43 protein-coding genes and 2 tRNA genes are annotated in these 42,228 nt (G+C 63.3%); 15 read left to right on the top strand and 30 right to left on the bottom strand.

All coding sequences use genetic code 11. The features are described 5' to 3' along the window. Together GTP90_RS23475 and GTP90_RS23470 are read right to left on the bottom strand one after the other, a co-directional pair. Positions 1-194 (bottom strand): sensor histidine kinase N-terminal domain-containing protein (locus GTP90_RS23475; RefSeq protein ID WP_175048199.1); only part of this gene is annotated, 194 nt, incomplete at its 3' end. After that, on the bottom strand, positions 191-874 hold the full coding sequence (locus tag GTP90_RS23470) for a response regulator transcription factor (RefSeq protein WP_161085811.1): 684 nt from the start codon (positions 872-874) through the stop codon (positions 191-193). The genes GTP90_RS23470 and GTP90_RS23475, both read right to left, overlap by 4 nt. A gap of 217 nt (positions 875-1,091) precedes the next feature. Between GTP90_RS23470 and GTP90_RS23465 the strand changes: the two genes are divergently transcribed. Next, positions 1,092-1,898, top strand: a complete 807-nt coding sequence (locus GTP90_RS23465) for a Crp/Fnr family transcriptional regulator (protein ID WP_161085810.1) — start codon at positions 1,092-1,094, stop codon at positions 1,896-1,898. Here GTP90_RS23465 and GTP90_RS23460 read toward each other — a convergent pair. From GTP90_RS23460 to GTP90_RS23405, 12 genes are all read right to left on the bottom strand, one after another. Further along, positions 1,795-3,345 (bottom strand): CHASE3 domain-containing protein, encoded by a 1,551-nt coding sequence (locus GTP90_RS23460; protein ID WP_161085809.1) that lies wholly within the window; start codon positions 3,343-3,345, stop codon positions 1,795-1,797. The two genes, GTP90_RS23465 and GTP90_RS23460, sit on opposite strands and share 104 nt — an antisense overlap. 126 nt (positions 3,346-3,471) lie before the next feature. Further along, a complete protein-coding gene (locus GTP90_RS23455) occupies positions 3,472-4,104 on the bottom strand; it encodes a response regulator (RefSeq protein ID WP_161085808.1) in 633 nt (210 codons plus the stop codon). A 141-nt stretch (positions 4,105-4,245) separates the two neighbouring features. Continuing rightward, positions 4,246-4,662, bottom strand: coding sequence for a MerR family transcriptional regulator (locus GTP90_RS23450; RefSeq protein ID WP_161085807.1), 417 nt, complete (start codon positions 4,660-4,662; stop codon positions 4,246-4,248). A gap of 17 nt (positions 4,663-4,679) precedes the next feature. After that, positions 4,680-5,027, bottom strand: coding sequence for an integration host factor subunit alpha (locus GTP90_RS23445; protein ID WP_019919772.1), 348 nt, complete (start codon positions 5,025-5,027; stop codon positions 4,680-4,682). 141 nt (positions 5,028-5,168) lie between these two features. Beyond that, complete coding sequence (gene pheT, locus GTP90_RS23440; protein ID WP_161085806.1) at positions 5,169-7,607, bottom strand: phenylalanine--tRNA ligase subunit beta; 2,439 nt, start codon at positions 7,605-7,607, stop codon at positions 5,169-5,171. 67 nt (positions 7,608-7,674) lie between these two features. Beyond that, complete coding sequence (pheS, locus tag GTP90_RS23435; RefSeq protein WP_161085805.1) at positions 7,675-8,694, bottom strand: phenylalanine--tRNA ligase subunit alpha; 1,020 nt, start codon at positions 8,692-8,694, stop codon at positions 7,675-7,677. Between the two features lie 104 nt (positions 8,695-8,798). Further along, the gene (gene rplT / locus GTP90_RS23430) at positions 8,799-9,158 is read right to left on the bottom strand and encodes a 50S ribosomal protein L20 (protein WP_008449404.1); all 360 of its coding nucleotides are present in this window, start codon (positions 9,156-9,158) and stop codon (positions 8,799-8,801) included. Between the two features lie 21 nt (positions 9,159-9,179). Continuing rightward, the gene (gene rpmI / locus GTP90_RS23425) at positions 9,180-9,377 is read right to left on the bottom strand and encodes a 50S ribosomal protein L35 (RefSeq protein WP_008449407.1); all 198 of its coding nucleotides are present in this window, start codon (positions 9,375-9,377) and stop codon (positions 9,180-9,182) included. A 211-nt stretch (positions 9,378-9,588) separates the two neighbouring features. After that, positions 9,589-10,128: a translation initiation factor IF-3 gene (infC, locus tag GTP90_RS23420; protein ID WP_071658961.1), complete on the bottom strand. Its 540-nt coding sequence runs from the start codon at positions 10,126-10,128 to the stop codon at positions 9,589-9,591. A 19-nt stretch (positions 10,129-10,147) separates the two neighbouring features. Next, entirely contained in the window at positions 10,148-12,055 is a 1,908-nt protein-coding gene (thrS, locus tag GTP90_RS23415) for a threonine--tRNA ligase (protein ID WP_117011386.1), read from the bottom strand. 198 nt (positions 12,056-12,253) lie between these two features. Further along, positions 12,254-12,330: transfer RNA gene (locus GTP90_RS23410), tRNA-Val, on the bottom strand. A 46-nt stretch (positions 12,331-12,376) separates the two neighbouring features. Then, a tRNA-Val gene (locus tag GTP90_RS23405) sits at positions 12,377-12,453 on the bottom strand. 141 nt (positions 12,454-12,594) lie between these two features. Between GTP90_RS23405 and GTP90_RS23400 the strand changes: the two genes are divergently transcribed. The 4 genes from GTP90_RS23400 to GTP90_RS23385 all read left to right on the top strand — a co-directional run bounded on the left by GTP90_RS23400 (position 12,595) and on the right by GTP90_RS23385 (position 14,904). Further along, positions 12,595-13,548: a cation diffusion facilitator family transporter gene (locus GTP90_RS23400; protein ID WP_161085804.1), complete on the top strand. Its 954-nt coding sequence runs from the start codon at positions 12,595-12,597 to the stop codon at positions 13,546-13,548. A 66-nt stretch (positions 13,549-13,614) separates the two neighbouring features. Then, positions 13,615-13,821, top strand: a complete 207-nt coding sequence (locus GTP90_RS23395) for a FitA-like ribbon-helix-helix domain-containing protein (protein WP_161085803.1) — start codon at positions 13,615-13,617, stop codon at positions 13,819-13,821. A 2-nt stretch (positions 13,822-13,823) separates the two neighbouring features. Beyond that, a complete protein-coding gene (locus GTP90_RS23390; RefSeq protein ID WP_161085802.1) occupies positions 13,824-14,270 on the top strand; it encodes a type II toxin-antitoxin system VapC family toxin in 447 nt (148 codons plus the stop codon). Beyond that, a complete protein-coding gene (locus GTP90_RS23385; RefSeq protein WP_161085801.1) occupies positions 14,263-14,904 on the top strand; it encodes a CatA-like O-acetyltransferase in 642 nt (213 codons plus the stop codon). Before GTP90_RS23390 ends, GTP90_RS23385 begins: the two co-directional genes overlap by 8 nt. Positions 14,905-14,982: 78 nt before the next feature. Here GTP90_RS23385 and GTP90_RS23380 read toward each other — a convergent pair whose 3' ends face one another. After that, positions 14,983-15,846 (bottom strand): LysR family transcriptional regulator, encoded by an 864-nt coding sequence (locus GTP90_RS23380; RefSeq protein ID WP_161085800.1) that lies wholly within the window; start codon positions 15,844-15,846, stop codon positions 14,983-14,985. 93 nt (positions 15,847-15,939) lie between these two features. On the opposite strand from GTP90_RS23380, the gene gstA reads away from it, so the two are divergent. Then, positions 15,940-16,539, top strand: a complete 600-nt coding sequence (gstA, locus tag GTP90_RS23375) for a glutathione transferase GstA (RefSeq protein ID WP_161085799.1) — start codon at positions 15,940-15,942, stop codon at positions 16,537-16,539. Here gstA and GTP90_RS23370 read toward each other — a convergent pair. From GTP90_RS23370 to GTP90_RS23360, 3 genes are read right to left on the bottom strand one after another with little or no spacing between them, the layout of a single operon-like run. Then, entirely contained in the window at positions 16,536-18,788 is a 2,253-nt protein-coding gene (locus GTP90_RS23370; RefSeq protein WP_161085798.1) for a RelA/SpoT family protein, read from the bottom strand. The two genes, gstA and GTP90_RS23370, sit on opposite strands and share 4 nt — an antisense overlap. Positions 18,789-18,795: 7 nt before the next feature. Further along, positions 18,796-19,146, bottom strand: coding sequence for a RidA family protein (locus GTP90_RS23365; RefSeq protein ID WP_161085797.1), 351 nt, complete (start codon positions 19,144-19,146; stop codon positions 18,796-18,798). An 18-nt stretch (positions 19,147-19,164) separates the two neighbouring features. Continuing rightward, complete coding sequence (locus GTP90_RS23360) at positions 19,165-20,043, bottom strand: alpha/beta fold hydrolase (protein WP_161085796.1); 879 nt, start codon at positions 20,041-20,043, stop codon at positions 19,165-19,167. A gap of 134 nt (positions 20,044-20,177) precedes the next feature. Here GTP90_RS23360 and GTP90_RS23355 point away from each other — a divergent pair, with 134 nt between their 5' ends. The 3 genes from GTP90_RS23355 (at position 20,178) to GTP90_RS37325 (ending at position 23,089) form a co-directional block, all read left to right on the top strand. Further along, positions 20,178-20,972, top strand: coding sequence for a 3-hydroxybutyrate dehydrogenase (locus GTP90_RS23355; RefSeq protein WP_161085795.1), 795 nt, complete (start codon positions 20,178-20,180; stop codon positions 20,970-20,972). 49 nt (positions 20,973-21,021) lie between these two features. Beyond that, positions 21,022-22,380: a dicarboxylate/amino acid:cation symporter gene (locus tag GTP90_RS23350; RefSeq protein ID WP_175048198.1), complete on the top strand. Its 1,359-nt coding sequence runs from the start codon at positions 21,022-21,024 to the stop codon at positions 22,378-22,380. Between the two features lie 73 nt (positions 22,381-22,453). Further along, a complete protein-coding gene (locus tag GTP90_RS37325; RefSeq protein ID WP_161085793.1) occupies positions 22,454-23,089 on the top strand; it encodes a M949_RS01915 family surface polysaccharide biosynthesis protein in 636 nt (211 codons plus the stop codon). Between the two features lie 12 nt (positions 23,090-23,101). Here GTP90_RS37325 and GTP90_RS23340 read toward each other — a convergent pair whose 3' ends face one another. The 3 genes from GTP90_RS23340 to GTP90_RS23330 all read right to left on the bottom strand — a co-directional run bounded on the left by GTP90_RS23340 (position 23,102) and on the right by GTP90_RS23330 (position 27,003). Further along, entirely contained in the window at positions 23,102-25,507 is a 2,406-nt protein-coding gene (locus tag GTP90_RS23340) for a DUF3857 domain-containing transglutaminase family protein (RefSeq protein ID WP_161085792.1), read from the bottom strand. A gap of 125 nt (positions 25,508-25,632) precedes the next feature. Beyond that, complete coding sequence (locus tag GTP90_RS23335) at positions 25,633-26,283, bottom strand: CoA transferase subunit B (RefSeq protein ID WP_161085791.1); 651 nt, start codon at positions 26,281-26,283, stop codon at positions 25,633-25,635. A 15-nt stretch (positions 26,284-26,298) separates the two neighbouring features. Further along, on the bottom strand, positions 26,299-27,003 hold the full coding sequence (locus tag GTP90_RS23330; protein WP_161085790.1) for a CoA transferase subunit A: 705 nt from the start codon (positions 27,001-27,003) through the stop codon (positions 26,299-26,301). 141 nt (positions 27,004-27,144) lie between these two features. Between GTP90_RS23330 and GTP90_RS23325 the strand changes: the two genes are divergently transcribed. Further along, on the top strand, positions 27,145-27,705 hold the full coding sequence (locus GTP90_RS23325) for a LuxR C-terminal-related transcriptional regulator (RefSeq protein ID WP_161085789.1): 561 nt from the start codon (positions 27,145-27,147) through the stop codon (positions 27,703-27,705). Positions 27,706-27,727: 22 nt separating this feature from the next. On the opposite strand, the gene GTP90_RS23320 is transcribed toward GTP90_RS23325, so the two are convergent. After that, on the bottom strand, positions 27,728-28,504 hold the full coding sequence (locus tag GTP90_RS23320) for an SDR family oxidoreductase (protein ID WP_161085788.1): 777 nt from the start codon (positions 28,502-28,504) through the stop codon (positions 27,728-27,730). Positions 28,505-28,756: 252 nt separating this feature from the next. On the opposite strand from GTP90_RS23320, the gene GTP90_RS23315 reads away from it, so the two are divergent. The 3 genes from GTP90_RS23315 to GTP90_RS23305 all read left to right on the top strand — a co-directional run bounded on the left by GTP90_RS23315 (position 28,757) and on the right by GTP90_RS23305 (position 32,628). Next, entirely contained in the window at positions 28,757-30,385 is a 1,629-nt protein-coding gene (locus GTP90_RS23315) for an electron transfer flavoprotein-ubiquinone oxidoreductase (RefSeq protein WP_161085812.1), read from the top strand. Between the two features lie 282 nt (positions 30,386-30,667). After that, on the top strand, positions 30,668-31,576 hold the full coding sequence (locus GTP90_RS23310) for a flagellin N-terminal helical domain-containing protein (protein ID WP_161085787.1): 909 nt from the start codon (positions 30,668-30,670) through the stop codon (positions 31,574-31,576). Positions 31,577-31,677: 101 nt separating this feature from the next. Then, complete coding sequence (locus GTP90_RS23305; RefSeq protein WP_161085786.1) at positions 31,678-32,628, top strand: hypothetical protein; 951 nt, start codon at positions 31,678-31,680, stop codon at positions 32,626-32,628. Between the two features lie 64 nt (positions 32,629-32,692). On the opposite strand, the gene GTP90_RS23300 is transcribed toward GTP90_RS23305, so the two are convergent. The 8 genes from GTP90_RS23300 to GTP90_RS23265 form a co-directional block, all read right to left on the bottom strand. Then, positions 32,693-33,253, bottom strand: a complete 561-nt coding sequence (locus GTP90_RS23300) for a PEP-CTERM sorting domain-containing protein (RefSeq protein ID WP_161085785.1) — start codon at positions 33,251-33,253, stop codon at positions 32,693-32,695. Between the two features lie 166 nt (positions 33,254-33,419). After that, positions 33,420-35,507, bottom strand: coding sequence for a flagellar biosynthesis protein FlhA (locus tag GTP90_RS23295; RefSeq protein ID WP_161085784.1), 2,088 nt, complete (start codon positions 35,505-35,507; stop codon positions 33,420-33,422). Beyond that, positions 35,504-36,643, bottom strand: a complete 1,140-nt coding sequence (locus tag GTP90_RS23290; protein WP_161085783.1) for an EscU/YscU/HrcU family type III secretion system export apparatus switch protein — start codon at positions 36,641-36,643, stop codon at positions 35,504-35,506. Before GTP90_RS23290 ends, GTP90_RS23295 begins: the two co-directional genes overlap by 4 nt. After that, positions 36,636-37,424 carry a flagellar biosynthetic protein FliR gene (locus GTP90_RS23285; RefSeq protein WP_161085782.1) on the bottom strand — a complete coding sequence of 263 codons (789 nt, stop codon included), beginning with the start codon at positions 37,422-37,424 and terminating at the stop codon, positions 36,636-36,638. The genes GTP90_RS23290 and GTP90_RS23285 overlap by 8 nt, the downstream gene beginning before the upstream one ends. Positions 37,425-37,437: 13 nt before the next feature. Next, a complete protein-coding gene (gene fliQ, locus GTP90_RS23280; RefSeq protein WP_008449457.1) occupies positions 37,438-37,710 on the bottom strand; it encodes a flagellar biosynthesis protein FliQ in 273 nt (90 codons plus the stop codon). Positions 37,711-37,726: 16 nt separating this feature from the next. Continuing rightward, a complete protein-coding gene (gene fliP / locus GTP90_RS23275; RefSeq protein ID WP_161085781.1) occupies positions 37,727-38,488 on the bottom strand; it encodes a flagellar type III secretion system pore protein FliP in 762 nt (253 codons plus the stop codon). Beyond that, complete coding sequence (locus tag GTP90_RS23270; RefSeq protein ID WP_175048196.1) at positions 38,485-38,856, bottom strand: FliM/FliN family flagellar motor switch protein; 372 nt, start codon at positions 38,854-38,856, stop codon at positions 38,485-38,487. The genes fliP and GTP90_RS23270 overlap by 4 nt, the downstream gene beginning before the upstream one ends. Positions 38,857-38,860: 4 nt before the next feature. Next, positions 38,861-39,739: a FliM/FliN family flagellar motor switch protein gene (locus tag GTP90_RS23265; RefSeq protein WP_161085779.1), complete on the bottom strand. Its 879-nt coding sequence runs from the start codon at positions 39,737-39,739 to the stop codon at positions 38,861-38,863. 590 nt (positions 39,740-40,329) lie between these two features. On the opposite strand from GTP90_RS23265, the gene fliE reads away from it, so the two are divergent. Next, positions 40,330-40,674, top strand: coding sequence for a flagellar hook-basal body complex protein FliE (fliE, locus tag GTP90_RS23260; protein ID WP_161085778.1), 345 nt, complete (start codon positions 40,330-40,332; stop codon positions 40,672-40,674). Between the two features lie 21 nt (positions 40,675-40,695). Beyond that, on the top strand, positions 40,696-42,228 hold a 1,533-nt coding region (gene fliF, locus GTP90_RS23255; protein WP_161085777.1), incomplete at its 3' end, for a flagellar basal-body MS-ring/collar protein FliF.

Raw genomic sequence — 42,228 nt, 5'->3', positions numbered from 1 at the left:
AGGTCGATGCGCAGCTGGCCGCCGTCGCCGCCCAGGCGCGCGCCCAGCGCGGCGGCGGCGTCGGACAAGCTCTGGTCGAACGCCTGCTGGGCCGGCAGCCAGGCCAGCATGTAGGTCAGCGCGCCGCCGGCCAGGTTGATCAGCAGGATCGGGCCGATCAGCCATTTCAGCAGCCGCAGCCGGATGCTATTCATTCTTCATGGGCCGCCGGGGCCTGCTCCAGCATGTAGCCGAAGCCGCGGATGGTGCGGATCGAGACGCCGGCGTCGGCGATCTTCAGACGCAGGCGCGAGATGTAGACTTCCACCGCGTTCAGGGTCAGGTCGTCGCCCCAGGGCAGGATGGCGTCGATGATCTGCTGCTTGGAGACCACGCGCGCGCCGTGCTGCAGCAGGTATTCCAGCACCGCCCACTCGCGCACCGACAGCTCGATGGTCTTGTCGCGCACGCGGGCGCGCTTGGCCGACAGGTCCAGCGCCAGGTCGCCCAGCGCCAGCACGGCCGGCTTGGGGGTGTTGCGCCGCGCCAGCGCCCGCAGCCGCGCCACCAGCTCGGCGGTGGCGAAGGGCTTGACCAGGTAGTCGTCGGCGCCCAGCTCCAGGCCACGCACCCGGTCCTCGATGGCGTCGCGCGCGGTCAGCAGCAGCACCGGCACCTGGCTGCCGCGCGCCCGCAGGCGCCGCACCACCTCGAAACCGTCGATGCCGGGCAGGCCGATGTCGAGCACCACCACCTCGGTGTGCTCGGCCCGCTGCAGCAGCGCGTCGGCCTGGGTGCCGTTGCCGACCACCTCGACCGCCATGCCGTGGCCGCTCAACACGCGGCTCAGGCCATCGGCCAAGACCGCGTCGTCCTCCACCACAAGTACATGCATGATCTGTGCGCCACTTGATTTGAATTTGTGCATTATGCACGCGCGCTGCGGAGAAAAATAGAGCTCGTGTAGGACCAGGACTACAAAGTGCCATGTTGCAAGCCTACACGGGGGCGTCCCCTCCTCTTATGTTCGCAATTTAACAAAGACCTCAAAATTATGGCAACACTGAAGCACGCCTTTGGTGCTCTTGTATAGCCAGATTGTGAGGAACAAAATGAACAACACCCAAATTAACGCAACCGACAAAACCGCAGCGCCACGCATGACGGTGAACTCGAAAGAATTCAACGTTGCGTCACGGCCTGTTGTCAGCATCAGCGGCGCCCAGCAGAACGAGTTGCTGGCCGCGCTGCCCCGCGACGTGCTGGAATCGTTGTTTGAGCACCTGGAACTGGTGACACTGCCCTTCGGCAAAGAATTGTTCGAGTTCGGCGGCGCGATGGACTACGTCCATTTCCCGACCACCGCCATTGTCTCGCTGCTGTACGTGATGGAAGACGGCGCCACCACCGAGATCGCCGTGGTTGGCCATGAGGGCGTGGTCGGCGTCTCGCTGTTCGAGGGCGAGCGCGCCATGTGCAGCGCCGTGGTGCAGGCGGCCGGCTACGGCTACCGCATGAAGGCCCAGCACCTGCGCGACGCCTTCAACCAGGGCGGCGCCCTGCCCGCGCTGCTGATGCGCTACAACACCGCGCTGTTCGCGCAGATGGCGCAGAACGCTGTCGGCGGCCGCCACAGCTCGATCGAACAAAAGCTGTGCCGCTGGCTGCTGGACCGCCTGGACCGCTCGCCATCGAACGAATTGAAGGTCACGCAGGAAATGATTTCCATCATGCTGGGCGTGCGCCGCGAAAGCATCACCGCCGCCGCCGGCAAGCTGCAGGACGAAGGCTTGATCGCCTACCGCCGCGGCAATATCACTGTGCTTGATCGGTCAGGCTTGGAGGCGTATGCGGGTGAGTGCTACAAGGTGGCCCGGACGGAATATGAACGTCTGCTGGTGGATGTAGCACGCTGCTAAGCACATCACTGATGGCCGGTGGCAGCGTCGTCATGTCGGCGCGGCGCTCCTCCGCCGGCGGGCGGGTGCGCAAGGGAATGGAGACCTCGATACAAGTGCCGGCGTCATTGCGGCCACGGCGGATGGTCAGCGTACCGCCCAACAGCAAGGCGCGTTCACGCATGCCCAGCAGTCCATGCGACATGGGCTTGACGATGTTGTTGGCGGCGATGCCGATGCCATCGTCGATAATGCGCAGCATCAGCCCGCCCTGGTTGCGGCTCAGGGTGACCGTCACGCGGCTGGCCTTGGCATACTTGCGGATATTGGTCAGCGATTCCTGCACAATGCGGAACAAGGCAATCGACAAATCGCCCGACCGGCCGGCCGCGCTTTCGATTTCAGCGGCCACGTCGCAATCGCAACGGACCTGGGCCAGACGGCTGAATTCGCTGCAATAGCTTTCGATGGCGGCGCACAGGCCCAGGTTGTCGAGCAGGCTGGGACGCAGGTTCTCGACGATGCGGCGCTTCATTTCCACTGTTTCCACCAGCGTGGCGCGGGCGCGCTTGAGCTGGGTGGCCAGTTCGGGGTCGGTCTTCTGCAATTGCTGGGTGACGGCGGCGATGTCCATGCTGATCGAGGTCAGGTTGGCGCCCATTTCGTCGTGCAACTCGCGCGACAGGCGGACCTTTTCTTCCTCGCTGATGCTGATCAGGTGGCGCGACAGCACCGACAACTGCTCGGTACGCTGCTCGACCTGCGATTCCAGGTTTTCATTGGCGCTTTGCAGCGCGTGCTCGACCTGCGCACGGTTGGCGAAGCTGCGCCGCACCAGCTGGTAGAACATGACCAGCACAAAGATGGCCAGCGCGTTGATGCCCATGCCCAGCAACACGGCTTTCTGGTATTCCTGGTAGAAGGTGGCGCTGCGCGTGACCAGCGTCTCGTTCTGCTCCTGCTCCATAATGACCACCTGCAGGCGGATCTCGTCCATGCTGGCGCGGCCGTCGCTGAGCTTGGCGATCTTGACGATCTCCTCCAGCCCGCCCTCGCGGTAGACGTCGATGGCCTGGCTCATGATGGAGAGGCGGCGGCGCACCAGCGTGTGCAGCTGCGCCAGGTTTTTCAGCTGCGACGGGCTATCGGCCAGCAGCTTTTCCAGTTCCTTGAATTCGATTTCGGTCTCGGCCAGCGCGGTCTTGGTCGGCCCCAGGTAGGCGTCGCGCCCGGACAGGAAATAGCCGCGCATGCTGCTCTCGGCGTCGAGCACCAGCACGTTGAGGTATTGCAGGCGATCGGCCACCCGGGCGGTCTGGCCCAGCTGCACCTGCGCCCCGCGCAACGCTTGCAAATTGTGGAACAGGCTGAATCCGTTGACGATCAGCAAGAGCGCACAGGTCACGCACAAGACGGTCTTGTACAGCGGCAGGCGGTGATGCGGCGCTGTTTCGACGGTGAAATACATCCTGACGAGTTTCCTTCACAAGGGTTAATCCGGGGCGGACAAATGCCACACTAGCCGGATTATAGTCCGATGGGGAACAGGATGCTGAATGGAGCAGCGGCAACAGTGCGCGCCCCGGCAAGCTTGCTAATCGAGCAGGTTGTTCTTCATGGCGTAGTAGGTCAGGTCGGAATTCGACTGCATGCCCATTTTTTCCATGATGCGGGTGCGGTAGGTGCTGACGGTCTTGATGCTCAGCGACAGCGCCACGCCGATGTCCGACACGGTGGCGCCGCGCGCCAGGCGCAGGAAGACCTGGAACTCGCGGTCCGACAACTCGGTGTGCAGCGCGGTGTTCGGATCACGGTCAAAGCTTTGCGCCAGCAGTTCGCCGACGGTCGAGCTGACATAGCGGCGGCCCTGGTACACGGTGCGCACGGCGGACATCAGCTCGTCGGCCTCGCATTCCTTGTTCAGGTAGCCGTTGGCGCCCATCTTGAACAGGTTCAGCGCGTACTGCTGCGCCGGATAGCCGGACAGGATCAGCACCGGCAAGTCCGGCTGGCCCTGGCGGATGGTGCGCAAGGTGTCGATGCCGCTCTGGTCGGGCATGGCGATATCGAGCAGCAGCACGTCGCAAATCTCGCGCCGCGCGATTTCCAGCGCCTCACGGCCGGTACCGGCTTCCGCCACCACGTCGAAATCGTCCGCGGACGAAAAAATCTGTTTGAATCCTGCTCTTACTATCTGATGGTCGTCACAAATGGCAACGCGTATCATTGTTTCCCCTCGTCTTGTCCGGCTGTCGCGCCATGGGCCCCACCGGACTTCACGCCACCGTCTATCAGCGTCGCTGATGTGAATAATGTTGAAATTATAGCAGCAATCATTCCGCCAGCCGCACTTCACGGCAGTAGTGCGCTAGGGCTGCTTAAGCAACGTCAGTATCGCCAGCAGCTCGCCGCGTATCATGTCGCGGTCCAGCGGAGCAGGAACGTCCGTCACAGGCTTGCCGTTGACAGCCAAGCCACCATCATACTCCGCCGCAGCGGGATCGTACGCGCGGCTGTCGAGCTTATTGCGGGCGCCGCTGATGGTGAAGCCCTGCTCGTACAGGAGTTCACGGATGCGGCGTATCAACAGCACCTCGTGGTGCTGGTAGTAGCGGCGGTTGCCGCGCCGTTTGACCGGCTTGAGCTGCGTGAACTCCTGCTCCCAGTAGCGCAGCACGTGCGGCTTCACGCCGCACAGCTCGCTCACTTCACCGATCGTGAAATAGCGCTTGGCCGGGATCGGCGGCAGCACAACCAGTTCGGATTTGGCGAGGCGGTCATTCATCACGGCTCAGTCCCGGCTCAGGCGGCGCGCGCCATAGGATTGCTCTCTTCGACCATGCCCTTGAGTTTTTGGCTGGCATGGAAGGTCACCACGCGGCGCGCAGTGATCGGGATTTCCTCGCCGGTCTTGGGGTTGCGGCCCGGACGCTGCGGCTTGTCGCGCAGCTGGAAATTGCCGAAACCGGACAGCTTGACGGCCTCGCCGCGCTCGAGCGCGTTGCGGATCTCGTCGAAGAAGGTTTCCACCATGTCCTTGGCCTCGCGCTTGTTCAGCCCGACCTGTTCGAACAACAGCTCGGCCAGCTCCGCCTTGGTCAGCGTAGGCAAATCTTTCTCTGCATCCTGGCGTACCTTGGCCACCTGCATGGCCCGATGCAAATCGGCAGCCAATGCGGATTGGAGTACGGCGGAATCGACGTCGTTATTATTAATTTTCCTGCCCTGCCTTATCTAAGAACGAATGAGTCCGGCACAGGCCGGACTCCCAGATGATCAAAAAAGTCGCTATCAAGTACGCAGACGGGCGCCGTGTTTTTGCGTGGCGGCTACACCGACCGCGCTCATCACCGCTTCCACCACATCGTCCTGCAGCGTATTTTGAGTATCTTGCAAGCTAAAGCGGAAAGCAAGCGATTTTTCGTCTGCCTCCAGCCCTTTACCACGATATTCATCAAACAAAACAATGGCTTGCACGATCTTGCCGTGTGGACTTACTTGCACTGCTGCATCAAACGCGTCCAGCAGGTCTTGCGCTGGAACATGCTGCTTGACCACCACGGCCAGGTCGCGCGTGGCGCCCGGGAACTTGGAGATCTCGGCGTATTCCGGCACGGTGCGTTGCTGAAGAGCAACAGCGTCGACCTCGAACACTACCGGCGCGTGCGGCAGTTCGTACTTTTGCAGCCAGCGCGGGTGCAGCTCGCCGATGAAGCCGACGACCTTGCCATCGAGCAGCACATGCGCCGAGCGGCCCGGATGCAGCGCCGGGTGTTCGGCCTTGACGAAGCGCAGCGGCAGCGGCGCGAACAGGTGCTCCAGGTCGGCCTTGAGGTCGAAGAAATCGACTGCGCGGTTGTCCTGGCCCCACTGCTCGTCGGCCACGTTACCGTAGGCCATGGCGGCCACACGCTTGGGCTGGTGGTAGCCGGCCACAGTCAACGGGCCGTCGGCCACGCTGTCGTCGCGCAGGTAGACCGCGCCGATCTCAAACAGGCGCACGCGGCTGGTCTTGCGGTTCAGGTTGTAGCGCACGTTGGCCACCAGGCTGCCGATCAGCGTCGAGCGCATCACGTTCATCTGGCTGGCGATCGGGTTCTGCAGCTTGATCGGGTTGGCGTTGCCGCCGAAATCCTGCTCCCAGGCCGCGTCCACAAAGCTCATGTTGACCACTTCCTGGAAGCCCAGGTCGGCCAGCTGGTGGCGCACGGCGAACAGCGAGCGGGTGTTTTCCGGCGCGATGATCATCGTGTTGGCAGCCACCGGCGCCACGGTCGGGATGTTCTCGAAACCGTAGACGCGCGCGACTTCCTCGATCAGGTCTTCCTCGATCTCGATGTCGAAGCGGTACGACGGCGACGTCACCGAGAACACTCCCCCGTTCGGGCCATCGGCTAACGTATATGGCAGCGCCAGGCGGGTGAAGATGTCGGCGATGGTCTTGTCGTCCAATGCCACGCCGATCACCTTCTGGGCGCGGGCGGTGCGCATCTGCACCGGCGCGCGCTTGGGCACGTTGACGATCTGGTCGTCGACCGGGCCCACTTGCGTGGTCGGCGTGCCGCAGATTTCGATCAGCAGCGAGGTGATGCGCTCGATGTGCTCGACCGTGGTCGCGTAGTCGACGCCGCGCTCGAAGCGGTGGGCGGCGTCGGTCGAGAAGTTGTACTTGCGGGCGCGGCCCTGGATGGCGTTCGGCCACCAGAACGCCGCTTCCAGGTAGATCGATTCGGTCTCCAGCGAGACGGCGGTGGCGTCGCCGCCCATGATGCCGGCCAGCGATTCGATTTCCTTGTCGTCCGAGATCACGCCGACCCATTCGTCGACCGTGACGGTGTTGCCGTTCAAGAGCTTGAGCGTCTCGCCGGCCTTGCCCCAGCGGACATTGAGGCCGCCATGGATCTTGGCCAGGTCGAACACGTGGGTGGGACGGCCCAGCTCGAGCATCACGTAGTTGGAGATGTCCACCAGCGCCGACACCGAGCGCTGACCGCTGCGCTCGAGGCGCTGCTTCATCCAGTCCGGCGTGGCGGCCTTGGCGTTCAGGTTGCGGATCACGCGGCCGGAGAAGCGGCCGCACAGGTCCGGCGCGGAGATCTTGACCGGCAGCACCTCGGCGCTGTTGACGGCGACCGGGCGGAACGACGGCACATGCAGCGCCACGCCGGTCAGCGCCGACACTTCGCGCGCCACGCCCAGCACCGACAGGCAGTCCGCCTTGTTCGGGGTCAGCTTGATGGTGAACTTGAGGTCGTTGAGCGCGTAGTAGTCGCGGAAGTTCTGGCCGACCGGCGCGTCGTCCGGCAGTTCCAGCAGGCCGCTGCCCTCTTCCGACAGTTTCAGTTCCTTGGCCGAGCACAGCATGCCTTGCGACTCGACGCCGCGCAGCTGGCCGACCTTGATTTCAAACGGCTTGCCATCGGCGCCGGGCGGCAGGACGGCGCCGGCCATCGCGCACACGACCTTCAGGCCGGGACGCACATTGGGCGCGCCGCAAACGATGTTGAGCAAGGTGCCGGTGCCGACATCGACCTGGCAGACGTTCAGGCGGTCCGCGTTCGGATGCTTGGCCATCTCGCGCACGTGGCCGACGACCACGTTGGAGAACGGCGGCGCCACCGCTTCGACTTCTTCCACTTCCAGGCCGGACATCGTCAGCAGATGGGCCAGTTCGTCCGAAGTCATCTTCGGATCGACCATGGTACGGAGCCAGTTTTCGGAGAATTGCATAATCAAGCCTTCAAAGATAGTCCGACGGGAGCGCGCACCTGGGCGGCGCTCGACCGTTTCGTTATTGTTAGTTGAACTGCTTCAGGAAGCGCAGGTCGCCTTCGTAGAACAGGCGCAGGTCGTTGACGCCGTAACGCAGCATCGTCAGGCGTTCCAGGCCGGAGCCGAACGCGAAGCCGATGTACTTTTCCGGGTCGAGGCCGAAGTTGCGCACCACCGATGGATGCACCTGGCCCGAGCCGGAAATCTCCAGCCAGCGGCCCTTCAACGGACCGGAACCGAAGGCGATATCGATCTCGGCCGATGGTTCGGTGAACGGGAAGTACGACGGACGGAAGCGCACCTGCAGGTCGTCGGTCTCGAAGAAGGCCTTGACGAAGTTCAGGTACACGCCCTTGAGGTCGGCGAAGCTGATGTTCTCGGCGATCCACAGGCCCTCGACCTGGTGGAACATCGGCGAGTGGGTGGCGTCGCTGTCGACGCGGTAGGTGCGGCCCGGCGCGATCACCTTGATCGGTGGCGTATGGCTGCGGGCGTAGCGCACCTGCATCGGGCTGGTGTGCGTGCGCAGCAGCAGCGGCTTGCCTTCGCTGTCGTTGCCCTCGATGTAGAAGGTGTCCTGCATCGAGCGGGCCGGATGGTTTTCCGGGCTGTTGAGCGCCGTGAAGTTGGTCCAGTCGTTTTCGATCTCGGGGCCGTCGGCCACATCGAAACCGATGGAGCGGAAGATGGCCTCCACACGTTCCCAGGTCCGCATCACCGGATGGATGCCGCCGCCGGCGCGTCCGCGGCCAGGCAGCGAGACATCGATGGCCTCGGCGTTCAAGCGAGCTTGCATCTGGGCGTCGGCCAGCGCGTCGCGCCGGGCCGTCAGCGCCGCTTCAATCTGCCCCTTGGCAGCATTGATCAGGGCGCCCTGCGCCTTGCGCGCTTCAGGGTCGAGCTTGCCCAACCCCTTCATCAATTCGGTGATCTGGCCGGTCTTGCCCAGATATTTGGCTTTGGCATTTTCCAGTGCGGCCGCGTCATCTTTGACGGCGTCGAAATCCTGCACTGCTGAGGCGACGAGTTGTTCCAGGGAGTCCATGCGTTTTTCTTATCCTCAATCAAAAACGGGGCACAGGTTTCAACCTTTGCCCCGTTCTCAGTCGCAGCCCCGTTGCCGGGACCACGCGTCCAAATCAATGCGTATTAAGCAGCGATTTTTGCTTTCACAGCGTTGACAATCGCAGCGAACGCTGGCTTGTCCATCACTGCCATATCGGCCAGGACTTTACGGTCCAGTTCGATCGAAGCTTTCTTCAGACCATTCATGAAGACGCTGTAGGTAACGCCATGCTCACGGGAAGCGGCGTTGATACGAGCGATCCACAGACGGCGGAAGACGCGCTTCTTGTTACGACGGTCGCGGTAAGCGTATTGGCCAGCGCGCATCACTGCTTGCTTGGCAATACGGTATACCTTGCTGCGACGACCGCGGTAACCCTTGGCCAGGTTTAATACTTTTTTATGACGGGCACGAGCTGTAACCCCACGTTTTACTCTAGGCATAGTAACTCCTTAGTTGTGAGATTAAGCGGTTGGCATCATACGCATGACGGACGTGACGTCCGAAGCGTTGATGTTACGGGTGCCGCGCAGCTGACGCTTGTTCTTGGTGGTCTTCTTGGTCAGGATGTGGCGTTTGAAGGCCATACCCGATTTAACAGTACCACCCGGACGCACGCGAAAACGTTTTTTCGCGGAGCTTTTGGTTTTCATTTTTGGCATAGCAATCTACCCTCTTGGGTAGCTCCATATCAAACAGGATTGCAGGTGGCGACACTACGTCACACTTAGATGCCTGCTTTCACTTGTTTTTGCAGCAGATGCGAGTCCACTACATTTACAACAGCCGGCAATTATAGACCAGATGCTGCAATTCTGCACCACAAATTATAAGAGGCGCCTGAGCGCCTCTTATATTGCCATTAAAGCAGGATTACTTCTTTTTCTTCGGAGACAGGACCATGATCATCTGACGGCCTTCCATCTTCGGGAACTGCTCGACCTGACCGTACGGCTCCAGGTCGGCTTTCAGGCGTTCCAGCATACGGAAGCCAATATCCTGGTGCGCCATTTCACGGCCGCGGAAACGCAGCGTGATCTTGGTTTTGTCGCCTTCATCCAGGAACTTGATGAGGTTACGCAGCTTGATATTGTAGTCGCCATCATCGGTACCCGGACGGAATTTGACTTCCTTCACGGCGATGATCTTCTGCTTCAATTTCGCTTCGTGAGCCTTCTTCTGCTCCGAATACTTGAATTTACCGTAATCCATCAAACGGCAGACCGGCGGGACCGCGGTAGGCGCGATCTCGACCAGGTCGACGTTTGCTTCTTCCGCCAGGCGGAAGGCTTCGGCCAAACTCACGATACCGAGAGGCTCGTTATCGACCCCACTTAAACGCATTTCAGGGGCAGTGATTTCGCCATTGATGCGATGCGACTTGTCAGTAGCTATGGTGATTCCTTTTAAAATCTAATGAAGGACTGCGCGATCAGGCTTTATTGGCGACGTCTTGCTGGAGTCGCTCGATCAGGGCATCGACGGACATGACGCCCAGATCGACATTGCCCCGTGCCCGCACAGCCACGGTATTGGCATCCCGCTCTTTATCGCCAACCACAAGAATGTAGGGCAGTTTTTGGACGGAATGTTCGCGTATTTTATAGGTTATTTTCTCGTTGCGCAAATCGGTCTGCACGCGGAACCCGCTCCGGCGCAGCTTTTCAGCCACTTGCGCCACATATTCGGCCTGCGCGTCGGAGATGTTCAGCACCGATACCTGCACCGGCGCCAGCCACGCCGGCAAGGCGCCCGCGTAGTTCTCGATCAGGATGCCGATGAAGCGCTCCATCGAGCCGACGATCGCACGGTGCAGCATGACCGGCACCTGGCGGCTGTTGTCGGCCGCCACGTACTCGGCGCCCAGGCGCTCCGGCATGAAGAAGTCGACCTGCATCGTGCCGACCTGCCATGGGCGGCCCAGCGAATCCTTCAGGTGGTACTCGATCTTCGGACCGTAGAACGCGCCCTCGCCCGGCAATTCGGTCCAGGTCACGCCGCAGGCGCGCAGGCCCGAACGCAGCGCGTCCTCGGCCTCGTCCCACACTTCGTCGGTGCCGATGCGGTTGTCCGGACGCAGCGCCAGCTTGACTTCGATATTGTTGAAGTCGAAGTCCTTGTAGACCTCCATCGCCTGCGTGTGGAAGGCCACCACTTCCGGCTCGATCTGCTCTTCGGTGCAGAAGATGTGGCCGTCATCCTGGGTGAAGCCGCGCACGCGCATGATGCCGTGCAGCGCGCCCGACGGCTCGTTGCGGTGGCACTGGCCGAACTCGCCGTAGCGCAGCGGCAGGTCGCGGTATGAACGCATATTGCTGTTGAAGATCTGCACGTGACCCGGGCAGTTCATCGGCTTCAGCGCGTAGGAGCGGTTTTCCGACTCCGTCACGAACATGTTTTCGCGGTAGTTGTCCCAGTGGCCGGTCTTGCCCCACAGGCTGGAGTCCAGGATCTGCGGCGCCTTCACTTCCTGGTAGCCGTTGACCTGGTACTTGTTGCGCATGTATTGCTCAACCTGCTGCCAGATGGTCCAGCCCTTCGGATGCCAGAACACCAGGCCCGGCGCCTCGTCCTGGAAGTGGAAGAAGTCCAGCTGCTTGCCCAGCTTGCGGTGGTCGCGCTTTTCCGCCTCTTCCAGTTGGAACAGGTACTGTTCCTGGTCTTCCTTCTTGGTCCAGGCGGTGCCGTAGACACGCTGCAGCATTTCGTTCTTGCTGTCGCCGCGCCAGTAGGCGCCAGCCAGCTTCATCAGCTTGAACACTTTCAGCTTGCCGGTCGATGGCACGTGCGGGCCGCGGCACAAGTCGGTGAAGCTGCCTTCGGTGTACAGCGACACATCCTGGTCGGCGGGAATCGACGAGATGATCTCGGCCTTGTAGGCTTCGCCGATGGACTTGAAGTAGGCCACAGCCTCGTCGCGCGGCAGCACCTTGCGGGTGACCGGCTCGTCCTTCTTGGCCAACTCGGCCATTTTCTTTTCGATGGCGACCAGATCGTCAGGCGTGAACGGACGCTTGTACGAGAAGTCGTAGTAGAAACCGTTTTCGATGACCGGGCCGATGGTCACTTGCGCATCGGGGAACAGCTCCTTCACCGCGTAGGCCAGCAAGTGGGCGGTCGAGTGGCGGATCACGTCCAGGCCTTCAGGGTCCTTGTCGGTGATGATGGCCAGGTCGGAATCTTTCTCGATCAGGAAAGAGGTATCCACCACTTTGCCATCCACCTTGCCGGCCAGCGCGGCCTTGCCCAGGCTGGTTGCAATGCTGGACGCCACTTGTGCAACGGTGACTGGGCCGTCGAATTCACGGGCAGAACCATCGGGAAGGCGAACTGAAAGCATAACGATCTCCATTTCGGCGCGGGCGCCAGGTAGTGGTACAAAAAATGATAATAAAAACGCGGACGAAAAAAAACGCGGACTAGCCGCGTTTTCTCTTTTTTTGAGCAAAAAGAATCCCGATCGACTAGCGTCACTCCCAAAGCTTGGTAGTAGTTCGCGGTGTCATAACCGGATTGCCTTTCTCGCTCTTACATGTTCTGGTGGGCGGTGCAGAATTCGAATCTGCGACCCCTTGGATGTCGACCAAGTATTCTAACCAGCTGAACTAACCGCCCGTGGTACTGCTATTTTACTGCGCTTTTACTGCTTTGCTACGTAATCTGGTGGGCGGTGCAGAATTCGAATCTGCGACCCCTTGGATGTCGACCAAGTATTCTAACCAGCTGAACTAACCGCCCGAAGACCAGCATTATAGAGAGCGATCCGGAGAAAAACAAGGGCATTATTCGGAAACATTTACAAATTGCACTATGAGGATGCCATACGCGGGTCATCGACATCCATTAAACTATGGGAGTCCTCACTACAACAAGAAGCCGATGCAAGCCGAAACCCGCGCCAACACTAGCGTAGAGCTGCCACCCTCCCCGTCCGCCCACCTGCACGAACACCGCGACGGCGACGCCCTACATGCGCACTTCAATGTGCAGCGCAGCCAGTCGGTGCTGGCGTGGTCGCTGGCGTTGACCTTGGGATTCGCCGTGGTTGAAGTCGTGACCGGCTTCATGTCCAATTCGCTGGCGCTGATTTCCGACGCCGGCCACATGGTCACCGACGCCGCCGCGCTGGGGCTGGCCTTGCTGGCGCAGCTGATCGCCAAGCGGCCGCCGTCGGCGCGCCACTCGTTCGGCTTCGGCCGTGCCGAGGCGCTGGCGGCTTTCGTCAACAGCCTGGTGCTGTTGCTGCTGGTCGGCTGGATCGTGTTCGAGGCGGTGCAGCGTTTCTCCAAGCCGGAGCAGGTGCAAGGCGGCACCGTGTTCATCGTGGCCGGCATTGGCCTGCTGATCAACCTGGTGCTGGCCTACATGCTGTCGCGCGGCGACAGCAATATGAATACGCGCGCCGCGCTGGTCAATGTGATCGGCGATTTGCTGGGTTCGGTGGCAGCGCTGATCGCCGGCGCCGTCATCTACTACACCGGCTGGATGCAGATCGATCCGCTGCTGTCGATCTTTGTCGCGCTGCTGATTTTGAAATCCACCATCGACGTGCTGCGCGAGTCGTATCACTTCCTGATGGGCGGCGTGCCGGAGCAGATCGACTACCTGAGCGTTGGCGCCGACCTCGGAAAAATAGACGGCGTCTGCTCGGTGCACGACCTGCATGTGTGGGACATGTCGCCAGGCCATCCGGCGCTGATCGGCCATGTCGAAGTCACCGACCTCGCCCGCTGGCCGGAGATCCTGCTCAACATCAAGTCCATGCTGCTGGAAAAGCATGGCATCGACCACATTACGCTGCAAGCGGAAGTGGCATCGCCGGCGCAGGCATAAGTCGGCTTGCAATGCGCATGCGCTTCCCTATACTGCTATCAATGATATCAATCCCGTGAGAGCATCATGTCGCAGCTGCTGGTTCGTGACTTGGACGATGAGATCGTCGATTCGTTAAAACGCTTGGCGGCAGCCAACGGCCGCAGCGCGGAAGCCGAACACCGCGAAATCCTGCGAGCTCACCTGACTAAGCAGCCGAAAAAACGCTCGTTCAAGGAAGTATTGGCGGCGATGCCCTACTTCGGCGATGACGAACTGTTCGATCTCAGGTAGCGATGTTTTTGATTGATGCCAACGTACTTTCCGAGTACAGCAAAGGCAAGCGAGCCAATGCCGGCGTGATAAAGTTCTTCGCCGCCACAGAGAGCAACAGCTTGTTTTTGCCAGTGCAGGTGATAGGCGAAATACAGGCCGGCATCGCGAAGTTGCGACGCGCAGTCGGCGAGCAGGCATTGCAGCGGGCTGAAAAATACGAGCTCTGGCTGGACAGCGTGTTGACAGGGTTTGGCGATCACATTCTGCAATTCGACGTTGAGGCAGCCAGGGTATGGGGCACTTTGCTTTCGAGCGACACAAAAGATCCCCATACGATCGACAAGCAAATCGCAGCCATCGCATTGATCCATGACCTGGTGGTGGTTACTCGCGACAAGGGCGATGCCTTCTCACGCACTCCAAACCTGAAAATACTGAATCCATTTAACCCGATCCCACATGCATAATTTTGAAAAACGCCGCGACCGATACAACGCCTTTGCCTCATTTGAAAACCCGCTGGTCAACCTGAGCTTCGAACTGGAGGTACCGGACTTCCGGCCCTTCTGCAAGGAACACAAACTGCCGCCGTTCCACGTCTTCCTGTATTGCGTGCTGAACTCGCTCAAGGAGAACGACAACTTCATGTACCGTGTCCACGAAGGCGAGGTCATCAAGATTGACGACTTCATGGCCTCGTACACGGTGCTCAACCGGGACAACAATCTGAACTTTGCGCGCTTCGAACGCTCCTCGGACCTGCACGAGTTCGTTGAGCGCAGCGTGGCGGCGAAAAAGATCGCCGAAGCCAGCGACACGCTGGTCAACACCACAGAAGCGCTGAGCCCGCTCGACAAGAAGCGCAACGTCCACATCACCTGCATGCCGTGGCTGAAGCTGGTGGCGATCGAGCATCCGATTTACTGCCACAAGAATTACGACATCCCCTCGCTAGCCTGGGGCCGCTTCAGCGACCCGCGCGCCGACGGCAAGCTGACAATGACGATGTCGGTGCTGGCGCACCATGGCTTCGTCGACGGCTACCACATCCACCTGCTGGCTAAAGCCATCGAAGCGCGCGTCGCGAAAATCATCGCTTAAAACCGGTGGGGTCAAGTCTGACATTCGGACACGAGCTCTGCTGTAGCGCGTCGCTACAGCAGAGCTCGTGTCCGAATGTCAGACTTGACCCCAAAGTTTTTGGGCGGCGGCGGAGGCGCGGCCGGCTTGCGAACGGAGCAGGCCGAACTCGCGATACAGGCGCGGCTGCAGCTGCATAATCCGCAGTCCGCGCCGGTCTTCCGGCAAGGCGGATTCGGGAATGATTGCCACGCCTAGTCCTTCCCTGACCAGCACGGCAGCGCTGCCGAGGTCGCGCACCGTGACGCGGATATCGGTCAGCGTGAGGCCGGCTTGTTCGGCCAGGCTCTGCGCATGCACCGTGCAGCCGCCGGTCGCCAGCACGAACGGTTCATTGGCCAACTCGGCCAAGGTGATGCCCTGCTCGCTTGAGCGCCGCCCCAACGGATGATGGGTCGGCACCACCGCCACCCAGGCATCGCGGCCGATGATGACCGCCTCCCGCCCCGGCGCGGGATTCAGCACCACGCCCAACTCGACCGTGTCATCCGCCAGCCACTGCTCCACCTCGTCGTCCGTGCCTTCCAGCGCCACGACGTCGACGCCGGGATGGCGGCGCTTGAACGCCTGCAGCAGCGGCGGCAGCACGGTGGTCATCACGGATGGGAAGCCGGCCACCCGGATGCGCCCGGCATGCAAGCCTTGCGCGGCATGGGCAAGCGAACGAATCGCGTCGAACTCGACCAGCATCGCGCGGGCATGCGCGACGACCTGCTCCCCGAACGCCGTGACACCGACTTGGCGCCGCTCGCGTATCAACAACTGCGCGCCCAGCGACGCCTCCATCTGCGCGATGGCCTGGCTGGCGCCGGATTGCGTGATGCCGACCCGCTCCGCCGCCCGCGAGATGTTGCGTGTGTCGGCGGCCGCGAGCAGCAGGCGCCAATGGGCCAAATTCATCATTAGAAAACCTAATACCTAGCTTATGGAGCATTAATTTTACAGCCAGCTGCGCGATGCCTACAGTGAAGCCTCATCGTTCTTATGGAATCCAACATGAAGCTATATTTCGCACCGCACACCTGCTCGTTCTCGCCGCACATCGTATTGCAGGAGCTGGGTCTGCCTTATGAGCTGGTACGCGTCGACAACCAGACCAAGCTGACCGCCGACGGCAGGGACTTCCGCAGCATCAACCCGAAAGGTTATGTCGCCGCGCTGGAATTGGAGAATGGTGAGGTGCTGACCGAGGGCGTGGCCATCGTTCAATATTTGGCGGACTTGAAACCGTCGGCCGGGCTGGCGCCGCCGCCAGGCAGCTGGCAGCGCGTGCGCTTGCAGGAGTGGCTGAATTTCATCGGCAGCGAAATCCACGCCGGCGTGGCGCCGCTGTTCAATCGCGCGATGCCCGAAGCCGCCACCACCATCTTCCGCGACAAGCTGCAGAAGCGCATGACGTTCCTGCAGCACACGCTACAACAACAGGACTATCTGATGGGCGACAAGTTCACCGTGGCCGACGCCTACCTGTACACGGTGCTGTGCTGGTTTGCCTTCTTCGATATCCGCCTGGACAACTGGCCGGCCGTGGCGGCCTATTCAAACCGCATCGCAGCCCGCCCCTCGGTGCAGGCCGCGATGCAAGCCGAAGCCTAGGCGCGCCGCGCTTCCTGGACGCCGGTCACTTCGGCGATGGCGTTCAGCGCTTTCTGCAATTGCGCGGTGGCGCCGATCTCAGCCGTGAAGGTCATGCGCGCGAAGCCCTTGGCGCTCTGCGTGTTGACGCCGATGACGTTGATCTTCTCGCGCGAGAAGATCTCCGAAATATCGCGCAGCAGGCCCTGGCGGTCGCCCGCCAGGATGAAAATGTCGACCGGGTAGACGGTGTCCGATCCGGCCCGTCCCCACTCGGTCACGATCACCCGCTCCGGCGCCTTGGCGCGCATCTCGGCGAAGTTCTTGCACGTGGCGCGGTGGATCGACACGCCCTTGCCGCGCGTGACGAAGCCAACAATGCCGTCCGGCGGCGCCGGCTTGCAGCACTTGGCCAGCTGCGTCATCAAGCCGTCGGTACCCACCACCAGCACGCCCGACTTGGCGCCCTGGTCCACGCTGGACGCCTTGCTCTTGCCCAGCACCACCGCATCTTCCGGCTCGACCGGTTCGCCGGTGTCGTGCAACGCCTGCTCGACGTGGCGCAGGCTGAATTCATCCTTGCCCACCGACAGGAACAGATCGTCCACCTTGGCGAAGCCCAGCTTGTTGGCCAGCGCTTCCAGGTTGACCGCCGTCTTGCCTTCGCGCTGCAGCGATTTCTCGACCATCGCGCGGCCGTGCGACAGCGTTTCCTGCATGTCGATGGCGTGGAACCAGGCGCGGATCTTGGAGCGCGTGCGCGTGGACACCGTGTATTCGTCGCTGAGCCAGTCGCGCGACGGACCGGCCGTGCCGGGCGCGCCCTTGGCGGTGATGATCTCGCAGGTCTGGCCGTTCTTCAGCGGCGTGTTCAGCGGCACCATGACGCCGTCCACGCGCGCGCCGCGGCAACGGTGGCCGACATCGCTGTGCAGGTGGTAGGCGAAGTCCACCGGCGTGGCGCCGACCGGCAGTTCCAGCACGCGCGCCTGCGGCGTCAGCACGAAGATGCGGTCGTCCAGCGCGGCGGACTTGAGTTTCTCCACCCACTCGCGTTGCTGCTCTTCCTGCCCGACCACCGCGTCGGCGACGTCGGTCTTCCACGCCAGCAGCTGGCGCAGCCAGGCGATTTTTTCATCGTACTTCTGGCCGGCGAAGTTGGAGCCGCCCTCTTCCTTGTAGCGCCAGTGCGCCGCCACGCCGTACTCGGCAAAGCTGTGCATCTCCTGCGTGCGGATCTGCACTTCCAGCGGGCGGCCGTCCTCGGCCGTCACCACCGTGTGCAGCGACTGGTAGCCGTTCGATTTCGGCCGCGAGATGTAGTCGTCGAACTCCTTCGGGATCGGCGTCCAGATATTGTGCACCACGCCCAGCACCGTGTAGCAGGTCTTGACGTCGGCCACGATCACGCGGAAGGCGCGCACGTCGTACAGGTCGGTGAAGTCGAGCTCCTTGCCTTTCATCTTGCTCCAGATGGAGTAGATGTGCTTGGGCCGCCCGAACACTTCGGCCTGGATGCCGGCCGCCGACATTTCCGATTGCAGCCGCGCGATCGACGAGGTGACGAAGCCTTCGCGCATCATGCGCTTTTCTTCGAGCATCTTGGCGATGCGCTTGTACGCTTCGGGCTCGATGAAGCGGAACGACAGGTCCTCCAGCTCCCACTTGAGCTGCCAGATCCCCAGCCGGTTGGCCAGCGGCGCGTACAGGTCCAGCGTTTCGCGGCCGTAGGCGCAGGTCATGTCGTTGAACAGCTTGATGTCGGCGAAGTAGCGCAAGGTGGTCACGCAGGAGGCCAGCCGCACCAGCACCACGCGCATGTCCGAGGCCATGGCCAGCAGCATCTTGCGCAGCGTTTCGACCTGCGCCACCGCCATCTGCGCGGCATTGCGGCCGCGCGCGACGGCGCCCTGCGGACCCTGGGTCTGCGTCAGTTCGCGCAGGCGGATCAGCTGGCGCACGCCGGCCACCAGGTCGCTGACCTCCTGGCCGAAACGCGGTTCGATGATGGGCGCCTGCGCCGTGTCGAGCAGGGTCAGCTCGAACATCAGGCCGGCGATGCGGGTCTCGACGTCGGTACGCATGAAGGCCAGCGTGCCGGCCACGCCGACCGCGAAGTCGATGGCGGCCTGGCCGCTGGCGCAGAGCTTGTCGCCGTAGGCGCCGCTGGCGAAGTCCAGCGCCGCCAGCATGCGCGCGCTGTCATCCGGCGAAAGGCCCTGGACCAGTTGCTCCGACGTTGCGCTGGTGAGCGCGGTGATGGAAACCATGATGCCCCTAGCGCTGCGCGGCGACGACGATGATCTCCACGCGCCATGCCGGATCGGCCAGCTTCGCTTCCACGGTGGCGCGCGGCGGCGTGTGGCCGCTCGGCACCCAGGCGTCCCACTCCTCGTTCATGCCGGCGAAGTCGGCCAGGTCGGCGATGTAGATGGTGGTGCTGAGGATACAGGTCTTGTCGCTGCCGGCTTCGGCCAGCAGGCGGTCGATGTGGCCCAGCACTTCGCGGGTCTGGCCGCGGATGTCCTGTGTCTTGTCGTCGGCGATCTGGCCCGCCAGATACACGGTGCCATTGTGGATTGCCACTTCGGACAAGCGTTTGCCTACATGCAGTCGTTTGATTTCCATACTTTTTTCTTCTTTACATTAACCCAACAGGAATTGCTTGACGATGGCGATCTGGTCGTCGTGAATAAAGGTCGGCGCGTGGCCGACGTGCGGGATTTCCACCAGCGCCGGTTTGGGGCCGCGCTGCGCCATCAGCGCCGCGGTCTCGGCGCTCAGCAGGTCGGACTCGGCGCCGCGCACCAGCAGCGTCGGGCAGCGGATCGCGTCGTAAGCCGCCCACAGCATCGCCTCGTCGGCCGCGGCCGATTCCGGCGTGGCCGAGCGGAACGGCAGGGCCAGGCCCATGTCGTAGTGGCGTATCCATTTGCCGTCCTTGTCCTGGCGCAGCACGTCGCTCGCCAGTTTATGCCATTCGGCCTCGGTGTGCTGGCCGAAGGTCAGCGAGACGTCGCGGATGAACTTGGCGGCCTCGTCGAAGGTGTCGAAGCGCAGGTCCTGGCCGATGTAGTCGCCGATGCGCTGCAGCGCCGCCGGCGCCAGCACCGGGCCGATGTCGTTGAGGATCAGCTTGCGCACCGGGTTGTCCGGCAGCGAGGCCAGGCCCAGGCCGATCAGGCCGCCCATCGAGGTGCCGAACCAATCGACGGTCGATTGCTCGCCGGCCGGCAGCACGCGCGCCAGCAGCGTGACGATGTCGCTGACATATTGCGGAATACGGTACAGCTGCGGATTTTTCAGCCAACCGGAACGGCCGCGGCCGACGATGTCGGGGCAGATCACGCGGTAGTCGTTGGCCAGCGCGCGCGCCATGTTGTCGAAGTCGTCGCCGACGCGGGTGACGCCGTGCACGCACAGCAGCACGTTCGGGTTGCTCTCATCGCCCCATTCCTTGTACGACATGCGGTGCAAACCAGCCAGAGACAGACATTGAACAGACTTTATTTTTGCTTCGAACATGCGACTTCCTTGGTGGTTTTTATAGTGATTTGTGCAATGCTGTTTAGAAATACCATTTTACCGGGCGTTACGCTTAAAATCCTACCGAAGTGTAGCGCAGCACGACTTTAATCTCCAACCCCACTGAGGACACTATGGCAAACAAGACTTTGAGCGGCAAGACCGCATTGGTGACCGGCTCCACCTCCGGCATCGGCCTGGGCATCGCCCGCACCCTGGCGGCGGAAGGCGCCAACGTGCTGCTGAACGGCTTTGGCGACGCCGCCGAGATCGCCCAGTTGCAGATCGACCTGGCCAAGGAATTCGACGTGCAGGTGGCGTACCATAATGCCGACATGTCCAAGCCGGCCGAGATCGAAAACATGATCGCGTTCGCCGGCGACAAGTTCGGCGGCGTCGATGTGCTGGTCAACAACGCCGGCATCCAGCACGTGGCCAACGTCGAGGACTTCCCGGTCGAGAAGTGGGACGCCATCATCGCCATCAACCTGACCTCGGCCTTCCACACCTCGCGCCTGGTGCTGCCGCGCATGCGCGCCAACAACTGGGGCCGCATCATCAACCTGGCCTCGACGCACGGGCTGGTGGCGTCGGCCGGCAAGTCGGCCTATGTGGCCGCCAAGCACGGGCTGATCGGGCTGACCAAGGCCAGCGCGCTGGAGACCGCCACCACCGGCGTGACCGTCAACGCGATCTGCCCCGGCTTCGTGCTCACGCCGCTGGTGCAGAAGCAGGTCGACGCCCGCGCCGCCAAGGACGGCATCAGCAACGAGGACGCCAAGAAGGCGCTGCTGGCCGACAAGCAGCCGTCCGGCGAATTCGTCACGCCGGAGGAACTGGGCGCGCTGGCCGTGTTCCTGTGCAGCGACGCGGCCAAGCAAGTGCGCGGCGTGGCGTGGAATATGGACGGCGGTTGGGTGGCGCAATAACCTTGCATAAGGGATATCACTGTTGTGAATGCGGTTAACCACAATGGTGATGTCTCCTATTTTGTCGGATGATGAACTCCTCACAAGAACGCGAGGAGACCCCGTGAAAAAGCCGTTTTATAAAGTTCTATACGTCCAGGTATTGTTCGCCATTGCATGCGGCATCCTGCTGGGCGCTTTTTACCCATCAGACGCGGTCGCCATGAAACCGCTCGGCGACGGCTTTATCAAATTGATCAAGATGATCATCGCTCCGGTGATCTTCTGCACCGTGGTCTCCGGCATCGCCGGCATGCAGGACATCAAGAAAATCGGCCGCGTCGGCGGCAAGGCGCTGTTGTATTTCGAGGTGATCTCCACCTTCGCGCTGGTGATCGGCCTGTTCGTGGCCAACATCGTGCGTCCAGGCGCCGGCTTCAACGCCGACCCGGCCACGCTCGACACCAAGGCCATCGCCGAATTCACCGAAAAAGCCAAGCACCAATCGACCATCGACTTCGTGATGAACATCATCCCGAACACCGTGGTGGACGCCTTCGCCAAGGGCGACATCCTGCAAGTGCTGCTGATCGCCATCCTGTTCGGCTTCTCGCTGTCGCTGCTGGGTGAGCGCGGCAAGCCGGTCACCAAGCTGATCGACGAGCTGTCGTCGGCCATCTTCGGCGTGGTCGGCATCGTCATGAAGGTCGCCCCGCTGGGCGCGTTCGGCGCGATGGCCTTCACCATCGGCAAATACGGCATCGCCTCGCTCAAGCCGCTGGCCACGCTGATGGGCTGCTTCTACCTGACCTGCGGCCTGTTTGTGGTGGTGGTGCTGGGCACCGTGGCGCGCCTGACCGGCTTCTCGATCTTCAAGTTCATCAACTACATCAAGGAAGAACTGCTGATCGTGCTGGGCACCAGCTCGTCGGAAAGCGCGCTGCCTTCGCTGATGACCAAGCTCGAACGCCTGGGCTGCTCCAAGTCCGTGGTGGGCCTGGTGGTTCCGACCGGCTATTCGTTCAACCTGGACGGCACCAACATCTACATGACCATGGCCGCCCTGTTCGTGGCGCAGGCCACCAACACCGACCTGACGCTGGGCCAGGAGCTGACCATCCTCGGCGTGGCGATGCTGACCTCGAAAGGCGCGTCCGGCATCACCGGCGCCGGCTTCATCACGCTGGCGGCGACGCTGGCCGTGGTGCCGACCATTCCGGTGGCCGGCATGGCGCTGATCCTGGGCATCGACCGCTTCATGAGCGAATGCCGCGCGCTGACCAACTTCGTCGGCAACGGCGTCGCATCGGTGGTGGTGTCGCACTGGGAGAAGGAGCTGAACCACGACACGCTGCACAAAGAACTGAACAATCCCGGCTCGACCGTGACCGACCCGGACCTGCAGCCGCTGACCCGCCACGCGCACTGATCGGTTTTTACCCGGCCAACGCCCCGCACGCTGCATGACGGCCTGCGGGGCGTTTTTCGTATATATTCCGGGCATGACTACCTCATCAAACACCGCCGCCCCCCTCGCGCTGTGGCTGGCCGCCGCCACCTGCGCCGCCGCCGAGCCCGCCCCCAAGATCGACGCGGTGTACCTGGCCGCGCGCCACATCGGCTACGCCGGCACGCTGGTCGGCGCCAAGCGCGTCGAGGACCGCGAGGGCGAACACCTGCTGGTGCTGAGCCGCAAGGCCAGCCGCTCGCAGGCGGCCAACTCCGACCGCGACGAAGATTATCTCGAACTGGCCGCCACCTACTACGGCCGCAAGGACGGCCGCTGGGTGACCGAATGGACGGTGCGCGATTCTGTCGACTGCCCGATCCTGGACCACGTCGCGGAATTCTTCCCTTCCGCCGTGCGCATCACCGACCTGAACCACGACGGCCGCAGCGAAGTCACCATACCGTATCGATTGTTTTGCAGCGGCGGCGTGGACTACTCGACCGTCAAGGTGATCCTGCGCGAAGGCGCGACCAAGCTGGCCATACGCGGCGAGCTGGAATTCCACGACACCGGGCCGGCGCTGCAAGGCAAGCGCCAATACGACGCCGCCCTGCTGCAACCAATCAACGCCGCCTACAAAAAACATATGGATGCGGTCTGGAAAACCGTGGTGCACCACCACGACTGACGCCGGGGTTGCCTAGCGGCTCAGCACCTGGGCCGCGTAGCTGCCCAGCATGAACCAGCCCAGCAACGGCGGCAGCCTGCGGGCCAGCGACCACAAGGCCATCGTCACCGGATCGCTCCTCAAGTTGTAGCAGCGACGGGCCCAGCGATAGGCCGGATGGGTGGCCGGCACCAGCGGCACGCCCTCCCACAGATATTTCGCCAGCATGGCCAGCACGACGGCCGACACCGGCAACAAGTACCGCAGCGGGATCGCCGTCAGGCCGATCAATGCGAACATCGCTCCCAGCAGGCTCGCTGCCAGCGCCAGGCGCCGGTTCACTTCGCGGTGCTCGGGGACGGCGCCGCGCCCGGCAGGCAGCAGCACCCGCCGCAGCCCCACCACGGTCAGCGCGGCCAGCCCCAACAGCCACCCAGGCACACCCGGACCGGTGCCGGATGCGGCTGGCGCCTCGCCGGCCACGCGCTCGCCCGGGGCGTCGGTATAAAGCCGATACCCCACCGTCTCGCGCGCCTGCTTCAAGTGAGCGGCGTAATTGCCCATGTCGCCCGGATCGACGTGGTCGCTCAGCGCGCGGTAGTTCGCCGTGATACGCACACTCTTTCCATCGGCGGCAGGCGCCACCTCGTAGGAAAAATCGAAGGCCGGATCGTGCACGTCGGCGCGCTCGCTTTTCAGATTCCAGCGCTCGGGCAGGCGCACCTCGGTCACTTCACTGATGTTGTTCGGATATTCCAGGCGCAGCGGCGCGTTGCGGCCGATCGCATCCGGCGCCTTCAGCGGCCCCGTGACGTCCGACGCCTCGATATTGGCCTCCAGCCGGCCGCCCTTCCGGCTGCGCTCCCAGAAACCGGGAATGCGGTACGACTCCACCAGCGTCAGCGCGTTGGCGGGCGCGTTGTCCTGCACCTTGAGCTCGCCATCGGCGCGGATGCCGGCATAGCTGCGCGCATAGAAATTCTGGTACTGCGCGACCAGTTCGGCCTTGTTGCTCGCCAGCTGGTCGCGCAGGCCGTCGGCGCCGCGCCCCTCGAACGTGGTGCTCACCGTGTAGCTGACCGGCTGCGCGAGGCCGGCGCTGGCGTCGAACAGCGCGTGCACGGTCTTGCGCGGGGCGGCCCGGCCCGCCATCGGCGACAAGCCTGCGGCGCCCGGCTCCAGCACCAGCGCATAGCCGTAGTCCGGCTGATACAGGTGCTCCAGGTCGCCTTGCTGCAGGGACCGCGTCGGGTCCAGCCAGTACAGCTTGCCGCCCGTGCGCACCCGCACCAGCACGTGGTTGAAAGCGGTCGGCGTCGGCGCCCAGGTCGCCACCTCGCGCGCGATGGCGGTGTTGACCAACGCCGGCGCGGCGTCGATGCCCAGCGCGTCCAGCATCGTCACCACCAGCAGTGTCTTGTCCTTGCAGTCGCCGAAGCGGCGCTGGAACACCGTGGACGGCGCGGTCGGCGCGTGCGATCCGGGCCCGACTTCGATGCCCAGGTAGCGGATGTCACGCTGCACCAGCTTGAGCACCTCGGCCACGCGGCCGGCCGGGTCCGCGTGTTCGCGGGCGATCCGCTCGACTTCGCGGCGCAGCGCCTCGCCCATGTCGCGCGGCGGCTGGTACAAAGGCAGGGCCCATCGCACCACCTCGGCCCAGTCGCGGAACTCGGTCCATTGCACCGAAGCGTAGGGGTCGTACCACTCGGGCGCGCCGCTGTCGACGCGCAATTCCGGCACGTTGTGCTGTTCCCAGCGGTAGTCGCGGTAATCGTCCGCTTCCATCAACCGCGGCTTGAGCTTGGTGCGGCGCGGCGCGATCCATATCGGGCGGCTGGATGGCACCAGCAGCCGCACGAAGGCGTGCTCCACCGGCACGGCCCACTCCAGGTCGGCCTTGCCCGTCACCTTGTTCTGGAACACCGGGTTGCTGCCGTCCACGCTGTACGCGTATTCGACGATGTCGCCGATGCGGATATCGTCCAGCATGACGCTGGCGGTCATGCTGCCGTCGTAGATCTGGGAATCCAGTTCGGTCTCGCGCTGCAATACGTGCACCTTGGCGCTGGCCAGCCGGGGCGTCAGCTTGCCGTCGCGGATCACGTTGATCGCATGCAGCGTCAAGCTCTGGTAGGTAGGGTCATAGCTGATGCTGATCGAGGCGACCTTCTCCACTCCGCTGCTGTCGAGCGCCCGCTTGGCCACGTGCAAATACGTCACCTTTCCGCGCTGGTCGACGCGGGTCTGGTAGTCCTGCAGCAGATAGGCCACGCCGCCGCGCGGAGGCAGCGGGGTCGCGGCAGGCGGGTGCAACGGCGATACCGGCACCACCCATGGCGCGGCGGCGCCGGTCTTGTAGTCGGCCGGTTTGGCCCAGGCCGGGACACACACCAGGCAGGCCAGGAAGTACAGTACCCCGCATCGGATCGGTTTCATTGAGAAATAAGATAGTTATTTTTCTAACAGTCTATCCGTTGAATTTCCCAAATGCAAGTTTGCGCCGGCCGGCGGGGCATAAAAAAAGGCACGCCGAAGCGTGCCTTGTTGTGTGCCGGCGGTGCCTACACGGCCGACATGTCCAGCGGCACGCCGGTGGCGGCCTGGATCTGTTCCCTGGTGACGCCGGGCGCCAGTTCGGTCAGCTTCAAGCCCTGGGCGGTCACTTCCATCACGCCGAGATCGGTCACGATCAGGTCGACCACACCGACGCCGGTCAGCGGCAGGTCGCATTTCTTCAGCAGCTTGTGCGAGGTCGAGCCGTCCTTGGCGGTGGCGACGTGCTCCATCAGCACCACCACGCGCTTGACGCCGGCCACCAGGTCCATCGCGCCGCCCATGCCCTTGACCATTTTGCCCGGGATCATCCAGTTGGCCAGGTCGCCCTGCTCCGACACCTGCATCGCGCCCAGGATCGCCAGGTTGATCTTGCCGCCCCGGATCATGCCGAACGAGTCGGCCGAGCTGAAGTACGCCGCGCCCGGCAGCGCGGTCACGGTCTGCTTGCCGGCGTTGATCAGGTCGGCGTCGACCTCGTCGTCGGTCGGGAACGGGCCGATGCCCAGCAAGCCGTTTTCCGATTGCAGGAACACTTCCATGCCCGCCGGGACGTAGTTCGCCACCAGCGTCGGCAAGCCGATGCCGAGATTGACGTAGTAACCGTCCTGCAATTCCTTCGCCGCGCGCGCGGCCATTTCGTCACGAGTCCATGCCATGATTTGCTCTCTCCGTTATTCTTGGTTGGCGCGCACGGTGCGCTGCTCGATGCGTTTTTCCGGCGTGGCGTTGACCACGATGCGGTGCACGAAAATACTCGGCAGGTGCACGGCGTCCGGGTCGATCTCGCCGATTTCCACCAGCTGCTCGACTTCAACGATGGTGACCTTGCCGGCCATCGCGGCGTTCGGGTTGAAGTTGCGGGCGGTCTTGCGGAACACCAGGTTGCCGGCCTTGTCGGCCTTCCAGGCCTTGACCAGCGCAACGTCGGCCACCAGGCTGCGTTCCATCACGTATTGCTCGCCGTCGAATTCGCGGATTTCCTTGCCCTCGGCGACGATGGTGCCGACGCCGGTCTTGGTGAAGAAGGCCGGAATGCCGGCGCCGCCGGCGCGCAGCTTCTCGGCCAGCGTGCCTTGCGGCGTGAATTCCAGCTCCAGCTCGCCGGCCAGGTACTGGCGCGCGAACTCCTTGTTTTCACCCACGTAGGAGGCGATCATCTTTTTGATCTGCCGGGTTTCCAGCAACTGGCCAAGGCCGAAGCCGTCCACGCCGGCGTTGTTGGAGATCGCGGTCAGTCCGGTGACGCCGGAATCGCGCAGCGCGGCGATCAGCGCCTCAGGGATGCCGCACAGTCCGAACCCGCCGACGGCGATGGTTTGACCGTTTTGTACGACGCCGGCCAGCGCTGCGGCGGCGTCAGGATAGATCTTGTTCATGGGTGTCCCTTATCTTATTTGCTCAACACGTGTTGCTAAATACGTTGCTAACATTGTTAAATGCGCTAGCGACGAGGCGTCTCAGCATAGAATACGCACATCAAAAGCACAATACCGTAGAACTACCTGCCGCCCCCACACATGAACAACGCTCCGGTCATCGACTACGAATCCATTTTCCTGCACGCGCCGGTCGGCATGTGCATCTCGGAAAACCGCGTCATCCAGTCCTGCAACGAGGCGCTGGCGGCGATGTTCGGCTATCCCCGCACGCAGCTGCAAGGCTTGTCCTTCGTGGTGCTGTACCCGACCATGGACGAGTTCCTGCGCACCGGCGACCGCATCATCCCCATCATGAACGCCAGGGGCCGCTATTCGGACGAGCGCATCATGCGCCGCGCGAACGGCGAACTGTTCTGGTGCCACGTCACCGGGCATTCGATGAAGGCGTCCGAGCCGCTGGGCCCCGGCATCTGGACCTTCGAGGACGTCAGCGAAAAACGTCCGGTGACGGCCGAGCTGACGCCGCGCGAGCGGGAAATCGCCGCCCTGCTGGTCGAGGGCAAGACCAGCAAGACCATCGCCCGCCAGATCGACCTCAGCCCGCGCACGGTGGAAATGCACCGCGCCAAGCTGATGCGCAAGTTCTCGGCCGCCACCTCGTCCGAACTGGTCCACAAGCTGGTCGGCCTGCGGCTCTGACCTGCGCGGGAATGACTGCGGTTTACGTTGCGGTCATGCCGTCATCGGCGGAAATGATGGCGCCGTTGATGAAGTTGGAGTCTTCCCCGGCCAGCAACAACAGCAGCCCGTCCAGGTCTTCCGGCGTGCCCGGGCGCTTGCGCGGCAGCATGTTGATCAGCTTCTGTCCCTGCTCGCTGGCGAAGTATTCCTCGTTGATCTCGGTCGAGATATAGCCGGGGCAGATGGCGTTGGTGTTGATGCCGTACTTGCCCCACTCCACCGCCATGGCCTTGGTCATCTGCACCACGCCGGCCTTGCTCATGCAATACACGCCGATCTGCGGCATCACCCGCAGCCCCGCCACCGAGGCGATGTTGATGATGCGGTGCTTCTTGGTCGGATCGCCCTTGGCGCGCGCGATCATGCGCTTGGCGGTCTGCTGGGCAACAAAGAAGGCGCCGCGCAGGTTGGTGTCCATGACGAAGGCATAGTCCTCCGGCGTCACGTCGACCAGCCGCTGGGTGGTCGACACGCCAGAGTTGTTGACCAGGATGTCGATCGGCCCGGCCTCGGTCTCGGCATGGGCGATGGCCGACTTGATGCTGGCGTAGTCGGTCACGTCCAGGCTGACCACATGGGCGGCGCCGCCGTCCGCCTCGATCTCGGCGCGCAGCTCCTTCAGGCGCTCGGTGCGGCGCGAGGCCAGCACCACCTGGGCGCCGGCCTGGGCCAGCACTTTGGCAAACCGGGCTCCGAGACCGCTGGAGGCGCCGGTGATCAGCGCAATTTTTCCCTCAAAGTTGACTTCTATGCCCACGGGCTACTCCTAGTATTTGGTATTGGTGATGAATTTCCGACAGCGTAGACTGTCGAATCGTTATGATTACACAAATCGCCAGTATTAGATTGCAGTGTCTAATAATGTCCCTCAAAATGGCGCCCACATTGCAATCCGGACGAAAAAGAAGCACACTCGTGCTTAAATTTTTCTCCACCTCATAGACCACGATAAGAACAGACCATGACACAGCCACAAAATCTAGTAGAACAGTACGGCCCGCGCGATGCGATGGAGTATGACGTCGTGATCGTCGGCGGCGGCCCTGCGGGCTTGTCGGCGGCCATCAAGATCAAGCAGCTGGCCGCCGAAAAAGGCCAGGAAGTGTCGGTCGTCGTGCTGGAAAAAGGCGGCGAGCTGGGCGCCCACATCCTGTCCGGCGCCGTGATGGACCCGAAGGCGCTGACCGAACTGATCCCCGACTGGAAGGAAAAAGGCGCGCCGCTGAACACCGCCGTCACCGAGGACCGCGTGCTGTTCCTGACCGAAACCAAGGCCATCAAGACCCCGAACTTCCTGCTGCCGGCCTGCTTCGAGAACCATGGCAACTACGTCATTTCGCTGGGGAATGTGGTGCGCTGGCTGGGCCAGCAGGCCGAGGCGCTGGGCGTGGAGATCTTCCCCGGCTTCCCCGCCGCCGAAATTCTTTACAACGACGACGGCTCGGTCAAGGGCGTCGCCACCGGCAACATGGGCGTCAAGCGCGACGGCGAGGCCGGCTCGGACTTCCAGCTAGGCATGGAATTGCATGGCAAGTACACGCTGTTCGCCGAAGGCGCGCGCGGCCACCTGGGCAAGCAGCTGATGGCCAAGTACGACCTGAACAAGGGCAAGGACCCGCAGTCGTACGGCATCGGCATCAAGGAACTGTGGGAAATCGACCCGGCCAAGCACCAGCCCGGCCTGGTGGTGCACACCACCGGCTGGCCGCTCGACAGCAAGACCTACGGCGGCTCCTTCCTGTACCACCTGGAAAACAACCAGGTCATGGTCGGCTATGTGGTCGGCCTGAACTACGAGAACCCCTACCTGTCGCCGTACGAGGAATTCCAGCGCTACAAGACCCACCCGGCCATCAAGACCTTCTTCGAGGGCGGCAAGCGCATTTCCTACGGCGCCCGCGCCATCACCGCAGGGGGGTTGCAATCCTTGCCGAAGCTGGTGTTCCCGGGCGGCGCGCTGATCGGCTGCGACGCCGGCTTCCTCAACATGAGCCGCATCAAGGGCAGCCACGCCGCCATCAAGTCCGGCATGCTGGCCGCCGAATCCGTGTTCGAGGCGCTGGGCGCCAGCCGCCAGCACGACGAGCTGGCCTCCTACCCGGTCGCGTTCGAGCAATCCTGGCTGCACGAGGAACTGCACGTGGCGCGCAACGTCAAGCCGTGGCTGAACAAGGGCCTGTACCTGGGCTCGCTGATGACCGGCATTGACCAGCTGGTGTTCCGCGGCAAGGCGCCGTGGACGCTGCACCACACCCACGCCGACCACGAATGCCTGAAGCCGGCCTCGCAATGCACGCCGATCAGCTATCCCAAGCCGGACGGCAAGCTGACCTTCGACCGCCTGTCGTCGGTGTTCATCTCCAACACCAACCACGCCGAGGACCAGCCCATCCACCTGACCTTGAAGAACCCGAGCGTGCCGGTGGACGTCAACCTGGCCCAGTACGCGGGTCCGGAGGCGCGCTACTGCCCGGCCGGGGTGTATGAGTTCGTCAAGACCGACGAGGGCGCGGACCGCCTGCAGATCAACGCCCAGAACTGCGTGCACTGCAAGACCTGCGATATCAAGGACCCGACCCAGAACATCGTCTGGATAACGCCCGAAGGCGGCGGCGGCCCGAACTATCCGAATATGTAAGCCAAAAAAGCAACAATGCGGAAGCAGCGCGTCCTTGGTGGCGCGCTGTTTTTTTATTCCGGGAACGATTTATTGCCACCTCCCCCGGCAAAACCGTCTCATAATCAAGCGGTGGAGGACCGGCGCGGCACGCCGCAACAGCGCTAATTCATCCTTCATGGAAAAATATTTTAGAAATTTCCACAAAGCATTTAATGTCCTTCCAGATACGGTCGTCTTGTACTTGGGAGAGCACAAAGGATCCGTTGCTCCGAACTGAATCCACCTACCAGGAGTTATTTCATGCTGAGCCTTCACACTAACGCTGCGGCCCTTTCCGCACAGAACTCGATCTCCCGCACCCAGATGTCCCTGTCGACTTCGCAGACCCGCCTGAGCACCGGTTTCCGTGTCAATTCGGCCATGGACGATGCTGCCGGCCTGCAGATTGCAACCCGTCTGAAAGCACAATCGAGCGGTATGGCCATGGCCATGCGCAACACCCAGAACTCGATCTCGATGCTGCAAACCGCCGAAGGCGCGTTTGACGAAGTCACCACCATGCTGACCCGCATGAAAGATCTGGCCACCCAGGCAGCCGATGCCTCGTCGACCGCAAAAGACCAGGCTGCTCTGCAGTCCGAGTTCGACGCGCTGGGTAGCGAACTGAACAACGTAATGAAAAACACCACCTTCGGCGGCGCCAAGCTGCTGGACGGCGGCACCATCGCCTCGGCCATGACCTTCCAGATCGGCGCCACCAAGAGCGAAACCATGTCGATCGACCTGTCGACCGCCATGACCGCCCTGACCGGCACCGCCCTGGCCAACGTGTCGGCACGCTACGCAGCTGGCGGCTCGGCCGTCGGCTCCGAAATCTCGGACGGCACCGATGGTACCGCCGCCGGCGCGACCAACACCACCGGCCAGACCAACGCGAACAACGCCATCGACACCATCACCACCGCCATCGACCAGGTCGGCGGCGTGCGTTCGTCGCTGGGTGCGGCCGCTAACCGTCTGGACCACGTGTACAACAACTTGTCGAACATTTCGACCAACACCAAAGCTGCAACTGGCCGTATCATGGACACCGACTTCGCTTCGGAATCGTCGAACATGACTTCCAGCCAGATGCTGCTGCAAGCCGGCACCGCGATGCTGAAGCAGTCGAACAGCACGTCGTCCCTGGTTATGTCCTTGCTGCAGTAATCGTAGCGCCCTCCTGATCTGCTCGCAGGTCGGGAACACAAGGAGCCAACCGGAAGTTCGGTTGGCTTTTTTTTCACCGGTTTTTTTCGAGAGCAAGCCTGATGGCTTTAGACCGCATCGGACCCACAACGCGCCCGCTGGGCATCCCGGACCGGCAGGCCACGCAGCCGGGACCGGTCGCGCGCGCGCCCGGCGCCACACCGCTGGACGCCGACTATCCGGTCGGCCCGCTGGCGCCCGATGGTCCCGGCGCGGTCGGCGTGCTGCTCGACGGCCCCGAGGGCCTGCCGCTGCCGCAGTCCGGCGTCGAGGGGCTGGCGGCCGCGCTGGCCGAGGTGCCGAACGCCGGCGATCCGGCCGCGATGCGCCCCAATCAAGTCTTTTTATCGCGCCAGCTGGTCTGGCAGCCGCCCGACACCCAGATGATGGCCGCCTCGTGGCAGGTCATGGTGCGCACCTACGCCGAACAGCGCGCCGCCTGGCTGGAACAGGCCAGCGGCCAGCACATGCCGTCGAGCCTGTTCATGGCCGACCACACGCCGGCCGCCATGCGCGAAGGCCGCCCCGGCCTGCCGCTGGTGACCGAGATGGAACCGTGGCGCTTCGCCGTCTACGCCTGGGGCGCCGAGCGCCTGGTGCTGAAGGTGATCGTCAAGGAGGACGAGGAGCAGGACCGCACCAACCGCCGCCGCCGCGCGCGCGTGGCGCTGCGGCTGGAATTGATGCTGCCCGGCGTGGGCCGGGTGGTGATCCAGATGGAGCCGGCCACCGGCAACGGCGTGGCGCTGGAGGTGGGCGCGGCCCAGACCTCGGCCATGCAGCACATGCGCGAAATGCTGCCGCAGCTGGCGGCCACCGTCAGCCGCTGCGGCCTGACGATACTGCGCTGCCGCCTGCGGCGCGAACTGCCCGCCATCAGCGGCGAGCACACCCACCCCACCCGCGCCCACACGGCGGCGCTCACGCACGCCATCTTCAAGGCCATGGCGGAACTGGCCGTGCTGCTGTCGCAGCCGCTGCCGCCGGACGACCTGCTGTCCGGATCGGCCTGAGCGCCACGGCATAAAAAAACCCGCCGGGCGCGGACGCCGGGCGGGCCAATACGGCGGTTGCGGCTTAGCGCTGGCGGCGGCGGGCGGCCGCGCCCACGGCCAGCAGGCCCAGCATCATCATCGCGTAGGTCGACGGTTCCGGCACGGCGCTGACGTAGCCGATGGTGAAGCTGCCGGCATCCCATTGGCCATCGGCCTGGCCCGGGGCCAGGTCCTTGAAGCTCTCGCTGAATTCGAGGCGCAGCTTGCCGTCGGCGCCCACCTTGAAGGCCAGGCCCAGGTCGCCCAGGTCGGCGCTGCCCTCCTGGTGCTCGCTGCCCGACTCGGCGGTGGCGCTGGCGGTGAACACCACGCCGTCGCCGCTGCTGGAAGTGAACGATACCTGCATATCGGCCAGCCAGCTCGGATCGTGGGCGGTGATGTCGTAGTTCCAGCTGATGCTGGTGACCTGCGCCAGCGCCCCCAGGTTCAGCTCGATCACGGTATTGCCCGCCTCGCCCTGGAGATCGTAGCTCTGGATCCCCGCGACATTGACCACCTGGTGCTGCTCCGCGGCGCCGGCGATGCCGGCGGCGGCGACGGCAACGAAGAACAGCAGGGCGCGTACAAATTTCGTATTTCTCATTTTCGGCTCTTTCAGTCAGTTACTGCGGTTGATGATAGTCAAAAGATATCATGCTTATCAAAAAATCAGTGCAATAATATTAATTACTGGTGAAAAAGCAACGAAAGCGGCAAAAAAAATGCCGCCCGGTCCGTGGACGGGGCGGCCTGCGCGGAGGGCGCCGGAATCAGCCGACCGTGCCGATGATGCTGACCTCGCGGTTTTCCGGGATCTCGTTGTACGACAGCACGTGCAGGCCGGGCGCGAACAGCCGCGCGTAGCGCGCCAGCAGCGGACGGATCTGCGGCAGCACCAGCAGCAGCGGCGGCGTGGCCTGCTGCTTCATCTGCTCGCGCGCCACCGGCATGTTGACCTGCAGCTGCGCCAGCAGGTGCGGATCGATCGGGTAGTTGTCCAGCACCACCTTGCCGCTCTGGCGCGCCTGGTTCAGCGAGCCCAGCAGCATGTTCTCCAGGTCGCCGCCCAGGTTGAAGGCCTGCATCTCGGTCCTCTGCCCGAACAGGCCGGTGACGATCTGGCGCCGCAGCGCGCAGCGCACCTCGGCCGCCAGCAGGATCGGGTCCTTGGTGGTCTCGGAACTGTCGACCAGCGTGGTGGCGATCGGCACGATGTCCTTGAGCGACACGTTCTCCGCCAGCAGCACGCGGAACACGCGCAGCATCTGCGTGTGCGTGAGCGCCTTGTCCAGCGAGGCGGCCAGCTTGGGCGACAGCGCCGACAAGCGCTCCATCAGCGCCGACACGTCCTCGTGGCGGAACAGCTCGGGCAGGTATTCGCGGATCAGCTTGGACAGGTGGGTGGCGATCGCGCTTGGCGCCTCCACCACCTGGTAGCCCAGGCCCAGCGCGTTGGCCTTCTCGCTGGTCTCGATCCAGGTCACCGGCATGCCGTAGGCCGGTTCGATGCCGGGGATGCCGTCGATCTGGCCGTAGACGTTGGGCGACGGGATCGCCATCAGGCGGTCGGCAAACACCTCGGCCTGGGCCACCACGCTGCCCGACAACATCACCGAATACTGCGACGGCTTCAGGCCCAGGTCGTCGCGCACGATGATCGGCGGCAGCAGCAGGCCCATGGCTTCGGACAGGCTCTGGCGCACGCCCTTGACGCGCTTGGTCAGCGGCTCGCCGTGGGCCTTGTCGATCAGGCTGACCAGCTTGTAGCCCAGCGCCACCTGCAGCTGCTGCACGGCCGGCAGGCTGTGCCAGTCGAGCTCGGGCGCGCGGTCGTCGCGCAGCGCCGCCTCGATGGCGTCGAGGTTGCTGGTGTCGGGCGCCTTGACCCGCTGCAGCAGCCGGTAGCCCACATAGGCCAGCACCAGCGCGAACGGGCCGAACATCTGCCACGGCATGCCCGGCACCAGGGCCAGGATCAGCATCATGCCCGCCGCGCTCAGCATCACCTGCGGCGACGCCAGCACCTGGCCGCCGACCTGCTGCTCGAAGTCGCCCGAGTCGGAGATGCGGGTCACCAGGATCGCGGCCGCGGCCGACAGCAGCAGCGCCGGGATCTGCGCCACCAGGCCGTCACCGATGGTCAGCAGCGCGTACTGGCGGAAGGCGTCGCCGAAGGACATGTCCTGCATCAGCGCGCCGATGGCCACGCCGCCGACCATGTTGATGATCAGGATCAGGATACTGGCGACGGCGTCGCCGCGCACGAACTTGGAGGCGCCGTCCATGGCGCCGTAGAAGTCGGCCTCGGCGGCCACGTCGAGGCGGCGGGCCTGGGCTTTTTCCTGGTTGATCAGGCCGGCGTTGAGGTCGGCGTCGATCGCCATCTGCTTGCCGGGCAAGGCGTCCAGCGTGAAGCGCGCCGACACCTCGGAGATCCGCTCGGCGCCCTTGGTCACCACCATGAAGTTGATGATCATCAGGATCACGAACACGACGATACCGACCACGTAATTGCCGCCGATGACGACCTTGCCGAACGCTTCGATCACCTGGCCGGCCGCGGCCGTGCCTTCATGGCCGTGCAGCAGCACCACGCGGGTCGAGGCCACGTTCAAGGTCAGGCGCATCATGGTGGTGGCCAGGATCACCGTCGGGAACACCGAGAAGTCCAGCGGCCGGCGGGCCGAGACCGACACCAGGATCACGATCAGCGCCAGCACGATATTGAACGTGAACATCACGTCCAGCAGCACCGGCGGCAACGGCAGGATGATCATCGCCAGGATCACCAGCAGGAATGCCGGCGTGGCGAACTTGTGGCGACGCGCTTCTGCGACCAGCCTGTTCAAAAAATTCATGACTTACTTGCCTCGCTCATGGATGTGGGGACATCGACTTCTTTTGGATACACCGGCTCGGCGTTGCGCCGTCCGGTACGGAATGCCTTCAATTGCAATACATAGTTCAGCACCTGCGACACCGCCTGGTACAGCTGGACCGGGATCTGCTGGTTGACCTGGCTGGTGTTGTAGATGGCGCGCGCCAGCGGCGCCAGCGGCATCACCTCGATCTTGAACTCGGCCGCCAGCTGGCGGATGTACAAGGCCATCTCGTCGATGCCCTTGGCCACCACATACGGTGCTTCGGCACGGTCCTGGTCATACTTGAGCGCCACCGCGTAGTGCTCCGGGTTGACGATCACCACGTCGGCGGTCGGCACGGTCTTGCGCGCGCTGCGCCGCGCCATGGCGCGCTGCAGCTGGCGGATGCGGCTCTTGACCTCGGGCCGGCCCTCGGTCGACTTGTGTTCCTCCTTCTGGTCCTGCTTGGACATGCGCTGGTTCTTGGCGAAGAAATACGCCTGCGCCGGCACGTCGATCAAAGCGAAGATGATAAACACCGCGATCAGCGACATCAAGCCGTCCAGCATCAAATTCGACCCCGACAGCATGGCCTGGCCCATCGGCATGTGCTGCAGCTGCGTGTAGTTCTGCACGGTCGAGCGGGCCACGTGGATCAGCACGGCGATCAGCACGCCGGCCTTGGCCAGCGAGATCAGGAATTCCGTGCCGTGCTTGGCGCTGAACAGCCGGCCCAGGTTGGCGGCCGGGCTCAGCCGTTCCATCTTGGGTTCCCAGTGCTTGGTGGTGATCACCCAGCCGCCCGGCACCATCGCGCCCAGCACGATGAAGAACGGCACCACGAACAGCGGCAGCACCATCTTGATCAGCAACCACATCGACGAGCTGAACACGGTGGACATGGCGTTGTCGATCGAGCCGGTGGCGCCCAGCGGCGCATAGGTCTGGTGGAAGATCTCCAGGAATTCGGCCAGGTAGTCCGGCAGCAGGTAGACGAACAGCTTCAGGCTGACCAGGATGCCGATCGCGGTCGACAGGTCGCGCGAGCGCACCACCTGCCCTTCCTGGCGCGACTTCTTGAGCTTCTGTTGTGAAGCCTTCTCTGTCTTGTCGGCGCTGTCCTGGTCAGCCATGGACCGCCGCCTGCATCTGCTGGCGGATCAGCTCCAGCACCATATTGGTCATCCGCACATAGTGGTCGGGAATGAAGCGCACCACCTGCGCCAGCATCATCAGGCCGAAGATGGTGATCACCGAGAAGCCCAGCGCGAACAGGTTGAGCGCCGGCGCCACGCGGTTGAGCAGGCCAAAGCCCAGCTGCACCACCAGCGTGGAAAACACCACCGGAATGGCCAGCAGCATGGCGGCGGAAAAAATCCAGGCGACGTTGTAGGCGATGGCGTTGAGCAGCAGCGGCTGGTAGCCGTGGCCCAGCGGCCAGGCCTTGAAGCTCTGGCCGATGACGTTGGCGATCACCAGGTGGCCGTCGATGGCGAAGAACACGATGATCGACAGCACCGACAGCAGCGCCGACACCACGTCCGACGATTGGCCGTTCATCGGGTCGTTCATCACCGCCATCGAAAAGCCCATCTGCGACGACACCATGAAGCCCAGCACGCTGATCACCGACATGGCGAAGTGGAAGGCCAGGCCCAGCACGAAGCCGATCAGGGCCTGCTCGGCGCTGGCGGCGATGCCGCCCAGGGAAAACGGATCGATGGCGGCGGCGCCGGCGCCGCTGGTGAGCGGCAGCATCAGGATGGCCAGCACCAGCGCGATCAGGATGCGCACCGTGACCGGCGTGACCGCCTCGCCCAGCACCGGGGCGCCGATGAACATCGCCAGGATGCGGCAGAACGGCCACCACAGCGCGGTGAGCAGGGGCAGCAGCTGGCTCAGTATCGGTTCCATGACGGCGGGGAAGCTAACCGACCAGCGTGGCCGCGCGGGTGAAGATGGAGACGCAGAAATCCATCAGGTAGCCAGCCATCCAGCGCCCCATCAGGATGATGGCCAGCAGCGTCACCAGCAGCCTGGGCAAAAAGCTCAGCGTCTGCTCGTTGATCTGCGTGGCGGCCTGCACCAGCGCCACCACCAGGCCGGTGATCAGGCCGGGCACGACCAGGATCACCACCAGCAGCATGACGATGTGCAGCGATTCGACCACCAGGTCGACGGCAACTTCGGGAGTCAGCATAGGGCCGCCTATCTTGTCAGTACGCCTGCACGCTGGTCACGAGCGTGTTGACGGTCAGGGTCCAGCCGTCCACCAGCACAAACAGCAGCAGCTTGAACGGCAACGAAATCACCAGCGGCGACAGCATCATCATGCCCATCGCCATCAGCACCGACGACACCACCAGGTCGATCACCAGGAAGGGAATGAACAGCATGCAGCCGATCTGGAACGCGGTCTTCAGTTCCGACAGCACGAACGCCGCCAGCTTGACGGTGAACGCGTGCTGCGACGGCTCGGTGATCTTGTCCTCGCCGGCCAGGTGGGCGATCTGCTGCAGCGCGGCCTTGCTGGTCTGGGCGAGCATGAAGCGCGCCACCGGCTTCTCGGCGATCTGCAGCGCGGTCTCCAGGCCGATCTTGTCCTGGTCGTAGGGCACGAAGGCGTCCTTCCAGATCTGGTCGCCGATCGGGCGCATCACCAGCAGCGTCAGGATCAGCGCCACGCCGGTGATGATGCGGTTGGGCAGGCCCTGCTGCAGCCCCAGCGCCTGGCGCAGCAGCGACAGCACGATGACGAAGCGGGTGAAGCTGGTCATCATCATCACCATCACCGGGAGCAAGCCCAGCAAGGTCATGATGATCAGGATCTGGGTCTTGACCGTCAGCTCGGTCTTCGCGCCGGGCACCACGTTGGCCAGCAGGTCGACCGCGTGGGCGGGGCCAGCGGCGCACAGGGCCAGGCCGGCCAGGCCAGCCAGGCCGGCCAGGCGGCGGCGCGGCGTCATGCTCCAGGTCATGGAGTCATCATGTCGAGATTGAGGCCGTCCAGGTCGATGACTTTGAGGCCGTAGTTCTCGCCCGCCACCACCACCTCGGCACGGCCGATGGCGGTGCCGTTGACCTTGATCACCAGCGGCTCGCCGGCCAGCACGTCGAGCTCGACCACGCTGTCCGGGCCGATCGCCATCAGGTCCTGCAGCGAGATGCGGGCCGAGCCCACCTCCAGCGTCAGCGTGACGGGGATCTTGCGCATCATGGCCGGCAGGTCGCGCCGCACCGGCGTGGCCGGCAGGTCGGTCAGCTCGGTGCCGACCTGGTCGATGATCATTTCTTCGGACAGGTCTTCCAGCAGGGCGTCGCTAGGGTTGGCTACGTTCATGTTCATCATGTTATTCGGCGTCTTCAAAAGAGGTTAAACAGAGTTTGCCTTTGTGTTCGGTCACGGCGGCGGTGAAGATGCGGGAATCTTCCAGCAGCACATCCGCTCTGTTCAGGCTGATCGGGATCACGTCGCCGACCTGTAAATCGTAGAGGCTGCCCAGCGGCACCTCCTTGCTGGCCAGGCGGCCCACCAGGCCCACCTGCAGGCGCTGCGCCAGCGGCGCGACCGCCTTGGGCTTCTTGCCGGCGTCGCGGTCGCGCAGCAGGCCGCGCAGCACGCTGGACATCAGCACCTTGTCCAGCGCGAACCAGTACTTGCCGGTGGCGCCGCTGGCGATGTCGGCCAGCGTGACGGTGATGATCCAGCTGCCCTTGGCCGGATGGGAGCCGGGGGCCGGCTTGAATTCGCTGTCGGCCGCTTCCGGCGCGCCTTCGGCGGCGGGCGCCTTGTCCGGCACCGGCAGGTTCAGTTCGATGCGGCCGGCCAGCGTGCCGGCCAACTGTTGTCCCAGCACCACCGCCAGGCGCTCCTCGGTGGCGGTCACCCGCACCGCGTTCTCGTCCAGCGCGGCGGCGTCGGCCTTGCCGCTGCCGTAGCGGTAGTTCAGCACGCTCAGCAGCACCTTGCGCTCCAGCGAGAAGGCGATGTGGCCGGCCGGCGCGGCAAAGCTGAGCCAGCGGCTGCGGATCTCGTCGCCCTCGAGCCGGCTGAACGCGACGTCCTCGACCTGGAAGCCGCCCCAGTAGCGGCGGTTCATGTTCAGCCGCATCGACTGCGACAGGTCGTCGCGCAATTGGGCGGCGAAGATGTGCAGCAGGTGTACAGGCCGCCCCAGCAGGCAGGGGTCCAGCACGAGAGGTGGCGCTGTCTGTTTTGTCGTTGTCATGTTTTCGCCATGTCGGAAATTCTTCGCTACATCACCATCATCGCACTATCCAGCTAAAAACTGGTTACTTCCAGCGCACTATTTGGGGAATATTACCTATCGTAACTTAAAGTCATGCGATGTCGGTAGCACAGGATACATCAAAATTCACATTATTTCCATCCAACAATATTTGGCCATAATTCCTTGTGGCAAATAAGCCTTTACAAGAGTATTGCCAGCCAGTAAGCTTAACCCGCTCCAGTCGTTTGACGCTGCTGTGCAACACACTTGAATAAATGGCGCTTAGTGAATGATTTATAACGATATTTGCCGTAGGAAAACAGTCCGCACGGGCTACCGCCCAGTTGGCGCCCCACTTTCCCCCTATGAGTCGGCAATTGTGACATCCATCCCGACGCGGTGGTTTGGTCACACTTCAGGCCGGCATTCCTACACTGCCTTTCTTACAAGACTGTGACATACACATCGTTATGTCGTTTGATTGAGAACAGCTGCCGACAGATAAACAACGCGGGACTTGCTGCTTTCTGGCAATCTGGATATGGTAGATGGATGGGACTAACGTCGCATAAACGGGAGATAGCAAGATGAGTAACGGAATCTCTAGCCTGATACAAGCCGACCTCGCGTCGCTCACCAACGCGGCGCAGAACCTGGCCACCCAGACCGTGGCCCCGGCCGCGCAGTTCGGCGCAGGCGACGCCCAGCCCGCCTTCTCCTTCGCCCAGTCGATGAAGGACGCGGTCCATAAAGTCAACGACGCCGACGCCAACGCCGCCCAGCAGATGTCCGACGTCGACGCCGGCAAGAGCGACGACCTGGTCGGCGCCATGCTGTCCAGCCAGGAAGCCAGCCTGTCCTTCTCGATGTTGATGCAAGTGCGCAACAAAGTGATGGGCGCCGTGGACGAACTCATCAAATTACCGCTGTAAGTCTTCGCGAAAGCCACCAACGTGATCAACCCCATCAAGTCCGCCTTCGAGCGCTGGCGCGCCAGCCCCGTCGCGCTGTCCCTGCCGCCCAACCTGCTCAAAAACCTGTACCCGCTGCTGTTGCTGGCGATCGGCGTGACCGCCATGGTGCTGATGTACCTGTGGAACGTCCAGGCGGGCTACAAGCCGGTGTTTGGCGCGCACGAGAAGGTCGCCGCGGCCGACATGATGACGGTGCTCGACGCCGACCACATCCCCTACCGCCTGCATCCCGACAGCGGCCAGGTGCTGGTGCCCAACTCGATGCTGGGCAAGGTGCGCATGCTGCTGGCCGCCAAGGGCGTGACCGCGCAGCTGCCGGCCGGCCTGGAGCTGATGGACAAGAACGACCCGCTGGGCGTGTCCCAGTTCGTGCAGGACGTGCGCTTCCGCCGCGGCCTGGAAGGCGAGCTGGCGCAATCGATCATGACGCTGGACGCGATCGCCCACGCGCGCGTGCACCTGTCGATCGCCAAGTCGACCTCCTTCGTGTCCTCCGACGGCGAGAAATCGTCGGCCTCGGTGGTGCTGGCGCTCAAACCCGGCCACACCATGGCGCCGGAGGCGATCGCCGCCGTGGTGAACATGGTGGCCGGCAGCGTCGCCAGCCTGAGCCCGCAGCGCGTGAGCGTGGTCGACCAGGCCGGCAACCTGCTGTCGTCGCATGTGGACCTGGCCGACGGCTTCGACGCCGGCGCGGCCAGCAACGAGAACGGCAAGCGCATCCAGGACGAGGTCAAGGCCAATGTGCGCAACCTGCTGGGCCCGGTCATCGGCGACGACAACTTCCGCATGAGCGTGATGGCCTCGGTCGACAACGACAAGGTCGAGGAAACGGTGGAGAAATACGGCGCCGATCCCAAGGTCACCAGCGAGGCCATGCGCGAGGAGATGGACCGCAACCGCGTGGCCCAGGGCGTGCCGGGCACGCTGTCGAACCGTCCGCCGCCGGCCAACGCCAACCCGGCCGACGCCGCCAAGCCGGCCGCCACCAACGATCCCAACAATCCGGCCGACGGCACCGCGCGCAAGAACGCCACCACCCGCCAGTACGCCTACGACCGCAGCATCACCCAGACCAAGCGCAGCCGTGGCCGCCTCGAGAAGCTGAGCGTGGCCGTGGTGCTGGCGCAGGCCGCCTCGCCCACGCCCAAGACTGGCTGGAGCGCCAACGAAATCGCCAACATCGACAAGATCCTGCGCAACGGCCTGGGCATCAACGCCGAGCGCGGCGACCAGCTGGTGGTGTCGGCCATGAACTTCCCGCCGAAAGCCGCCGTCACCCCATGGTGGCAGGAACGCGACAACGTGGTCGACATCAGCTCCTACGTGATGTACGCGGTGGGCGTCATCCTCGGCTACTTCCTGCTGCTGCGTCCGCTGATGCGCCTGGCCACGGTGCGCCTGACGCCGGCGCCGCAGGAACTGGCCCGCATCGCCGCCGAACGCCGCGCCGCCGAACAGGCCGCCGTGGCGGCCGCCAAGGAAGCCAAGGAAGCGGCAGCCGCCGCGGCC

Origin of the sequence: Duganella vulcania (genome assembly GCF_009857655.1) — a bacterium.
GTDB lineage: Bacteria > Pseudomonadota > Gammaproteobacteria > Burkholderiales > Burkholderiaceae_D > Rugamonas > Rugamonas vulcania.
Note: the sequence above shows the minus strand (reverse complement) of the source record. Positions and strands in the feature narration are given on the sequence as shown.

Coding starts and splice junctions, on each gene's coding strand:
- GTP90_RS23330 (WP_161085790.1), bottom strand. CDS start 27,003: ATGAACAAGATCTATCCTGACGCCGCCGCAGCGCTGGCCGGCGTCGTA.
- GTP90_RS23365 (WP_161085797.1), bottom strand. CDS start 19,146: ATGGAAATCAAACGACTGCATGTAGGCAAACGCTTGTCCGAAGTGGCA.
- pheT (WP_161085806.1), bottom strand. CDS start 7,607: ATGCAATTCTCCGAAAACTGGCTCCGTACCATGGTCGATCCGAAGATG.
- GTP90_RS23455 (WP_161085808.1), bottom strand. CDS start 4,104: ATGATACGCGTTGCCATTTGTGACGACCATCAGATAGTAAGAGCAGGA.
- rplT (WP_008449404.1), bottom strand. CDS start 9,158: ATGCCTAGAGTAAAACGTGGGGTTACAGCTCGTGCCCGTCATAAAAAA.
- GTP90_RS23355 (WP_161085795.1), top strand. CDS start 20,178: ATGGCAAACAAGACTTTGAGCGGCAAGACCGCATTGGTGACCGGCTCC.
- GTP90_RS23315 (WP_161085812.1), top strand. CDS start 28,757: ATGGAGTATGACGTCGTGATCGTCGGCGGCGGCCCTGCGGGCTTGTCG.
- GTP90_RS23380 (WP_161085800.1), bottom strand. CDS start 15,846: ATGATGAATTTGGCCCATTGGCGCCTGCTGCTCGCGGCCGCCGACACA.
- fliQ (WP_008449457.1), bottom strand. CDS start 37,710: ATGCTGACTCCCGAAGTTGCCGTCGACCTGGTGGTCGAATCGCTGCAC.
- GTP90_RS23310 (WP_161085787.1), top strand. CDS start 30,668: ATGCTGAGCCTTCACACTAACGCTGCGGCCCTTTCCGCACAGAACTCG.
- rpmI (WP_008449407.1), bottom strand. CDS start 9,377: ATGCCAAAAATGAAAACCAAAAGCTCCGCGAAAAAACGTTTTCGCGTG.
- GTP90_RS23285 (WP_161085782.1), bottom strand. CDS start 37,424: ATGGAACCGATACTGAGCCAGCTGCTGCCCCTGCTCACCGCGCTGTGG.
- GTP90_RS23445 (WP_019919772.1), bottom strand. CDS start 5,027: ATGCAGGTGGCCAAGGTACGCCAGGATGCAGAGAAAGATTTGCCTACG.
- GTP90_RS23270 (WP_175048196.1), bottom strand. CDS start 38,856: ATGAACATGAACGTAGCCAACCCTAGCGACGCCCTGCTGGAAGACCTG.
- GTP90_RS23460 (WP_161085809.1), bottom strand. CDS start 3,345: ATGTATTTCACCGTCGAAACAGCGCCGCATCACCGCCTGCCGCTGTAC.
- GTP90_RS23395 (WP_161085803.1), top strand. CDS start 13,615: ATGTCGCAGCTGCTGGTTCGTGACTTGGACGATGAGATCGTCGATTCG.
- GTP90_RS23325 (WP_161085789.1), top strand. CDS start 27,145: ATGAACAACGCTCCGGTCATCGACTACGAATCCATTTTCCTGCACGCG.
- GTP90_RS23340 (WP_161085792.1), bottom strand. CDS start 25,507: ATGAAACCGATCCGATGCGGGGTACTGTACTTCCTGGCCTGCCTGGTG.
- GTP90_RS23305 (WP_161085786.1), top strand. CDS start 31,678: ATGGCTTTAGACCGCATCGGACCCACAACGCGCCCGCTGGGCATCCCG.
- GTP90_RS23400 (WP_161085804.1), top strand. CDS start 12,595: ATGCAAGCCGAAACCCGCGCCAACACTAGCGTAGAGCTGCCACCCTCC.
- GTP90_RS23335 (WP_161085791.1), bottom strand. CDS start 26,283: ATGGCATGGACTCGTGACGAAATGGCCGCGCGCGCGGCGAAGGAATTG.
- thrS (WP_117011386.1), bottom strand. CDS start 12,055: ATGCTTTCAGTTCGCCTTCCCGATGGTTCTGCCCGTGAATTCGACGGC.
- GTP90_RS23300 (WP_161085785.1), bottom strand. CDS start 33,253: ATGAGAAATACGAAATTTGTACGCGCCCTGCTGTTCTTCGTTGCCGTC.
- GTP90_RS23265 (WP_161085779.1), bottom strand. CDS start 39,739: ATGACAACGACAAAACAGACAGCGCCACCTCTCGTGCTGGACCCCTGC.
- pheS (WP_161085805.1), bottom strand. CDS start 8,694: ATGGACTCCCTGGAACAACTCGTCGCCTCAGCAGTGCAGGATTTCGAC.
- GTP90_RS23465 (WP_161085810.1), top strand. CDS start 1,092: ATGAACAACACCCAAATTAACGCAACCGACAAAACCGCAGCGCCACGC.
- GTP90_RS23360 (WP_161085796.1), bottom strand. CDS start 20,043: ATGTTCGAAGCAAAAATAAAGTCTGTTCAATGTCTGTCTCTGGCTGGT.
- GTP90_RS23370 (WP_161085798.1), bottom strand. CDS start 18,788: ATGGTTTCCATCACCGCGCTCACCAGCGCAACGTCGGAGCAACTGGTC.
- fliP (WP_161085781.1), bottom strand. CDS start 38,488: ATGACCTGGAGCATGACGCCGCGCCGCCGCCTGGCCGGCCTGGCTGGC.
- GTP90_RS23390 (WP_161085802.1), top strand. CDS start 13,824: ATGTTTTTGATTGATGCCAACGTACTTTCCGAGTACAGCAAAGGCAAG.
- GTP90_RS23290 (WP_161085783.1), bottom strand. CDS start 36,643: ATGGCTGACCAGGACAGCGCCGACAAGACAGAGAAGGCTTCACAACAG.
- GTP90_RS23295 (WP_161085784.1), bottom strand. CDS start 35,507: ATGAATTTTTTGAACAGGCTGGTCGCAGAAGCGCGTCGCCACAAGTTC.
- GTP90_RS37325 (WP_161085793.1), top strand. CDS start 22,454: ATGACTACCTCATCAAACACCGCCGCCCCCCTCGCGCTGTGGCTGGCC.
- GTP90_RS23470 (WP_161085811.1), bottom strand. CDS start 874: ATGCATGTACTTGTGGTGGAGGACGACGCGGTCTTGGCCGATGGCCTG.
- fliE (WP_161085778.1), top strand. CDS start 40,330: ATGAGTAACGGAATCTCTAGCCTGATACAAGCCGACCTCGCGTCGCTC.
- GTP90_RS23385 (WP_161085801.1), top strand. CDS start 14,263: ATGCATAATTTTGAAAAACGCCGCGACCGATACAACGCCTTTGCCTCA.
- gstA (WP_161085799.1), top strand. CDS start 15,940: ATGAAGCTATATTTCGCACCGCACACCTGCTCGTTCTCGCCGCACATC.
- GTP90_RS23350 (WP_175048198.1), top strand. CDS start 21,022: ATGTCTCCTATTTTGTCGGATGATGAACTCCTCACAAGAACGCGAGGA.
- GTP90_RS23450 (WP_161085807.1), bottom strand. CDS start 4,662: ATGAATGACCGCCTCGCCAAATCCGAACTGGTTGTGCTGCCGCCGATC.